The following is a 57671-nucleotide window of genomic DNA, read 5'->3' on the forward strand; positions in this document are numbered from 1 at the left end:
CTGGCTGCTCCGGTCAGCGTCGACGCACAGGGATACACCCAGTTCACCGTCGGTGGTGTGAGCGCCGATGCCCCTCGAGAGTTTGTCGCCGACAAGTCGGCCACCTACCTCTTCTACCCCGGCGTCTACACGTTCACGCCCGTCGCCCCGAGCGAATACGTGAACGTTAACACCAAGACCGTTACCGTCCTCGATGGCGTCCACGGTAGGTTCGCCAACCATGCCGATGCCGCTGATGTTTCCCTAGAAGCGACCTACAGCGATAAGCTGAAGGAGGCGGCGCTTGAATCCGCAAAGGAATTCCTGAACTCCTGTGCGTCCATCCCAGGCAACCAAAATTCTAACTGCCCATCCGCCCTCCAAAGCGACGCGGTCACCGCGATCTCCGTCAAGATAATGCCCACAACGATGGAGCCGATGGACATCGACCCGGGGGTCTTCCAAGGACCAGTCACTTTCGCGGTGACGTACTCCGACAAGTCCACCACACCGGGCACGCGCGACGTCGACACAACGGTGGTCGTCAACGTCCAATTCAGCAACGATGGGCTACTCAAGCTCACGTCGGATGGTAAGCCTGACTTCTGGGTTGGTGTATCCCGGTGAAGCCATCGTCACCCTCCGACCCGTGACGGCGTCCGCGCTGGGTGTTCTCCTCGAACAGATCCATGGCGTGAGAGCCGGTGTCACACGCAGGTTGAATCGAATTTTTGCATGTGAGAAAATTAGCGGGTTTTGTAACCGACAGGCACACCACAGTGCCCGTTCGCGGGCGCGTGACGGAGACTATCACAGTGAGGAGCATCGATGACACAGAACAGCGATGACACTATCCACGGTCTGACGCCTCCTCCCGCCCCCGACGGGGGTTCCGGCGCACCTGCAGAGGCCTTCGAACAGACAATGCTCACGCTGCCCATCGACGCCCCTCCCGCCCCTGAACCGACCGCCGCGGGTCTCCCGCCTGTACCCGAGGTCGGCATTGACACTCCGCCTGCCCCGCACGCGAGTCCATCCCCCGTGTCCCAGCCCGGATCGGCGCTCGCCTTCACTCCCATGTCGCAGGCGAGTCGCCGTCGGATGAAGCAAAGCGTGATCGTGATCGCGATCCTGGCGGTGATCGGCGGCGTGAGTGCTCTCAGCATCATGTTCGCGAACTGGACGCGTACCCCAGAGGCCACGGTCCGCCAGTACCTGGACTATCTGGCCGCCGGCAATGCCGATGCGGCGACAGCGATGGCAGATCCGGGTTTAGCCAATGAGCAGCGCGGGTTCCTGACGAACGCGGTCATGGCCTCGGCCAACTCCCGGATCGTCGTTGAAGACGTTGTCGCCGCGCCGTACGGGGGCAACAAGGTCACCACCGTCACCGCCACGATGCAGCTTGACGGAGAACGCTTCACCTATTCCTTCGGTGTGACCGCCGCGAAGCCTACGTTGGGCCTGCTGAAAAACTGGAAGATGCAAAACGCCCTGGTTGCGCGCGTGAATATTACCGGCAAGAAGGTTTCCTACTTCACGGTCGGCGGGGCGAAAGGGTCGATCAATATCGGGGCTCTCTCGGGCGGCTCGGACTACGTGTTCTACCCGGGGGTCTATACTTTCACTCCAGCTGACATTGGCGACTACATTGACGCTGCACCCGTAACGGCGCGTGTGAAGGCAGATATGGCCGCAACCAGCAGGGGGGTCGCCAGCACCAGCGTGACGTTGACGGGTGCGTACAACGATGCGTTGGCCTCGGCGGCACTGGATGCTGCCATTGCTCTGACAAACTCCTGCGCGACCGCCCCCGGCAACACCAACAAGGCATGTCCTCTGAAGGTGCAATCCACTGATCTGTCGGTGCTGGAGGTCGCGAGCTTGCCCACGTCGTTGCAGCCCGATCCGTTCTGGGATCGCACGTACACGGGTCGGGCAACATTTCGGATCAAGGGTTCGGGGCGCAATAGTAAGGTCGAGGACATTGAACGGACGTTCACGGTGAACGTCAAGGCGGAGGATAGCGGTACGCTTATTCTCGATTCGTCGGGCAAGCCGCAGTTCAAAGTGACCTTCGACTGGTAACAGGTGGGTGGTGTGGGGCTAATGCCTCACACCACCCCTGTTTCTTCATGGTTGTTCTCCAACGTGGTGGCAAGCAGTCGGAGGCGCGCTATGATGGGTTGTTGGTAACTCTGTCACACTGAAAATGGAGCAGCCCACATGAGCAATGATGCACAGGTCACAAGTGCGCGTAGACCCGGTCGACCCAAAGCTGGAAGTGAGGATAAGAAGGCACGAATCCTTGCAGAAGCGTTGACCCTCTTTTCGACCCGGGGCTTTGCCGCTACCTCCCTGGCAGACATTGCTCGAGCATCGGATATTTCCAAAGCTGGGCTGCTGCACCACTACTCCTCCAAGGACCAGCTGTTGGCAGCCGTCCTGGAAGAGCGTGATCGTCGCACGATGAGCCGTTTGCCCGGAGAGGGCGCCGGAGCAGAGGCTGCGCTCGATGCATGGGTGGAGATGGTGGCCCATAATCAACGGCATCCCGATGGTGTCGCTCTGTATACAGCGATGTCAGCGTCCGTTATCGATGTGGAACATCAGGCCCATCCATGGTTCCGCCACCACTTGATGGCCGCGATTCAGTACCTGGGGGATTCTCTCGAACGGGGAAAAGTGACCGGCGAAGTGCGTGTGGATGCCCCGAGTGAGCAGATTGCACGCAAGCTCGTCGCGCTCTCGGATGGTCTGCAGGTGCAGTGGCTCTGCTCGCGTGCCGATGGTCGGTGTGACGTGGACATGCATTCGGTGACTGCGGGGGTTGTCGCTGACATTAAAGACCGGTGGTTGATTCGTTCGTAAACGAGGTGTGACACTTCCTTGTAGAGACTAGCAAGAATGTATAATGTATCACACTGCGGTGATCTTTCTTGCTGCTTCGGCAGTGTTTAGGGCTTAGGTCCTTCGTTCGGTCGTGTTGCGGCCATGCGCCTGAGCTACAGGCAAGCCTCGCGCGCGTTAGTATAGACAAACCAGCATGCTTCACAATGTCGGGGGTTTGCCGAGCGTGCCCAGCGGCGGCGCTGCACGTGACGCGGAGGAGCCGACACTTTCTCACGCCTGGAGGTCTACGTATGATGAACACCGCTGTTTCCACCCCGCCACTTCACGATGCCAACGCTCGACGATGCCCCGATGACCTATGGGCGCTGGGGGAGCTGGCTGTGGCCCGTGCCCGCCGCTGGGCAGACGAGTCAGCCCACGAGCCGACACCCCAATCGGCCAAGCTCCTTTCCCGCATCCTCTCCGATCCGGACGGTCTGACCTTCACCACCCGATTCGTCGATGACGTAGTGCGACCCGCGGATCTGGATGTGGCCAGCGCAGCCATGAAGCGGCTGTCTGCCGGACGCAAGAACTTCCTTCCTCCGGTTCTTGCAGCTGCGATGGGGCTCGGGGCGACCGCATCGCACCTGGCTCCCCACACTGTGACGACGGCGGCCCGCCGCGTGTTCCGCGAGATCGTTGGCGATCTCGTTGTCGACGCGACGGATAAGGGCCTCGGCCCGGCGCTCGCGCGCCTGCGCAAAGGTGGACACCGCCTGAACGTCAACCTCCTCGGCGAGGCCGTCCTCGGCGAGAAAGAAGCCGCTCATCGCCTGGCTGAGGTGTCTCGCCTCGTGACGCGAGACGATGTTGACTACGTTTCCATCAAGGTCTCCGCTGTAACAGGCCCGCACAACCCCTGGGGTTTCGAGGAGGTCGTCGCCCATGGTGTCCGTGCCCTATTGCCTCTCTACCGCCTCGCCCGCGATCACGGGACCTTCCTGAACCTCGACATGGAGGATTACAAGGACCTCGACCTGACGATCGCGGTGTTCACAGCCATCCTCGATCAGCCGGATATGCGCGGCTACGAGGCCGGTATCGTCCTGCAGGCCTACCTGCCCGACTCGCTCGGTGCGCTCCAGCGCCTCCATGAGTGGGCACGTCAGCGCGTCGATGCTGGTGGCTCGCGTATCAAAGTCCGTGTCGTCAAGGGCGCGAACCTGTCCATGGAGAGGGTGGACGCGCAGATTCACGGCTGGGAGCTCACCACCTGGCCGTCGAAACAGGCGACCGACACGAACTACAAGCGCATGCTCAGTTGGGCGATGACACCTGAGCGTACCCGCGCGATCCGACTGGGTGTGGCCGGACAGAATATTTTCGACATTGCCTTCGCATACGAGCTGCGCGCTGCGCGCGGCGTCGAGGACAGCGTTGAGTTCGAGATGCTCTCCGGTATGGCGACCGGCATCCAAGAGGTCGTACGCCGCGATGTCGGCTCTCTTCTTCTGTATGTCCCAGTCGTCAACCCCCGTGAGTTCGATGTTGCGATCTCCTACCTGGTGCGCCGCCTCGAAGAGAACGCCGCGCCTGAAAACTTCATGTCCGGCGTCTTTGACATCGCTTCCAATGAGGATGTGTTCGCTCGTGAGCGCGATCGTTTCCTTGCCGCGCTTTCCGACGTTGATCCGGACGCTTGCGTACCCGTTCCCAATCGCCGCCAGGACCGTCTTGCTGAACGCGAGGGGGGTGTTCCCGCCGAGCGGGGGAGTCTCGCCGAGCGCGCACATCGTCCCTTCGCTTCCGAGCCTGATTCTGATCCGGCCTTGGCTGCCAACCGGCAGTGGGCGCGCGACATTGCTGCGGCAATTCCGGCCTCGACGCGGGGTGTCGAGGCGGTGCGTGTCGGCGAGCAAGCCTTGGCTACGAACGAAGCGATTGATGCTCTCGTCGAGGCGAGCGCGCGCGCCGCGCACTCCTGGCAGGCTCTGACTCCTGAGGAGCGCGCCGCCGCCCTGCACCGTGTCGGCGATGTCCTGGCGGCGCGCCGAGGTGAGCTTATTGAGGTTGCGGGGTCTGAGGCTGGCAAGACCATCGATCAGGCCGACCCCGAGGTGAGTGAGGCCATCGACTTCTGCCACCACTATGCGGGTGCCTCCTTGAAACTATCCGATGAAGCATACATGGTGGGGGCACGATTCGTGCCGGTCGACGTCACCGTCGTTGCATCCCCGTGGAACTTCCCCGTTGCCATTCCCGTGGGCGGTGTCGCTGCGGCGCTGGCGGCCGGTAGCGCGGTCATCCTCAAGCCCGCACCGCCGGCCAAACGCTGCGCCGCGGAACTCGTCGCTGCATTCCACGAGGCCGGGGTTCCCAAGGAGCTGGTAGCGCTGGCCCCGCTCGACGACGGTGACGTGTCGCGTTATCTCGTGACGCACGAGGGCGTTGGCCGCGTCGTCCTAACCGGCTCCTACGACACGGCGCGTCTCTTCCGTTCCTGGAAGCCTGACATGCACCTGTTGGGTGAGACCAGTGGCAAGAATGCCATCATCGTCACTCCCTCTGCTGACCCTGATCTGGCGGTGCGTGACATTGTCCATTCGGCCTTCGCGCATGCGGGGCAGAAGTGCTCGGCTTCCTCCCTGCTGATCCTCGTGGGTTCGGCTGGACGCTCCGCTCGCATTGCGCGCCAGCTCGTGGATGCGACTGCCTCACTGCGCGTTGGGCTACCGGCATCCCTGGATTCCCAGGTCGGCCCAGTCGTTGTACCCGATGACGAGAAGGCCGTGCGCGGTCTGACGACCCTGGGTGAGGGCGAACACTGGGTGCTCAAGCCTCGCTACCTGGGCGATGGCTTGTGGACCCCGGGCATCCGCGCGGGCGTGGTACCCGGCAGCGAGTTCCATCTGACCGAATACTTCGCGCCAGTCCTCGGCGTCATGCGCGTTGATACTCTCGAGGAAGCTATCGAAGCTGTCAACCAGGTCGACTACGGTCTGACCTCCGGACTCCAGACCCTTGACACGGACGAGCTCGCGGCGTGGTTGGAGGGAATCGAAGCCGGCAACCTCTACGTCAATCGCGGCATCACGGGAGCGATCGTGCGTCGTCAGCCCTTCGGCGGATGGAAGCGTTCTGCGATCGGCTCGACCACGAAGGCTGGTGGTCCCTCGTACCTGTTGGGCTTGGGTGTCATCGAGGCGGTCCGCGACACTTCTGTTGGAATGCGCGCCAGTCAGCGTGCGCCGCTTGCGTCAGGTGTGCTCGCCTTGTGTGAGTCGGTGCGCGGGCAGCTTTCCGAGGCGGACATGACGGATCTGCGTCGCGCGCTTGCCGCCGATGCCGACGCGTGGGCCTCCGATTACGGTGTCAACCGCGATGTCACCTCCTTGGCATGCGAGCGCAATATCTTGCGCTACCGTCCCACTCCTGTTCTCGTGCGTGCCGGGGGTGGAACCTCGCTGGTAGATACTGTGCGTGTCTTGGCGGCGGGTATCCTCGCGGGTGGGCCCATCGGCCTGTCCGTTGCCGATGACCTTCCGCTGCCGCTGCGTCAGTTCCTGGAGTCCGCGGGTGTTGACGTGAGTGTCGAGGACGACCACACGTGGAATGCACGCCTGGCAGGCGTAGCGACTTCGGGTGACCTGGGAGTGCGCGTTCGTATCCTCGGCCCGCGCGAAGAGACCTCGGAGCAGCGGTGGGTTCACGCGAGCCGCGCGAGCTGGGGCAGCCCCGATGTTGCCCTGTACACGGGCGCCGTCACGCCGTGCCCGCACTCGGAGCTGGCGCCGTTCCTCCGTGAGCAGGCGGTTTCGATTACGAACCATCGTTTCGGGACACCGCTCGACTTGGCAGCTCAGCTCCTGTAGCGATCGTGTCCCTCGCTGCCCGGTGGAATCTGTGCCCATGAGATTTTACCGGGCGGCGAGGGGTCATTCGTGCGGTTGTGGGGCTGGAGGAGCGGCGATTCAGGTGCCGCAACCCAGCTGTTTTGACTTTTCGTTATCACGGCGCTTAACGTTAATCCTGTCTGGGTAACTATGTGGCGAGAATGTACTCGTTGGTTACGACACGGTGCACCGCCGCTCAAGACGTCAGGAGTGACACGTGGGTACGAGTCAATACACCACCAACGGAGATTCGTTTGCGCGATTTGGAGGAGACATGTCGAGCCGTGGTACGTCATCGTACGACGGCAGTGTCAGTACGCAGGGTGCGCGTGTCCGCTTGTTAGAAGACGGAACCCTCGCGCAAGCTTCCCCTGGAGGTTTCGGCGGGAAGGATTTTGGTGCTTATCCGACATCTGCGCGCCACAAGCGCCGCTCGGTTGGCATGGTCATCGCCTTCATCGTCGTGATCGTGCTCATCGGCGTGGGCGTGGTTGGGGTTGTTGTTGCCAGATCAATGCGCACTCCCGAGGCTCAGGTTCAGCGCTATCTCGATCTGTTGTCCAGCGGGCAGGCCAGTGCCGCCTCGAAGATGGTCGATCCTGGCATTCCCAGCGAGCAGCGCGCATTTTTGACGGACGAAGTCCTTGGAGCCACGCCCAACCGTTTGATCGTCGAGAAGATCGTCGACATGAATGAGGGCTCGTCGTCCTCTCTGCATCAGGTCAAGGCCACGATGAGCGTCAGAGGAGAGCGTTTTTCGCAGACCTTCCGGGTCGTGAAGAGGGCTCCAACGCTAGGTTTTTTCGATAACTGGGAGATTCGCGATCCCCTCATCACGAGGATCTACGTGACGGGACGCAACGTGGAGGGCATGACCGTCGGCAATGTGCAAGCTACTGCTCCCCTGACGATCGATGGCAGTGTGCGGTGGGCTCTCCTGGCGTTCTATCCCGGCACCTACAACCTGGAACCGGAATTGTCCAGCGAGTACGTCAAGGCTGATTCGGTTGAGGTCGTTGCGAAGGGAAACGACGGGCGTCCAGAGGGTTCTGAAGTGATGGATGTTGTGGTGACGACCGAATACACCCAGGATATTCGTGAAGCGGCGCTCGCAGCAATTACGGAGAAAACTCACTCGTGCGTGACTCCTCCTGGGAACCTTGATCGTGACTGTCCGGTTCCACTGCAGAGCCGCAATCTGGCGGTCCTGGAAGTTCAATTCGAGCCTGTCAGTGTCGAGACCGTGGACTATGAACCGAACAAGTTCCAGTCGGATCTCTCGTTTTTGATTCGTCCGAATACGTCGGGTGGTTCGCTCCGGTCAGTGCCGGCAGTCGCGATCGCGTCGCTGAGACTCGACGAATCGGCATCACTCATCCTTGACGCCGACGGTAAACCGACATTCGATGTGAGCATCGAAAAAACGGTTTCCACCGGGTGTTGATCGGAGTGATCGTCTCCATGAATGATCGGCAGCACCGACGCCGATTCGCGTACCTGTGACTGCGGGAATCCGCGCAATGGGCGGCGGACGGTGTTGGTACCCGCACCGGGTGTGTGGGGTGTACGTGCCCCTACGATGAAACAACCAGTTTCAATACCGGCTGTCCCTCACGATTAGCCTGAAAAGTCGCCCCGCAACGTGTTGCTCGAGGCCCGGTCCCAGCATCGTCGGGGGAGGTATCGGTGGCGCTGGCGCGATCGCGCCGCCGATGGGGGTTGGCGGTGACGTGCGCTTGCGTCGTCCGTCATTGTGCTGGCGTGCTCGCGTCGTAGCGCCTCAGACGGAATGCGCCCCATCGGGAGGATTCCACCTGATCGGGGGCGTTCAACCCGTGCGGGAGCATGACGCCAGGGGTAGTGGTGGGGGTTTTGCAGCATTAGAAGCCTCCCTTCGGCGTGTCGCCGGCGTGTCGCGCTTCTAATGGTGCAATTCCCCCCGTTTGGTGGCGGTGAGGCCGCGGTTCGGGGTGGTGAGGTCGCTGTTCGCGGGTATGTGGCGCCCACAGTGCAGACCACCTCGACGAACAATGGCTGGCATGGGCGTGATGGCCCAGATGTTCTGTGATGCGGGCGACTCCGGGACGCAGTTCACCTCTGCGACTCCTCCGCACTCAGGGCTGGTTGGGGGGTTTTGCAGCATTAGGAGCCTCCCTTCGGCGTGTCGTCGGCGTGTCGTGCCTCTAATGGTGCAATTCCCCCGTTTACTGTCGGTGAGGTCGCGCCTCGGGGCGGTGTGGCGCCCCGGCGGGTAGTCCTGCACCGGTGAGGGAGCATGACGCCGGGGGTAGTGGTGGGGGTTTTGCAGCATTAGGAGTCTCCCTTCGGCGTGTCGTCGGCGTGTCGTGCCTCTAATGGTGCAATTCCCCCGTTTACTGTCGGTGAGGTCGCGCCTCGGGGCAGCGTGGCGCCCAAGTCGCAGACCACCTCGGTAACAAACGCCGACAATGGGGTGTCGTGGGCAAGGTGGTCTGCGTTGTGGGCGCAACGGCGCCTGACCTGGCGTGCCGCTCGCGAACCGCTGACAATGCGCGTTAACCCCGTGACACGCACGCCAACCCCTAGAGATGCGCGTGGGCGTCGCCCACGCGCATACCATCGAACCCACGCGCATACCGTCGGACCCACGTGCGAAATGTCGGACCCACGCAAGGCTTAGAGGGGCCACGCGCGAGGTGTCGGGTCCACGTGTGTGGGGAGGAGCGCAGGCAGCTAGCGCGCGCTCGGGGTGGTTTCGCATGCAATTCGATTGAGTGAATTTTCAACAGTGTCCGCAAACGTTGCAATTCCAACAATATGGTTGCGCGGTGCGGCACAGTATCGGGGGAATTGCATGCGACATTCGCGGGATAGCTCGCCGGGCGGGAGTCATGCGCTGCCACCCATAGCACCGCCGGTAGCGCAGCCAGTGGCGTGCCAGCGGCCTGGCACGGTGGATACCGTCGCCGCAAACGACCTGCGCAAGCCCCATCGCGACAGATCAAGGGACCACGCACAGGCTCGCACTGAAACAACCACCTCCAATACCGACTTTCCCGCACCAGCAAGCCGACAAGTCACCATAAACCAACACGCTTTGTCCATCCTCCACGTTGGTCCCAACCACCTCCAACACCGATTTTCCCGCATCAACAAGCCGAAAAGTCACCACAAACCAACACGTTTTGTCCTTTAACCCCAAGTCGCCACATAACCAACACGTTTTGTCCTTTAACCCAGTTAATCCTCGAGATGAGGACGGCGGGAGGGGCGGCGTGCCTCTTGTTGGCACGAGAGGTTTCCTTGGAGCGACAGGGAAATAATAAACGCCCGCGACGACAGTCGCGGGCGTTGTTCCTCCGCCCGATGGGCGTCGGTTGTGTCCTTCAGATCGCGCGGGCGACCTTGTCAGACTTTAGGCACTTGGTGCACACGTTCAGACGCTTGGGCGTCCCATTGACAAGGGCGCGAACGCGCTGGATGTTCGGATTCCACCGGCGGTTGGTGCGAACGTGCGAGTGCGACACGCTCTTGCCGAAGCCGGGTCCCTTACCGCACACGTCACAAACGGCAGCCACGATGTTCTCCTCGGTATGTCTTCCAGTTCAGTCTTTGGCTCCCCGCGGTCGCGGGAAACGCATCCTTCGGTGCTTGAACCGAAGGCAACCATGACAGAATAGCGGATGATGCGCGCTTTCAACAAGTCGCACGCTGTGCCGTTCATGTCAGGTCGCACACAGCGAGGGTCGTGAGGACAATTGTTAGGGGTTTGAAAGGGAAGCTATGGAACTGAATGCATCGGTGATCATCGCGGCGTGCCGCGCGGGGGCCGAGGAGGCCACCAGGCTCGCGCCTTTCCTTGACGACCTGGACGGCTGGGATGGGGCGGACTGCGACACCGGCACGAATGCGGCAGCGACGATGGCCGCCCTGGCGGCCGCGATGGATTCCCTGGAGCCGCGCGCGCATCTGCGAGTCGCGCTCGAGGTGGCCGTGGAGACCCTGATCCGCATGGGCGTGGGGCACAGCAGCGTTGCCCTGGCCGCCCTGTTCGAGGCGTGGGCGGGGGTCCTGGGGGACGCGGCGCAGGTGACGCCCCTGGTCCTGCGTCGGATGCTCGCCTCCTCCCTTGCGCCGTCCTCCGCCTTTATTGACTGGTCGGATGCGCTGGCGGAGATGCTCGGCGGTGCGGTTCGTGAGCTTGCGGAGCTGGGGCCCACGCTGCCCGAGGCGGAGGACGTCTTCTCCCGCTTCTCCTCCCAGGCGCAGATCGGCCTCGTGGACGCGACGAACGAGGCGACGGGCAGGATCGACCNGCGACCCCGAGGGCATTGCTGAGGCCCTGGCCGACGCCGCGCGCGGCGGCGCACACTCGTGGCGTCTGTTGATTTCGCGCGATGACGATGGACCCTACACGGTGGCGACGGTGCGTCAACTATTGTCCACACGCGACGCCTCCTCCGCGATCGACCTGGAAACGTGGGACGGCGGGCAAGCGGGTCCGAGCCTGGTTGCGGGGTGTTCGTTGTGAGCGCCCTCGACATTCCCCTTTCATTGCGCCTACCGAAAAGAACCGCGAAGAGCCTCAGCAGTGCAGGCGTTCTCACGGTCGGGGACTTGCTGATGGTTGCCCCGCGCCGCTACTACCACTGGGGCAGGCTCACCCCGCTGTCGTCGCTGCGCGAAGGGGAGGACGTGACGATCCTCGCCGAAGTGGTGGGCACACACCTGGTCGCAAATCGCTCCGGATCGGGCGTGCGCCTCGAAGTCAGTCTCACGGACGGCGTGCAGTTTCTTTCAGCAACTTTCTTCGCGAAGAGCAGGTTTAGGCTCGCCCCCATCGAAACGATCTTGTCTCCGGGACAGTCATTTTTGTTCGCAGGCAAAGTGGGAGCGTTCCGCGGTAAGCTACAGCTTACCCACCCCTCATTTGAGGGCGTCGACGGGGAAGACATCGAACGCATCGCCACCCGCCCCATCCCGATCTACCCTTCGACTGGCACGCTGACATCGTGGGCGATCGCTCGTGCCATCGCCATGGTGCTCGACCACTTGGATGAGGCAGACGTGCCCGACGTTGTTCCCGCCTGCGTCCGCGAGCGCTTCCAGATGGACACTTATGCGCGCTCGCTACGCTTGCTGCACCAGCCGGAGACGGACGAGGACTACCAGCAGGCCCGCCGAGCCCTCGCATTTACGGAGGCTTTCGTATTGCAGGCGGGTCTCGCGTCACAACGCCTAGGTGCGCGCTCGATCTCCGCCGTGGCGTCCCCCGAGGGGGCACCCCTGCTCGAGCGCCTGGTGCACTCCTTGCCCTTCGAACTCACTCAATCCCAGAATGACGCCGCCCGCCAGATCAGTGCGGATCTGGCAGGTGAAGTACCGATGAGGCGCCTGCTGCAGGGGGACGTAGGTTCGGGAAAAACAGTTGTCGCACTCATCGCATTCCTGCAGGTGAGTGCTGCAGGTCACCAGTGTGCGTTCGTTGCACCCACGGAGGTTCTAGCTGAACAGCACACCGCGTCCCTGCGCGCTTTGCTCGCGCCGCTGGGGCCAGACGCACCCGATGTGCGCCTGTTGACCGGGTCAACGACGCCCGCCGAGCGTCGCGAGATAGCCGCGGCCATGGCCTCCAGCGCACCCCTCATCGTCGTGGGAACACACGCGCTCTTCCAGGACGGCGTGCGCTTCGCTGACCTTGCTCTGGTCGTTGTCGATGAGCAGCATCGCTTCGGAGTCGAGCAGAGAGCTGCCCTACGTGGCGGACGCCAGGACGGCAGAGGTGTCCATGAGATGGTCATGACTGCAACGCCGATCCCGCGCACCATCGCGATGACTGTGTTCGGGGATCTGGATGAGACGCGCATGGGTGGTATGCCTGCGGGGCGCGCGCCGATAGCGACCTACCTTGCCGACGCGGCCAACACCGCTTGGGTCGAACGCACGTGGGAGCGCGCAGCTGAGGAAATCGCCCAAGGAAGGCGTGTCTACGTCGTGTGCCCGCGCATCGACGCTTCCGACGAGATCGCAGACGTCGAGGAGGAGGGCGCGCGCCCCCTCGCCTCCGTCGAAGAAGTCGCCGCCTACCTGCGTTCCCACCCGGCGCTCGCGGGCGTCGCCGTCCACGAGCTGACCGGTCGCACGCCGACTGCGCTCAAGGGGCAGATCATGGAGGACTTTTCCGCGGGACGCGCCCCGCTGCTCGTCGCCACGACTGTCATCGAGGTCGGCGTGGACGTGCCTGAAGCGACCCTCATGGTGATTCTTGATGCGCAGCAATTCGGTCTTGCCCAGCTCCATCAGCTACGCGGGCGCGTCGGACGCAGTTCGCTACCGTCCCTGTGTATCGCGTTGCACCGTCACGAGCTCACCGATTCGGGATTGGCCAGGCTACAGGCCTTCGCTCGAACGACTGATGGCTTTGAGCTCGCCGAGGCAGACCTGCGCCTGCGCAAGGAAGGTGACGTCTTGGGGGCGGGGCAGTCCGGGTCGGCCACGCACCTGCGATTCTTGTCGGTTCGTCGCGACGAGGCCATTATCCGCGCGTCGAAGAGTGAAGCGGAGACCCTGCTCGCCCAGGACCCGACCCTGTCGGCCCACCCCGACCTCGCCCGCGCCCTGCGGGAAGCCTCAGACGGGCAACTCGAATGGATGCAGCGCTCCTAGTGCTCCCGGTAGGGTAGGGGCATGACCAGAATCGTCGCAGGTAGCGCTAAGGGCCGTACCCTCGCTGTGCCCAAGTCCGGCACGCGCCCCACCTCTGAGCGGGTCCGCGAGGCGCTCTTCTCCCGTCTGGACCATATGAACGTCCTGCATGGGGCCACCGTCCTCGACCTTTTCACCGGTACGGGTGCCCTCGGTCTTGAGGCGCTCTCCCGGGGTGCTGCCCGCGCCACTCTCGTCGAACGTGCATCGGCTGCCGCTCGCGTCGCCACGGCCAACGTTCGCGCGACGGGGCTGCCCGCCCACGTCGTGACCGCTGACGCGCGCACTTACCTTGCCGCCCGCAGTAGCGACGCCCTCGAGGGGGAGGTGGACCTGGTGTTCATCGATCCTCCCTACGACATCGCCGAGGAGGATATGACGGAGGTTCTGTCCGGCCTTGCCCCGTGGATTGGCCCTGATTCGTTGGTCCTCGTCGAGCGTTCCACGCGTGTCCCCCCTCCTTCCTGGCCGACCTTCTTGGTCCTCGAAGACGCGCGCACGTGGGGAGAGACGGTCGTCTACTTTGCGGGTCCGCCCCTGCCAGAGGAACATGAGCGTGGGGACAGTGATGGGTGTGGGGGTGCCCCGGCCTCGTCGGGTGAGGAGCATGACCGGTGATCGCACTGTTCCCCGGGTCCTTCGACCCTTTCACGAATGGTCACCTCGACGTGGCTGAGCGCACCGCCGCGATCGCTGATCGTCTTATCATTGGGGTAGGTGTCAACCCAGCCAAGCGTGGGTTCACCGCGCCGAGGGAGCGCGTCATCCTCATCAAGAAAGCAACCGCACACCTTCCCGGGGTGGAAGTTGTCCTCCTGAACGATGCCACCATGGACGAAGCCCGTCGCTTGGGCGCGACCCTCATCATCAAAGGGGTACGCGGGGCGCAGGACACCGACTATGAGGCTTCTCAAGCGGCCTTCAATCTGGAAGTCGGGGGTGTAGATACGTGGTGGGTTCCCACGCGTCCCGAGCTGGCCCACGTGTCCTCGAGCGCCGTCCGTGAACTTCTCATTCTCAAAAAAGACGTTTCTCGGTATGTCCCACCAGCGGTGGCGCAGTATCTGACGGAGAATAGAAACTGAATTATGCCCGGTGGAACGCAGGAGGGACTCATGGCTGACACGCCCGCAGACAACAACCAGGACGAGTGGAACGAGGAAACCGTCTACGGTCCCTCCACAGTGATCGCCGCCCTCGACCAGATCGAAGACCTCGTCGAGTCCTCCCGTTCCGTGCCCCTGTCCGCCTCCATCATGGTCAATAAGGCTGAAATCCTCGACCTCCTCGACCAGGCGCGCGAAGCCCTTCCCGAGGACCTCGTCGCTGCCGATGCCGTCGTCGCAGACGCTGACGCTGTGCTGGGGCGCGCTGACTCCGCGGCAGAAACACGCATCGCTGAGGCGAACTCGCGCGCATCCTCCACCCTTGATCAAGCTAACGAGCGTGCCGCGCAGATCCGCGCGGATGCTGAGGAAGAAGCTGAACGAATGCGCTCGCGAGCGAATGACGAGGCCACGGCGCTCGTCTCCCAGGCTCGCGCTGACGCGGAGGCCACGATCGCCGACGCGAATGCCCAAGCCGCGCGCATCGTCTCCACCGAGAATATTGTGCGCATGGCTGAGGATCGTGCCCGTGAGATCGTCGCCGATGCCAAGCGCTCCGCCACCTCCCTGCGCGAGGGTGCGGATGACTACGTTGCCTCCTCCCTCGACGAACTCGCGCGTCTCATCGCCGACGTGTCACGGCGCACCGACGCCGGTCGGCGCGCAATTGCTGAGCGGCGCGGTGTCGACGTGACCGATGTGGACCTGTCTCATGAGTGATAAGGCCCTGACTCTGTCCCTGGCGCGCCTGCCCCGCGCGCTCGGGTCCACGCTCCGCGAGGACATCGTGTGGGTGGCTCCGGACGACCTGGGAACCCCCTCCATGTCGGTGACGCCAGGAACCCCCATTGAACTCTTAGTCGATTTGACCAGCGTCGAGGATGGTGTCCTTGTGCAGGTCGCCACCTCCGTTGACCTGGTCGGCGAGTGCGTGCGCTGCCTGGAGGAGGTACGCGAGCACCACGACGTGTCTAGCGCGGAGGTTTACTTTGAGTCCGGTGCCCCCGCCTTGACCGTGTCCGAGGACGATGACGTGGAGGCCGACGATCTGTTCGTCATTGGCGAGCGTGACTCGATTAATATCGAGACCCAGTTGCGCGACGCCATTGTCACCCTCGTTGACCTGCGTCCGCTGTGCAGTCCCGACTGCGCTGGCCTGTGCGACGTGTGCGGTGAGAAGTGGGCTGACCTGCCCGCCGATCACGAGCACGTTGCCATCGATCCTCGACTGGCCTCCTTGGCATCTCTGCTGGGTGACAATGCCGAGCCGGGGCGATCCTGATGGCCCGCTCGAAGCACCTTCCTGTCCCTCCTCGCACCGACACCGACGCGCTCGTGGAGGCGTGGGGCACGCGCATCGACGCACCCCTGTTGCGGCTCGCGCTCGTGCACCGCTCCTACGCGAACGAAGCCGGTGGTATTGCCAACAACGAGCGCTTGGAGTTCCTGGGCGATTCGGTGCTCTCGATTATCATCGCGCAAAAGCTTTACGAGCAGTACCCGGACGTGGCCGAATCAGATCTGTCGCGCATGCGAGCAGCCACAGTCTCACAGCAGCCCCTGGCTGCCGCCGCTCGCCGCATTGGCCTGGGTGATTTCGTTTTCCTCGGCAAGGGCGAGTCCATGCATGGGGGCAGGGAGAAGGATTCGATTCTCTCCGACACATTCGAGGCGCTCATCGGAGCCACCTACCTGACCAGCGGACTGGAAGAGGCGCGGCGCGTTGTCCTCGAGCGTCTGCGTTTCCTACTGGTGGATGCTCCGTCGCGTGGCCATCACCAGGATTGGAAGACCCTTCTCGTGGAGTACTCGCAGGCCGAGGGCCTGGGCGAGGTGTCCTACGAGGTGGAGGGAGAAGGTCCCGATCACCGGCGCGTCTTTACCGCGCACGCTTTCGTGTCTGAACGCCTGGACGCGGTGGGTTCAGGCCAGGCCTCGTCGAAGAAGCATGCGGAGAACGCGGCCGCACAGGACGCGATGAATCGGCTTTCCCCGGAAGAAGAATAAGTACACGAGGGTGCGGACCCTCCTAACAGTTAGTATGAACTCGTGAGTGAAAATACTTCCGCGCGTACGCGCGTAATGATCGTCGACGATCATGAGATTGTTCGACGTGGTATAGCTGAGATCGTTGACCGGGATGACACCCTGGAGGTCGTCGCTGAAGCCGGCTCCGTTGCGGACGCCGTACGTCGCGCTGACCTGGTGCGTCCTGACGTGATTTTGGTTGACCTGCAGTTGCCCGATGGTACCGGCATCGACATTATGACTAGCCTGCGCGCTTCTCATCCGCAGATCCTTCCCGTCGTCTTAACGTCCTTCGATGATGACGAGGCCTTGGCTGAGTCGTTGGAGGCTGGTGCGCGGGCGTATATCCTGAAGACCGTGCGCGGCGCGGAAATTACGGATGTTATCAAGGCTGTTGCTGATGGGCGCGTGTTGCTCGACGAGCGTACCTTGACGCGTCGGCGTGTTGATCACGAGGATCCGACGGCTGATCTGACGCCGTCGGAGCGTAAGGTTCTCGATTTGATTGGTGATGGCTTGTCGAACCGTGAGATCGGGGAGAAGTTAGGCGTCGCAGAGAAGACGGTGAAGAACCACATCACGTCGCTTCTATCCAAAATGGGTTTGCAGCGTCGCACACAGGTGGCGGCTTGGGTGGCAGGGCAGCGGGCTGCCGCGTGGCGTAACTGAATCCTGAGTTCTCCGACGCCCTGTGATGTTAGGTGAGGTGCGTCATTGTCTTTGGTTCATTCACTGATTGTCGGACTTCTCCTTTTGTATTGGGAGAATGCTCGCATACTCAACAGGTGAATCCAACAATCGTGAGAGGGCAAGCCCTGGCGGTGCGGGTTCGTGGTGTCCTTGTGTAACCGCGTGTGCGACGAGTTCCTCGGGGACAACGTGGTTGAGTGCCTAGACCGGCAGGGCGCAACGCGGCCCGTCGCCACGGCCTCGTCGATGGGGATTGAAAAGGGGTTACTCGAGCGGAGCGATCCAGCGAATCCTGGTGCCGATGTCGCCTTCCCCCACAGTCGCATCGAAGCTGCCGTGGTGGCGTCGCGCTCGTTCAGCCATGTTCGCCAGGCCGGAGTTGCGGGTGCGTGACGGGTCGATGCCGCGACCGTCGTCAGTGATGACAATACGCACTCGACCCGTTTTTCCTTGCCCGGATACGTCGACGGTCACGGTGGCCGCTGTCGCGTGGGCGTGGCGGGCAATGTTGGAAAGACCTTCGCGCACGATGGCGACGACATCATCAGATAGGTCGGGGTCGACGCGCCCATCGAACTCGTCGATGACGATCAGCTCATTGTCAAGATCGGAGTTAATTGCTGCCCCGTCGAGGGTGATGACGAGGGAGGGAGCGAAGCCCAGAGCAGAGCGGGTTAGGGAGGACTCGCGACGGATCCGCTCAACGAGTCCGACGGCCTTGTCTCGCTCGCGCAGATTGTGCACGATCGTTCGGATCTGGCGGACAGCCTCGTCGATGGAAGCTAACGAATCATCTATAAGTGACTCAATGGCCACGGGATCGACGTGGCCGACGCTCACCTTCTGCTTGGCGGCGTCCAAGGCCATGCCGGTCGCGAAGAGTTGTTGGATGGCGAAGTCGTGCAGGTCGCGTCCGATGCGGTCTCGTTCGTCGAGGAGCGCAGCGACGTCCTGGGCGTGGCGGGCGGAGGCCAGTTCGAGAGCGAGCGTCGCCTGCGATGCCAGCGATTCCGCGAGTGAGAGCTCGGAGGAATCGAACTCGGGGGCTCCGATCTGGCGCAGCAGGATGAGCACGCCGGAGGAGACGCCGCGCGACCGTAGGGGGGCGTAGAGAGCGGAGCCGAAAGCAGCCAGCTGGGGTACGCGCATCGTCTGGGCGCGAGACATTGAATCTACGATCATGCCGGTTCCCTCGTGCAAGACACTCATGGCGCGTCCCTCAGGTGGGAACGTGAGGCCCAAGAGACTCGACGCGTTCTTGCCGTCGGTGATTTCTGCTGCCCATGTGTCGCCCACGGACTGTAGGACGATGATGGCGGTGTCCGCGTGGGATACTTCGCGCACGGTCTTGGCGATGAGTTCGAGGGCTTCTTCCTCGTCCGTTCCTTCAAGCATCGTCGTTGTCAGTGACTGTGAGGCGCTAATCCAGCGCGCCGTACGCTTTGAATCCGCGTAGAGGTGGGCGTTTTCCACGACGATGCCAGCAGCGGGTGCCAGGGCTGTGACAACGGCGGCGTCGTCGCTTGTGTAGCCACCAGGTTTGCCCGTCAGGTAGAGACGTCCATAGACCTGTTCGCGTACGAGGACGGAGATGCCTAGGAACGGGGGAGTGGAGTCGGGCAGCTCCAGGTCCGGAGCGTCGTTGGGGGAATTGACGAGGAGCGGCGCGGTGACGGGGATCGCTGTCGTCAGTGAATGAGGCACCGTCGGACCCGGCAGTGAGTCGTGGTGCTCGAGCTGGAGCGTTGTTGCACCCCACGTGTCGAGGACCGACATCGTTGCGTGTGGGGAGGATGTGAAGGCGCACGCCTGGTTAACGAACTTCTGCAGTCCGTCTTTCAGGTCGAGTGAGCCGGTTAGGTCGATGGCTGCTTTGAGCAACGTGAAGTCTGTGTCGTTGGGACTCATTGTTCTTCCTGTCTGAGGGCCCACCGGTAGGTCGGCAGGGAACTGAGGACGTCTGTGTGGGTTCCGTGTGCGGCGACGCGTGCGGGCGCGCCGGGTTCGGGTGTCGCGAGGACGAGGACGTGGTCGGCATGCTCGAGTGCGCTGAGTCGGTGCGTGACGACCAGGGTAGCGCGCGTTGGCGAGTGGGTGAGCAGAGTATTCATGAGCCTGTCAGCGGTGGTCGCATCGAGGTGTTCGGCAGCCTCGTCGATGGCCATGATTGGTGCAGGTGCAGCGAGAGCGCGGGCCATCAGGAGGCGACGACGTTCACCGCCTGACACTGTGGTGCCGCCCGACCCGATGAGGGTGTCGATTCCATCGGGCAGGGAAGCAATCCACTGTTCGAGGCCGGCGCGAGCGAGGAGGTTCACGGCCTCGTCCCGCGAGAGGTTGGCGCGGGCGACGCGCAGGTTTTCAAAGATGGAGGTCGCGAAGACATGGGCGTCTTCGGCCGTCATCGTGATGTTGGAGGCAACCTGGTCACGACTCGCTCTCCATGCGGGGACACCGTTGATGAGGGCTTTACCAGACTTGGGGGGAATCACACCGGTGAGGGTCGCCAGCAGGGTTGTCTTTCCGATACCGGAAGCGCCCACGATCGCCAGGGAATGTCCGGGTTGCACAGAAACAGAGATGCCGGTCGCCAGCGTGGGACCCCCCGGCCAGCCGATTGACAGGTCGCAGGCTTCAACGATCGGCGGGCCTGCTGGGATGTCGTGGGTGGCAGATGGGATCTCGTCGCGCAGCAAAGCGCAAATGCGTTGGGCGGCTTGCGCGCTGCGCACCAGTTGTGAGGCGGCGGGGGCAAGCTCGGCTACCCCCTCGAAGGACGACAGCGGAATCAGGACGATGACCGCGAGAAGCACCTCGGCCAGGACCCCGGAGGTAGTCTGAGGGACGCCAATGAGGATCGCGCCAATGACGCCGGCGCCCATGGCACACACGTCGAGTCCACGCGCAAGCGCGGAGAGTTTCGCGGAGCGTGCGATCGCGCGGGCCAGATCCGTCTCGGCCTCGTCGAGTGATGCGCGCGCGTGGGGGAGCGTCCCGGCCAGGGAGAGTTCGGTGGCACCTTCTAGTACAGCTAGGGTCGTGGACGCGATGTTAATTCGCGCCTGGGAACCCAGCGTTTCCGCCAGGCGTACCGAGCGGGCGACGAGGGAGGGCGCCACGATGCCAGACACAATGAGGCCAAGCGCGAGGACCAGTCCTGCTGCGGGCGACATGACCGTGACGACACCGACCGTCCCAATGCCGACTACGAAGGCAACCAGCGAAGGCAGGAGGGTCCTGACCACTACGTTTCCAACCTCGTCCACGTCAGAGCCTGCGCGCGTCATCAGATCGCCGCGGCGAATACCAGACAGGGAGGCTTCAGACTGGTGACACAAGCGGTCGTAGAGGTTGGCGCGCAGGGAATCCATGCCGTCGAGAGCAACCCTGTGCGAGGCTAATCGCGACAGGTAGCGAGCGAGGGCGCGAGAGACACCGAAGAGCCGCACCGACGTGGCTGCGACAGTCAGATAGAGGACGGGCGGTTGCTGGGAGGCGCGCGCTATCAACCATGCGGCGGTGCCGCCCAGGGCGATGGCCGAACCGAGCGCAGTGACGCCGAGCAGTACGGACAGGGCAAATCCCGGGCGTGACACGTCAAGCATGGAGATGCAGCGGCGCAGCGCAGCGGATTCGGAGCGGGTCAGGAAGAGCCTCATGCGACTATCGCCTCGTTTGCAGATGCCACGTCAATGATCTGGTCGGCGACCTCAATGATGGCGCTACGGTGGGCGATGACGATGACCGTTGCACCCCTGGCGCGCATGGCGCGAATAGAGCGCACGACGGTTTCTTCGCTAACAGCATCAAGGTGGGCGGTGGGTTCATCCAGGACGACGATCTGGGAGCGTGCAGCGAGCACGCGCGTCAGTGCTAGGCGCTGGCGTTGGCCGACGGAGAGGCCGACGCCTCCGGAGCCGATGATGCTCTCCCACCCGTGGGGCGTGGTCGACAGGACGGCGTCGAAGCCGGTGGCGCGCGCGGCTTCCTCCAGGTTGGCCAGCGGCAGACCTCCCATGTTGTCCAGGATCGTGCCGGGGACGAGCGTGGGGGATTGCGGCACCCAGGAGATGGAGGAACGCCAGGAGACTGGGTCCACGTCGGCGAGGTCCAGCTCGTCACTTTGTTGGTTCGAGGCCTGGGGGCGTAGACGGATTTGGCCGACATCGGGGGTAACGTCTGCGAGGAGGCATGCGACGAGCGTCGATTTTCCTGCCCCCGAAGGACCGGCGAAAGCAGTGACGGTGCCCGGGCGGATCACCCCGCTCGTGGGCGCGGGACCCCACGCTCCGCGAGCGTGCACGCCGACGCCGTTGAGCACAATGTCGGTGGCACTCATGTCCGGGCAAGCGGTGGTCCCCGGGTGCGCCGTGTCATCGGCCTGTTCGATGATGTCAAAGGCTGCGCGCGAGGCTGCAACCCCGTTAGCCGATGCATGGAACTGGGCACCCACCTGGCGCAGCGGTTCGAAGACTTCGGGGGCCAACATGATGACCGCGAGGCCGTGGAACAGGGATATGTTCCCAAATACCAGGCGCATACCGACTTCGACGGCGACCAGGGCAACCGACAGGGTTGTGAGGAACTCCAAAACTGCTCCGGAGAGGAATGCGACGCGCAGGGTCGCCATCGTCGCCTTGGTGTTTGCCTTGCCGAGTGCGCGAAGGTGAGCACGCGGTGCCTTTTCGCGCCCGAGGGCCCTCAGGGTCGGGAGTCCCGACATGAGATCCAGCAGCTGGGCTGTCAGGCGTTTCATGGTCTCCAGTTTGTCCTGGGACGCCGCCTCGGTGAAACGACCGATGAGGATCATGAAGATCGGGATGAGAGGAAGGACGAGAAGAGCGATGAGAGCAGACCAGAAGTCCAGCAGGAGAATAACGCCCAGTGCCGCTGGGGTGACGGTGCAGACAAGTACCAGTTGAGGTAGGAACGACACAAAGTACGGGCGCAGGTCTTCGAGGCCGGTCGACAGGAGTGTCGCGGTCTGTGCGCTGTTGGTTGCCCTCCAGCGTGGTCCCAGGGCAATAGAGGCGTTGATGACGCGTTTGCGCAGTTCGATAATGGCGTTGGTAGCGGCGCGTGCAGCAATTGCCTCGCGTCCCGCAACGACCATGGCGCGCAGCGCGAATACTGCCGCGACACCAGCGATGGCGGGAAGAATATCAGTCAGTGTGGCGGAACCTGAGACGACCGGGGAGAGAGCAGCGGAAATAAGCAGCGCCTGGGCGAGCACCAGCAGGGCCGTAACCGTTCCCAGGAGTGCGGTGAGCGCGATAGGGGTGCGAGCCGAACGGGCATAACGCAACAAACGAGGATCAAAGGGACGCACGGATACCATTGTGCCCCAAAACCTACCGTTATGGGTCGAAGGTCCCCGGCCTCGTCTTGGCACGTACACAACTGCGCCCGGCCCCCGCAGAGGGTACCGGGCGCAGCGCAGCGAATCAATCAGTCGGCGAGGAAGTTTTCACCCAGACGGATCTTCTTCATGAGCAGGCCAGTCTTAGTCGTCACGTCCTCCGTGCCCACGCGGGAACGGAAGGTCCAGTAGGACCACAGGACATAGGCCAGGACGATGGGCAACAGGCACACGGTCACGATCGTCATGACGGTGAGCGTCGCGGTTGTCGACGAGGCCTGTTCGATCGTCAGCGAGTACGCCGGGTTGATCGAAGACTTCTGGACGGCGGGAGCCATCGATGCGAAAACCCATGCAACTGTGCCAGCGATCGCCACAGAGGAAGCCGCGAAAGATAGGCCCTCACGGCGCAACGTGGACTGCGAGAGCACTGTCGAAACGATGATCGCCAAGGCTGCGACCACGAGCGGGATCCACGCCAGGACGTTCGTCGTGTAGGCGAACTGGCCCCACACGAGCCACGCGGCGGCCAGCACGGTCGCTGCGATCGTGGCGGGAGCGGCGATAGCGTTCGCACGGTCGCGGACCTCGCCCGTCGTCTTCAGAGCCAGGAACTGTGCGCCGTGAGCCAGGCACACCGCCAGGACGGCCAAGCCACCCAGGAGCGTGTAGGGGGTCAGTAGCGAGAAGAAGCCGCCCGTGAGCTGGTGGGTCGCGCTCGCCAGCGATTGATTGACCAGGGTCGGGTCGACGACGGTGCCGGTGGCGACATCAACGACCTCGATGTGCATGCCCGCAACGAAGTTAGCGAATGCGACGCCCAACAACAGGGGGACAAGCCACGCGCAGATCGTGTGGGCCCAGTCCCAGGTGCGGCGCCACTTCTCGGTGGCCACCTTCGAGCGCCACTCGAGCGCCATGATGCGGATAATCAGGCAGACAAGAATGAGGAACAGAGCAAGATACATGCCGGAGAACATGGTTGCGTACCACTCGGGGAACGCCGCGAAGGTCGCCCCGCCGGCGGTCAGCAGCCACACCTCGTTGCCGTCCCAGTGGGGGCCGATCGTACGCACCATCTGCGTGCGTTCACGATCGCCCTTGGCTGCGAAAGGAAGGAGCATGCCGACACCGAAGTCGAAGCCTTCGAGGATGAGGTAGACCGTCCACAGAACGGCGACGAGGATGAACCACAGAATTGACAGAGTCATGATCGTTGTTCCTCTCTCAGTATCCGAAGGACAGATCGGTCGGGGCCTCGTCCTCGGCCTTGTCGGCCTTGGAAGAGTGGATGCCCTCGAGGGCGTAGCGCTTCATGAGGATGAACCACATGACGCCCAGGACGCCGTACAGGAGGGTGAAGAGAATGAGCGAGGCGAGCACCTGTCCTGCCGGGACGTTGGGGGAGATACCCACCTCGGTCATCATGGCGACGGAACCAAGGTCAGAACCCGTGGCCATCGCCTGCAGGTTCGGAACAACAACCCACGGCTGGCGACCCATCTCAGTGAAGATCCAGCCGAAGGACGCGGCCAGGAAAGGTAGCGGAATGTTGAGGACCGCGAAGCGACCCAGCCAGGTGTTCGACGAGGTCTTTCCGCCGCGGGTGGCCCACAGGCCCCACGCCGCCAGCAGGAAGGCCACCATGCCCAGACCGATCATGAATCGGAAGGACCAGAAGGTCACCATCTGTGGGGGACGGAAGTCGTACTGCGCGGCGTCGCCGTACTTGGCGGTGAAATTCGCGTCGGAGTTGAGCAACTCCACCATGTGCTCCTGGATGTCGGCGACGCCCTCGGAGGTAGCTGAGAAGGAGTTGTGGGACATGAAGGAGGCGACGCCCGGGACCTTGATGAACTGGGTCGGTTGCGTGCCGTCCTCACCCAGGGGGCAGGAACCGAACTGGGCGACCGTGAAGGCGGCTCCTTCAGTGTCGACGCAAATACCTTCGGCGGCGGCCATCTTCATCGGCTGTGCCTTGACCATTTCCTGGCCCTGAATGTGACCGGTCGCAACCGTGCCAATGCCGCCGATGAGGACGACGATCAAGCCGAAGCGGGCGATGGGACGCCACACGTCGCGCGCCTGCGCCACGGCCTCGTCACTGCCCTCACGGGAGGCACGTACCATCCACCAGATGGCCAGGCCAGCCACGAAGGAACCGGCCACCAGCCAGGCGGACGTGATGACGTGAGAGTACTCGGACAGGTAAACGCCCGAGGTAATGAGTTTAAGGAAACCGCCGGGACCGTCGAGCTCGGCGCGACCGGTGTCAGGGTTGAAGCGGGCGCCCACGGGGTGCTGCATCCATGCGTTGGCTGCGAGAATCCAGGCAGCTGACAGCATTGTGCCGATGGCGACGCACCAGATGGTCACCAGGTGAAGGCCTTTCGATAGGCGTCCCCATCCGAAGATCCACAGTCCCAGGAACGTGGACTCGAGGAAGAAGGCCAGGAGGGCCTCGACAGCTAGAGGAGCTCCGAAGATGTCACCGACGAAGCGGGAGTACTCTGACCAGTTCATACCGAACTGGAACTCCTGGACGATACCGGTGGCGACGCCGAGCGCGAAGTTGATAAGAAGGAGCTTGCCGAAGAAGCGGGTTGCTTGCAGCCAGTATTCCTTGCCGGTGCGGTGCCATGCGGTCTGCATGATCGCGACCAGCAGGGACAGGCCGATCGTTAGCGGTACGAGGACGAAGTGGTAGACGGTTGTGATACCGAACTGCCATCGTCCGACCGTGACCGCGTCGAGCGCTGTTTGCGCGATGGTCATGATGGGACCTTCCCGTGTGGGGATGAGAAATCGATATGCCCCGTGACGAAGACGTTGGGACCTACGTCACGGGCTGGCTTTAATGTAGCTCAAAAGACAGAAATGGAGCGCTTGAAATGCCGGTTATGTGATGGTTTTGTGACATATGTGTCCGAATATTTTTGATGGACTTGTCCGACTGATTATCTGGGTGTGATGTTGAACCTGTCGCCCATCGGGAGATGGTGCCTAGTCTTGTGAGACAATTAGGGTGAATGGATGTCGCGGGCGTGCCCCCGCGATGAGAGCCGAGCGATGATGTGCCGCCGGCACCTGCGCACCTGCGCTCCACTAGGTTTCCGCCCCCCGCGGGCGATGAAAATAGGGTGCGTCCCGGCATGGGGCGCGCGCCCACCATTGGAGAATCGTGACAACCGAATCAACTATGCCCGTGGCTCCTGCCGCGTCGCTTTTGTTCCAAGCACCCGTGTTCCAGGCCGCCCCCGAAGCGGCTACGCCTATCGTCGGCGAAGGATCCGAGCCTCAGCGTCGGCGTGCCTCCACCGCCCCCGAAGAGGAATCGGCTCCACGTGAAGAGACCTCCAAGCGTCGCCGCCGTTCCAAGAAAACGGAGGAGGCGCCGGTGGCCGCCGAAGAGAATGTTTCCGCCGGTGAGGGCGAGGAAACCCCTGTCGAGCCAAAGACTCGGCGCCGTCGTCGCCCCAAGACATCCGACGAGGCTTCGGCCGCTTCCGAAGAGAACGCCGAGAAAGCGAACGTAGCCTCACGCGAGACCGACTCAGTCGACGAGGAGGACTCCTCAAGTCGTCGTCGCCGCCGTCGCCGCGCACGTTCGGCTGCTTCGTCCTCGTCCGAAGAAAACTCCGATCCGGTCGATCAGGTGCAGGCTCTGAAGGGCTCAACCCGTCTGGAGGCCAAGAAGATGCGCCGTCGTGAGGGGCGTCGCGAAGGCCGTCGCCGCCACTCGATCTCCGAGTCCGAGTTTTTGGCTCGCCGCGAGTCCGTTGAACGCACGATGGTCATCCGCGACCAGGACGGCCTGGACCAGATTGCGATCCTGGAAGATGGCCTACTGGTTGAGCACTACGTTGCGCGGCGTACCCAATCCTCGATGGTTGGCAACATCTACCTGGGTCGCGTTCAGAACGTCCTGCCGTCGATGGAAGCCGCGTTCGTTGATGTTGGCCGTGGTCGTAACGCTGTGCTCTACGCCGGTGAAGTTAACTGGGATGCCGTCGGCATGGAGGGCAAGCCTCGCCGCATTGAATCCGCGCTGAAGTCCGGGGACCCCGTCCTCGTTCAGGTGACGAAGGATCCAATCGGACATAAGGGCGCCCGCCTGACCTCTCAGATCACTCTGGCGGGACGCTACCTGGTCCTCATTCCCGGCGGCTCCATGATGGGCATCTCCCGCAAGCTCCCGGATAAGGAACGTGCCCGCTTGAAGAAGATCCTCAAGGCCGTCGTGCCTTCCGGTTCCGGCGTCATCGTGCGTACCGCCGCGGAAGGTGCGACGGAGGAACAGATTCGCGACGACGTCGCGCGCCTGAACCGCCAGTGGGAGGACATTGAGAAGAAACGTACTTCCACGAAGAGCGCTCCAACACTGCTGCGCGGTGAGCCAGAGCTTGCTGTGCGCGTCGTGCGCGACATCTTCAACGAGGACTTCTCCAAGCTCGTTATCGAGGGGCGCGACACCTACGCGACCGTCAAGGAGTACGTGGATGAACTCAGCCCCGAACTCTCCGATCGCGTCGAGCAGTGGGTGGGCACTCAGGATGTGTTCCATGCGCATCGCATCGATGAGCAGCTCGCCAAGGGCATGGATCGTAAGGTCTGGCTGCCCTCGGGTGGTACCCTCATCATCGACCGCACCGAGGCGATGACCGTCATCGACGTCAACACCGGCAAGTTCATCGGGGCCGGCGGTACTCTCGAGGAGACGGTTACCCGCAACAACCTGGAGGCGGCCGAAGAGATTGTGCGCCAGCTGCGCCTACGCGACATCGGCGGCATCGTTATCATCGACTTCGTCGACATGGTGCTCGAGTCGAACCGTGACCTCGTGCTGCGCCGCCTGGTGGAGTGCCTGGGCCGCGACCGCACGCGCCACCAGGTCACCGAGATCACCTCGCTGGGGCTCGTGCAGATGACACGCAAGCGCGTGGGTGAGGGCCTGGTCGAGGCCTTCTCTACCCCATGCGAGGCATGCGAGGGTCGCGGATTTATCGTGCACCATCACCCCGTTGAAAACTCTGGATCTGATTCGTCGTCGAAGTCTTCCAATAAGGCTTCGAAGAAACAGCAGAAGAAGACGGAGAGCCACCATATCGAGGATCATGTGGATCACGAGCGCGCGAAGGAAGCCCTGAGCGCCATCGCCGCTGCCTCAACCCGTAAGGATGACGAGGCCTCGGCACGCAAGGAGGGGGCCGCCCAGAAGCGTTCCCCTCGCCGTGTGCGCGCCGAGTCCGGTGACGTGACATCTGCCCAAGAGGTGAACACACCAGTAACCGACCAGTCCGCATCGAAGGATAACGCGTCGGACGCTCCCGATGTTCAAGTACCCGCGGATCCTGATGCGCAGACCGCCATGGACAGCGGAGTGAAGCGTCCTCGTCGTCGCCGTCGCGTTGCGGAGACAACACCGATGCCCGACCTTCCGATCTACATTGACCTGCCCGATCCAGTTGAGTCTGCAGATCAGGTGCCGGTTCCGCTCAAGGATGCTTCCGACATTCAGCTGCCCGAGCAGCATGAGAAGGCACCTGCTACCCGCAGGCGCACTACCCGCAAGGTAGCCACGGCCTCGTCTGCTGAACCAGCTGAGGCTCCTGCTGAACCAGCTGAGGCTCCTGCTGTACCTGCTGAGCGTCACGTCGAGGATGATGCATCTACCGCCGAGGTCTCACCTGCCGAGGTTTCTGCCCCGCAGCTCCGCCAGGATCCCACGGCGCGCAAGGCTCGCAAACATCGCGCGGTCGCTTCCACAGGCATTGTTGAACCCGAGGCTGCCCCCGCCCCGATCGTTGTCGAGCTACCCGCCCGCGCCGAGGTTGTTGAGTCGTCCATCCCGACGCTCTCGACCGATGACATCCGGCTGCCGGAAGCGTCCGACCAGCCACGGGCCAAGCATCGCCGCCGCGTCGTGTCAACGGGCATCGTGGATGCGGGATAGTTTTTCTGGGAGAGAGGGATGACCGGATGGCCTTCCCTCTCTCGTGGGGGTGTGGAATCGCACAGCTATTCCGCCAATTCGTCAGTCGTGCCGGGTTGCACTCGGGCGCGTCAATCAGCTAGATTTGATCGTCGGCGCAACAAGCGCCAACGGGATCATGAGAACTTCGCAAGTCCTCGGCAGTTTCGAGGCGAGATCCCGGTTACGAATACGAGAAGAGATGAGCTCCAACGTGGTCTACGCGATCGTCAAGGCTGGCGGCCGGCAGGAAAAGGTGTCCGTCGGTGACGTCGTCGTCGTCGACAAGCTGGCAGAGGAAATCGGTTCGAGCATTGAGCTCCAACCGCTGATGCTGGTGGATGGCGACGCCATCACTGTTGACGCAGCCAAGCTGGACAAGGTTTCCGTTAAGGCTGAGGTTGTCGACTCGGCCAAGGGTCCCAAGATTTCCATCATCAAGTACAAGAACAAGTCGGGCTACCGCAAGCGCCAGGGGCACCGCCAGAAGATGTCGGTCGTCAAGATCACCGAGATCGCCTGAACCCGACGTTCCTACGAGCAGAAAGTAGCACCTGATGGCACATAAGAAGGGCCTTGGTTCCTCCCGTAACGGTCGCGACTCGAACGCACAGCGCCTCGGCGTGAAGCGTTACGGCGGCCAGCTAGTTAACGCTGGTGAGATCATCGTTCGTCAGCGCGGCACTCACTTCCACCCGGGCGACGGCGTTGGCCGTGGCAAGGACGATACCCTATTCGCCCTGCGCGCGGGTGCGGTCGAGTTCGGTCGCAAGCGCGATCGCAAGGTTGTGAGCGTTTCGCCGGTCTCAGCCTGAGACCGAGCGCACGAAGGGCGTCCGGCGTTGCCGGGCGCCCTTTTCACTATCTTTCTTCGGCAGGAGGAGTTCCAGTGGCAGACTTCGTGGACCGCGTGACTCTGCACGCGGCGGGTGGTCACGGCGGTAACGGCGTCGCCTCGATTAAACGTGAAAAGTTCAAACCGCTGGCAGGCCCCGACGGCGGGGATGGCGGTAATGGTGGTTCAGTCATTCTGGAGGTCAGTGAGCAAGAAACAACGCTGCTGAACTATCACCGTAAGCCTCACCGTCGCGCTGACAACGGTACGCCAGGCATGGGTGATTTCCGTCAGGGTAAGACAGGCGCGGACATCGTCCTACCGGTTCCCGAAGGAACGGTTGTGAAGTCGATGTCGGGTGAGCTACTCGCTGACTTGACGGGTGTGGGTGCGCGCTTCGTGGTCGCCGAGGGCGGTCGTGGAGGTTTGGGTAATGCTGCGCTGGCGTCCAAGGCCCGTAAGGCTCCCGGTTTTGCTCTGATGGGTGAGCCTGGTGAGGAACGCGATGTGATCCTCGAGCTCAAGTCCGTCGCGGATGTCGCCCTCGTCGGTTTTCCTTCGGCGGGCAAGTCTTCGCTGATCGCCGCCCTCAGTTTGGCGCGCCCGAAGATCGCTGATTATCCTTTTACGACCCTCGTGCCGAATCTTGGCGTCGTGTCGGCGGGGGATACGCGCTACACGGTCGCCGACGTCCCCGGCCTGATCCCCGGCGCGTCCCAGGGACGAGGCCTGGGCCTGGATTTCCTGCGTCACATTGAGCGCTGCGCGGTCATCGTGCACGTCCTGGACACGGCCGCTTTCGAGACCGACCGCGAGCCCGTGGAGGATCTGCGCATCATCGAGGCCGAGCTGGCCTCCTATCAGGGCGACCTGACTCAGGTCGAGGGCTACGTGCCGATCATGGAGCGCCCCCGCGTCATCGTCCTGAACAAGATCGACATTCCTGACGGGCGAGACCTGGCCGAGATCACGCGTCCCGACCTCGAGTCGTTCGGCTGGCCGGTCTTCGAGGTGTCCGCCGTGTCCCATGAGGGACTCAAGCAGCTGTCGTTCGCGTTGGCAGCCATCGTTGAAGAGGAGCGCGCGAAGCGCCCCGCCCTCGAGGCCGCTCGCCCCGTCATTCGCCCCAAGGCGGTCGGGCGCAGCGTGGAGATCACGGTGCGCAAGACCCGCAAGGATGGGGAAGAGGTCTACCAGGTGCGCGGCGACAAGCCGGAGCGCTGGGTGCGTCAGACGGACTTTTCTAATGACGAGGCCGTGGGATACCTCGCGGATCGCCTGAACGCCGCGGGCGTAGAGGACGAGCTGATGAAGGCTGGTGCTTTCGCCGGTGACACGATCGTGATCGGTGATTTGGATGGTGGTGTCGTCTTTGATTGGGAGCCGACACTGACAACTGGGCCTGAGCTGCTTGGCTCGCGTGGCACCGACCTGCGTTTGGAGCGCAATACTCGACCGAGTCGTAAGGAGCGTCGCGAGGTGTACCACCAGGTCATGGATGCTAAGAGTGCGGCTCGCGACGAGTTGTGGACCGAGCGCGAGGCCGGCCATTGGACGGATGCATCGGATCAGTCATGAGCGGAGTGTCCGGCGCGCACCGTATCGTCGTCAAGATTGGGTCGTCGTCCCTGACACGCGAGGACGGTGGTCTTGACCTGAATCGCATCGATGCTGTTGCACGCCTCGTGTCTCGCTGGCGTGGGCACGAACGCGAGGTCGTCATTGTTTCCTCCGGCGCTGTCGCTGCAGGTCTCGATCCGCTTGGTTTTTCGTCCAAGCCGAAGGATCTGCCGAGCGTGCAGGCTGCAGCTGCGATGGGACAGGGGCTCCTCATGGCGCGTTGGACGGCAGCGTTCCAGGCCCATCACCTGGACGCTGCTCAGGTCCTGCTGACAACAGATGATGTCATGCGTCGCGACCACTACACGAATGTGCGTGCTGCCTTGACACGCCTTCTTGGCCTCGGTGTTGTACCGATCCTGAACGAAAACGACGCTGTCACCACCCGTGAGCTGCGCTTCGGAGATAACGATCGCCTCGCTGCGCTCATCGCGCAGATGATCAAGGCTGATGCTCTCGTGCTGCTGACGGATGTGGACGGCCTCTACACCGCTCCTCCGGACCACCCGGGCTCGAAGCTCATCGAGCGTGTTGAGAGCGCGGACGACCTCATGAGCGTGCTCGTGACGGGCGCGGGCTCCCGTGTGGGCACGGGCGGCATGGCGACGAAGGTGCAGGCCGCAATGCTGGCGACCACCAGCGGTATCGGCGTGCAGCTCGCCAACGCGGATGCTCTTCAGGCGGTGCTGGCGGGTTCGTGCGTGGGCACGTGGTTTGAACCTTCCCACGAGCGTCCGGCTTCGCGCCGCCTCTGGATCGCTCACGTGGCTCCCTCACGCGGTGAGATTGTTGTCGATGAAGGCGCTGCGCAGGCAATTACGGTTGGCAAGAAATCATTGTTGGTTGCCGGCGTGCGCGCCGTACTGGGACACTTCGACGCAGGCGACGTCGTGGATGTTGCCTGTCCAACAGGCCTCGTTGCGCGCGGCGTCTCGGGGTATGACTCTGACACGCTGTCCGAGATAGCTGGTTGTGGCACTGCGGAGCTGGAGGCTGCGGGTCACGAACACCCCAGGCCGGCGATCCACCGCGACGATCTTGCGGTGTTGGGCGACGCATTTTCGACGATGAGTGCAGACTGAGACGGTCCGATCCCCCCTCGTGTGACATGATGAACGGGTGGATACTGCTGCAGATATTTCCCAGGTGACGGATGCCGCACGTGAGGCGGCACGCCTCCTCGCAAACGCAACGACTCATGCGAAGAACCGGGGGCTCGAGGCCATCGCGGCGGCTCTTGTTCAGCGCACCGACCAGATTCTGTCTGCGAACGCCGAGGACATGGCGCGTGGTCGCGCGGAACAGATGAGCGAGGGGCTACTGGATCGTCTGGCGCTGACCCCTGAACGCATTCGAGGCATCGCCGGGGCTGTTTGCGAGATCATAGCCCTGCCTGACCCGGTTGGCCAGGTTGTGCGTGGAATGCGCACGGACATCGGCCTGCGCGTCACCCAGGAGCGCGTTCCCCTGGGTGTCGTCGGCATCATCTACGAGGCCCGCCCCAATGTCACCGTCGACGCCGCCACCCTGGCGCTCAAGGCAGGCAACGCTGTGATTCTGCGCGGTGGCAGCGCAGCCCAGTCCTCGAACCACGTGCTCATCGATGTGTGCCGTGACGCTTTGACTTCCGTTGGTTTGCCCGCCGATGCGATTCAGACGGTCGACCGGTGGGGGCGCGCGGGTGCCCGGGCGATGATGCGGGCGCGCGGACAAATCGACGCACTCATTCCCCGCGGGGGAGCGGGCCTCATTAACGCCGTCGTCGAACAGTCGCGTGTCCCCGTCATCGAGACGGGCACTGGCAACTGTCACTTGTACGTCGACGCCTCTGCGGATCTCAACGCTGCCGAAGCAATCGTCATGAACGCGAAGACACAGCGTGTGGGAGTGTGTAACGCGGTGGAAACCTTGCTGGTCCACGCCGACGTGGCACCGCGTTTCCTGGCTGCGGCGATCACTCGCCTGACCGCCGCGGGGGTGACAATCCACGCCGATGCTGCCACCCGCGCCATCGTCGATGGCCAAGCTTCCATCGACTCGGAGATGATCGTGGAGGCAACGAAGGCCGATTGGGAAACCGAATACTTGTCGATGGACTTGGCTGTGCGCGTCGTCAGCGGCGTCGAGGATGCAACTGCGCACATCCGCCGCTACTCGACCGGTCATACTGAGGGCATCGTCGCGTCCGACGTCGCCGTTATCCGCGCCTTCCGGGAGGGAGTCGATGCTGCTGCTATCGCTATTAACGCCTCGACCCGCTTCACTGACGGTGGCCAGCTGGGGCTGGGCGCCGAAGTGGGTATCTCGACGCAGAAGCTACACGCGCGCGGACCTATGGGCCTCGCCGAGCTGACCACGACCACGTGGATTTACGAGGGGGAAGGAACCATTCGCCCGTGAACACGCAGGAGCAAGAATCAGCACAGGCCTCGAACGAGGAAGAGATCGAGAGGACCACAGAGGCGACCGCGGGCGCAACAGCAGCCCCAGCCTCGCCCCAGCACCCACCGCGCGCCCTTCGTCGGAGGCGGGCAATCGGCATCATGGGTGGCACCTTCGACCCTATCCACCACGGGCACCTCGTTGCCGCCTCCGAAGTCATGGACGTGTTTGGACTCGACCAGGTCGTGTTCGTTCCCGCTGCTTTGCAGCCCTTCAAAGCGGGACGACGCGTCACTTCGGCTGAGCACCGCTACCTGATGACCGTCATTGCGACTGCCTCGAACCCGCGTTTCGCGGTTTCCCGCGTGGACATCGATCGCGGAGGCACAACTTTCACGATCGACACGCTCGCGGACCTCGCCACGGAGTACCCGGATTCGGACTTCTATTTCATCACAGGCGCCGACGCCCTGGCGCAGATCGCGCAATGGAAGGACGCCGAGAGGCTCTTCGAACAGGCGCACTTCATCGGTGTCACCAGGCCGGGGCATGATCTCTCGGATTCCCCCTTGCCTGGCAGATCCGTGTCCCTGCTCGAGGTGCCCGCCATGGCGATTTCATCAACTGACTGCCGTTCGCGCGTCGAGGAGGGTAAACCCGTGTGGTATCTCGTGCCCGACGGCGTCGTTCAATACATCAACAAGTACGGCCTCTACAGGTCCTAACCGAGGAGAACAGTGAGCCTTCCCGACGCTACTTCAGATCTGGTGACGCTGGTCGCTCGTGCAGCCCACGACCGCGGTGGTATCAACCCTGTCTTGGTTGATGTCACCAGCAAACTCGCCCTGGCCGACGCCTTCGTCGTCGTATCCGCGCCGACCGACCGGCAGGTGCGGGCAATTTCGGAGGACATCATGGACCGCGTGTGGGCGGAGCGCGGGCGCCGTCCCGACCACATTGAGGGCCGCGCCGAGGGGACATGGGTACTCCTGGACTATTCGGAGTTGCTCGTCCATGTGCTATGCGAGGATGAACGCGAATACTACGCGCTCGAACGCCTGTGGGGTGATTGCCCAGCCGTTCCGATCGACGTGGATACCGACCAAGCCCGCGCGGCCGCGGCCGCGCGGGCGGCTGCCCACGGCGCGGAGTCGGCGCAATGAGTGCCTCACGCATCGTTCTGCTGCGTCATGGACAGACGGACTTTAACCTCGAGCGTCGTTTCCAGGGGCACATCGATAAGCCTCTGAACGATGTGGGCAGGTCCCAGGCGGCGGGTGCTGCAGGCGTACTCGTGAGTCGCCTGTGCGAGCCGAGCGCGGAGGTCGGTATCGTGACTGCTGAGACAATGCCCGTAGACGATAATGGGGGAGTACGCATCATCTGCTCGCCTCTGGGGCGAGCCTGCGAGACTGCACGCATTCTCCTTCGAGTGTTTGACATTGCGGGATACCCCGCTGAAGGTCCGTTCGCCGACGAGAGGCTTACGGAACGTTTCTACGGCACCTTCGAGGGGAAAACCTACGAGGAGATCGCCTCCGAGCAACCTGAGGCATATTCGCAGTATCGTGCGACTGGTGAGTGTGAGCGCGCCGACGTTGAGCGTTCTGAGGTCGTGGGGGAACGTATACGCGACGCGGTCGTGGAGGCTGCGGCCGCGTGCCGTTCCGATCAATCGCTCATTGCTGTCTCCCACGGTTCCGCAATTGCGAGGGGTATCGTCTCTCTGCTCGGACTTGACCCGGCTGTTTTTAATGGGTTGCGTGGCGTCGATAACTGCCACTGGTCGGAACTTGTGCCCGTCGGTATCTCGACCGCGAAGAGTGCGGCGCGGACGGGTTGGCGCCTGGCATCGCACAACATCGGTGCGCGTGAGGACGTCCTGGGTGCCTAGACGCTGTCTTGGGCCTATCCATCTGCCTCTGCGACTGATGACAGTCAGTGTGATCAGGGACATGTAATCTGATTTGCGTATTCTTCATGGAGTCCGCTAGTATTTATCAGGTCGCCGGGGCGACGAACTGAATAAAGGGGCTATGGCGCAGTTGGTAGCGCGCTTCCATGGCATGGAAGAGGTCGGGGGTTCGAATCCCCCTAGCTCCACCGAAATTCCGACACTCGCGTAGTGGGTGTCGGTTTTTTGTCTATTCGGTCATCTGCTGCGGGATGGGCCTGTGGGGGAGTGTGGCTTCATGTGATGGCGCCTGGCCTGCGTGGCTCTGGGGGTTGTGGGACAAACCGATACATTTGTCCGTCCTCCAAGTTGGTGACCATCGACTTCAGGGCCGACTTTGTGGTACTGGCAAGCCGACAAGTTGTCACAAAACCAACGCGTTTTGTTATATGAGCACACTATTGCGTGTCTCAACCGGCTTTTCGCATTGTGGGGTGAGTAGTGTCCCGCATAGTGGCGTAAGTGCGTGGTGATCGGCCTGTTGTTCTGTAGGTCAAGCAGGAGAGTCTAATGTGTCTCCGAATACCTAAAATGTTAGGCTGCGGTCACAGTTGGACTTTTGGTCCGGTAAGTAACTGGGGGCTATAGGCGCAAACGTGGTGCTTTAGACGGCGTGTCGTGGGTCTAGTGGGCGCGTCCNGCTGAGCCTTCCTGTTCGTCTTGGGTGTGCCGAGACGTCGCCCACGCGATGAAGTCTGCCAGCTCATCGGCTTGTTCGTGTCGGCGCGCACGCCCTGATGGACATGTGGTTGACAGGGCGCACGAGGTGCATTTCCACCGTTGAGCGCCCGCCGCGGTGTGTCCATTCTTCTTCATCGGCACAGCGCACACCGGGCAACGCCGAGCACGATTCGATCGTGTTCTCACCCACTACACGATCACCCCAGAAAGTCAAGGAAGCTGCGCGATTAACCGCCCGAACCTAAATAACAGCGACTTTCGCCCGCAATCCCAACCTAAACCCGGAACTTAAGCACCACGTTCGTGACCGATAGTCCGTAACTGGGTGGTAAATATAACGATTTGGTATCGCTATGTGGAATGTTCAAGACCTGTCAAATCTCAAAAGGCCTGGAATTGCGTATATTCATTGGTAATTGCTTACTGAAAAAAGTTGATTGTGAGCGTACCGCGTGGAAAGATTTACCTGTCTTTGTTTCATAGTGTTAGGTCGATAGTCGATGTCGTTCCAGCTCACCCGAACCCACACCTCGGTCGTTCTCGCCGCCACAACGATCGCAGCCTCACTCGTCGTAATTCCCTCTCTCGCTGAGGGGAATCAAGCCAGCCAGGACGGATTCTGTGCGGCACTCACGGGCGCGGAGCCGCGCATTACATCTGAATACAACCCGCTTCTCGCCAGCTACGCTGCGGGCGCTGCGGGTGCCTCGACCCCCTCTGCGACCGGTTCTGATCGGGAAACTGAGCTGCGCGACGCTCTCGACGCCGCGAAGGCCTCACTCGCTGCCGCCCAACAGAGCGCCGTGAACGCTACGGCCTCAACGGTCGCCGACAACACGACGGACGTTGACACGGTAAGCCGCGCACTGGGCTGGGTTGACTGGTCGCAAGTCGACGATGCCACCCAGGCAAAGATTATCGAGGTGCTGGTCGTTCAGAAGATGAACGCCTATCGAGTTAACGCTGGTCTTCCGGAATTGGTTGTTTCGGATACGCTGACTAGCGACTCTCGTTCATGGAGCCAGCATATGTCCGATACAGACGACTTCAGTCACGATCCAACGTGGAAGTATTGGAACGGCGTGACCCTTGACGGCGGTGAAACCAGCTACGCTGGAGAGAATATCGCTTACAACTACCGCGAAAACTTCGGTGACAAATGGGGAGCTTACGGGACGACCAAGGACCCGATGCAGGCCGCGAATGCGCTCTTCGATCAGTGGAAGAATTCCCCTGGCCATGACAAGAACATGCTCGCTCGCAACAACGTTGTCGGCGTTGGTGTGCACATCGCCAAGCACGGCCAGTTCACTCGTATCTACGGGACTCAGAAATTCTATGCCATCTCTGGCAGCGGAGTTGATACCGCGCGCTTCCATACGACTGGCGATGCAGCCTCGGCCTACGGTTTCGACGGCGCGGCATTCGTGGCAGACAATACGAATTACGTGTCAGGCTTGGCTGGATCTGGTGACGAACAGCGTGCGAACTCCTGGCAGAATCTGGTCGGCGCCCTTCCTGGCGTAGTTCTTCCCGTCGATGTGAACCAACTTCCTACAAAGGCCGGGGCTGACGCTCCTGCGGCCTCTGCAGCCGCCTCCGCAGGCGCGCATGATGCGACAGTTGATAATCAGGCTGTCGCCGCTGCGCAAGCGAACGTTGATGCCGCACAGGCAGCATTGGATGACTATCTAGCAAACCCGTCCAGTGAGCAGTCGCCGCAGAGTCTATCCGACATTGACGCCCAACTCGACACGACTGCCGATGCTATTGCTGCTGATACCTCCGTTCGCCCTGAAAAGGACGGCGGTGTGACGATGCAAGGGACAGATCAGTCTGGCCGTTATCTCACGGCGGAGGAGTACCGCAACGCGGTAACGCGTTGCATGACGAGCGCCGGTTCCTACGATCCTGCTAAGCCCGCCGATCAGAAGAAGGACGTCNTGCGGCCACGAGCATGCGCTGCGCATCCGACCCGGAGGCAGCGGTGCGGGCCAGGAGGAGCAGGCGACGCCCTGTATCCTCGGCAGCTTCTGCGCGAGCCTGCGGTGCGACGAAGGTGCGCACGGCCTCGTCGATGTGGCGCAGCGTCAGCATGAGCAGGCTCATGTTGTCCTCGACCGGGATCGAGGTCAGCGCCAGGTTCAGGTAATCGCGGGCGGGCATCTCGCCGTCGCGGGTCATATCCCACGCGGAGGCCATGACGACGCCGCGCGTGAGGGAGTCCGTGAACTTCGTGATGTTGGAGATCGCGAAGGCCAGCGACTGCTCGNACCCGGCCCCTCGACCCCGGCACCCAGCCAGTCCACCCCATCCACCCCCACGCCGTCGGCTCCGGCACCCGGCCCCTCGACCCCGGCACCCGCCCCCTCGGCTCCAGCACCGGCATCGGATGAAGGCACGAATCCCTCCAACGTACGTGTGCAGACCCTCGCAGCGACGGGTTCATCCGCCGTGTGGGTTGCGGTTGGTGCAGTGGCTGTCCTAGTCGCCGGCATTGGTGCGCTCGTCGCGTCGCGGCGTGCTAAGAACTGAAATAGTTCGCGGTAAGAGAGGCCCGTCTTCGTAATGAACGAAGACGGACCTCTCTTTGTGTGTGTGATTCGGTGACGTCGCTGAGAGATACAGCTATTCACCGATGGGCGATCAGATCAGCGAACCGTCGCTGGCGAACTGGTACCAGGTGCCGTTGATGTAGGCGGGACCCGTCACCATCTTGCCGGAAGACTGCAGGTAGAACCAGGTTGAGCCGAGCTTAACCCAGCCGGTGACCATGGCGCCGGACTCGTTCAGGAGGTACCAGTCATCACCGATCTTGGTCCAGCCGGTGACCATCTCTCCCTTGTCCTTGAAGTAGTACCAGGTGCCGCCGACCTGGCTCCAGCCGGTCGCCATCTTGCCGCTGTTCTCCAGGTAGTACCAGTCGTTGCCCTGCTTGGTCCAGCCGGTGACCATGGCGCCGGACTCGTTCAGGAGGTACCAGTCATCACCCTGCTTGGTCCAGCCGGTGACCATCTCTCCCTTGTCCTTGAAGTAGTACCAGGTGCCGCCGACCTGGCTCCAACCGGTCGCCATCTTGCCGGTTTCCTCCAGGTAGTACCAGTCGTTGCCCTGCTTGGTCCAGCCGGTGACCAGAGAGCCGGACTCGTTCAGGAGGTACCAGTCATCACCCTGCTTGGTCCAACCGGTAGCCATGGTGCCGTCTTCACCGAGGAAGTAGAGCTTGCCGCCGACAGCCTGCCAGCCGATCCCTTGAGCGCCGGACGGCTGGTAGTACTCCCACTTGCCGTCATTGTTGTACCAACCGGTGACCATGTAGCCATTCTCGTCGAAACGGTAGGTCTTGCCGTCGATCTTCTGGACGACACTCTTCGGGTAGCTCTTGCCGNCCGGGCGTGCTGGGCTCGCTGCCGGGCGTGCTGGGCTCGCTGCCGGGCGTGCTGGGCTCGCTGCCGGGCGTGCTGGGCTCGCTGCCGGGCGTGCTGGGCTCGCTGCCGGGCGTGCTGGGCTCGCTGCCGGGCGTGCTGGGCTCGCTGCCGGGCGTGCTGGGCTCGCTGCCGGGCGTGCTGGGCTCGCTGCCGGGCGTGGTCGGCTCGGACGCGACTGGGCTGGTTGCTCCGGGAGCAGGAGTGTCATCAGCGTACGTCGGCAGGATGATGCCAGCCGAGACAACGGCAGCGCTCAGCGTCGCAATGGCGGCGCGGCGAAGATTGGAGGCACGCATATTGTTTCCTCTCGGGAAGAATGGCGAAGACGAATGTGTCACGTGCCGTGACATATCCACACATCATTAGTGTCGTCGGGGTGAACCTACGACGGTCACTTGTCGAGTATGTACGACAGTTTGTTACAAATCAAGCGATAAGAGTTGTCGCGAGTCTAGCTTTCCATTCAGTTAATGCGGATATTCGTTAATCAGCTAACCGGTCGATAGCTTGGCAGTTATTGATTAAATGTTAGCGACGTATCTTAAGTTGCCTAAGAGTGACCACTGGGTAACCCATGTAGTGTGATGTACGTAACTAAATACTGTAGGACTCACTGCACCACTAACCAGCAGGTTGGTATTGTTCAACAGTCGGTGGCGCTAAGACGGGAGCCTCGCCAGCTCTCGATGATGCCGACGCCATCGTCACGCAGAGTTGCCTCCCCCCTTGCTCGACAAGAGGGCACCGCACTCATTCGACTGATCAACACGTATCGTTTCGCGATCGTTACCTGAGTCTGCGTCGCCAGTCGTACTTTGCGCGCCATGGCGCGGACTCGCCCCATCTCCACTGGCGGGTTGGACCACTTTGCTGTGCGTGACCGTCCCTTTCTGCAGATGCCCAGGCGAGAGACTACCGAAGCCGATTCTCATTCCCGCGCTATGGCTGATAACGCGATAACGTCCTATCAACGAGGCGGGTGTTCCCTTATGCATTCACACGCTGAGAAGAGAACAGACAGCGCCCGGGGTAGCTGTGACCACCCCGGGCGCTTGTATGCGATGTTCTCAGTCTGCGTCCACCGCCTGGTTGGCGATCTGACGTTCACATACGTCGATGAGTTCGCGGATGATGCGCAGCGTTCCGGCGGATGCGTCGGCGTGAGCCTCGATCCACGCCTTGCCTGCTGCAACCACGTCGACCTCGGGCGCGTAGCCGGCGAGCGCGGTCGGGAAGAGCAGCGTCGTGAGGTCCTCGGCGGTGTGGAAGGTGAAACGCTCCCAGATGTCCGTCAGGGCATCGAAGTACTCGCCGACGTAGGAGGCATAGGCGGAGGGCGTGCTGCGAGCCTGCGCCCAGAAACCGGAGATCATCGCCCAGCGGGTGTCGTTGGGGATCGAGGTATCGGTCAGGACCTTGTCCCACACGTCGGCCTTGATCCACTCGCCGGAGCGCGCTGCGCGGCAGGCTGCTGCGTTCTGGTGACCGGTCATCGTGTCGTCAATGGCTTCAAGGGCATCAATGTCGGCCTCGGTGGCGGCGCCGCCGCGCACGAGGGAGAGGAGCAGGCCCCACTTGAGATCGACATCCAGGTCCAGGCCGTCCAGCGTCTGCGTGCCGTCGAAGAGGCCGCGGATGGCGTCGAACTGCTCGGTGCTGGTCGCGTTGCGTGCGGCTGCGGCCACGAGCATGCGCTGCGCATCCGACCCGGAGGCAGCGGTGCGGGCCAGGAGGAGCAGGCGACGCCCTGTATCCTCGGCAGCTTCTGCGCGAGCCTGCGGTGCGACGAAGGTGCGCACGGCCTCGTCGATGTGGCGCAGCGTCAGCATGAGCAGGCTCATGTTGTCCTCGACCGGGATCGAGGTCAGCGCCAGGTTCAGGTAATCGCGGGCGGGCATCTCGCCGTCGCGGGTCATATCCCACGCGGAGGCCATGACGACGCCGCGCGTGAGGGAGTCCGTGAACTTCGTGATGTTGGAGATCGCGAAGGCCAGCGACTGCTCGTCCAGGCGAACCTTCGCGTATCCGAGGTCGCCGTCGTTGACCAGGATGAAGTCGGGACGGGCGATGCCGGCGGCCGCCTCGACGATCGTGGACGCGCCATCCACGTCGAACTCGTCGCGGAAGACCTGGGCCAGCGCGGCCTCCTCGGTCAGCGAGTAGCCGGCGACGCCCAGGCGATGCGGACGCAGGGAGGCGCCCTCGGAGAAGGCCTCCTGGACGACCTCGAGGCGCTCGATGACACCGTCCTCGCCCGTTGTGATAACCGGGCGCAGGAGGGTCACGCCGGCCTCCTCCAGCCACACCTTCGACCAGGCCGCCAGGTCACGGCCCGACGCGGCCGCCAGCTCGGAGAGCAGGTCATCCAGCGTGGCGTTGGCGTAGGAGTGCTTCGTCAGGTACTCGTGCAGGCCCGCGAAGAACGCGTCGCGCCCCACGTAGGAGACGAGCTGGCGCAGCACGGAGGCGCCCTTGGCGTAGGTGATGCCGTCGAAGTTGACCTCGACGTCGGCCAGGTCACGGATCTCGGCCGTGATCGGGTGGGTGGTGGGCAGCTGATCCTGCTTGAGGCCCCAGTCCTTGCGGACCATGAAGCCGGTCCAGCCCTCGGTGTACTTCGTGGCCTCGGCCAGGGCGAGGTGGCTCATGAACTCGGCGAAGGACTCGTTGAGCCACAGGTCATTCCACCACTTCATGGTGACCAGGTCGCCGAACCACATGTGCGCCAGCTCGTGCAGGATCGTGTTGGCGCGAGCCTCCATCTGGGCCTCGGTCGGGCGCGTACGGAACACGTAGGCATCGCGGAAAGTTACGCAGCCCGCGTTTTCCATGGCACCCGCGTTGTACTCGGGCACGAAGATCTGATCGTACTTCGTGAAGGGGTAGGCGATGCCGTAGGCGCTCTCGAAGAACTCGAAGCCGCGACGGGTGATGTCGATGATCTCCTCGGCGTCCAGGTGCTCGACGATCGACGCGCGCGCGTAGACGCCCAGGTCGATCGTGCGCCCGTCGGAGGAGGTGAGCGAGGCAGTGGTGCCCTGGTAGGGGCCGGCGACGATCGCGGTGATGTACGTGGACATCGTCTCCGTGGTCGCAAAGCGGTAGGTCCACGCGTCGCCGTCTTCCTCGGGGGAGGGGGTGGGCGCGTTGGAGAAGACCTTCCAGCCCTTGGGGACCTTCACGGTCAGTGTGAAGGTCGACTTCAGGTCGGGCTGCTCGAAGGTCGTGTACACGCGGCGCGCGTCCGGAACCTCGAACTGGGAGTAGGTGTAGGCCTGGCCGTCCGCGGGATCGACGAAGCGGTGCAGGCCCTCGCCCGTGTGCATGTACTGGCAGGACGCGTCCACCTCGAGCACGTTGTGTTCTGCCAGGTTCTCCAGGGCGATGCGGTTGTCCTGGTGGACGGTGAAGGGGTCGAGGGCGTTGCCGTTGAGGCGAATCGAGTGAACGTTGGTGGAGACGAGGTCCGCGAACGTGGAGGCGCCTTCGCGCGCGTCGAACTCGATGCGGGTAAAAGAACCGAAGTCGGTGTCGCCGCGCGTGAGGTCCAGGGAAATTTCGTAGCGCGTCACTGAGGGGATGATTGAGGCGCGTTCGGTTGCTTCCTCTCGGGTGAGGTTCAGGCCTGGCATGGGGTGCCTTTCCGTCGATGGAATGGGGGGCGCTATCGCGCCTAACATTCCTATGGTGTCATGTGTTGTAGGTGGATGCGCGTGGCGGGCCGAATTTTGTCGGCTGGGACACGCTTTTACCAGATGGTGACGCGCTGGGCGGGGTCGAGCCACATGCCATCCCCGTGCTTGACGCCAAATGCGTTGGCGAAGGCGTCGAGGTTGCGCAGTACCTGGTTGCAGCGGAATTCGGCGGGGGAGTGAGGATCGATGGCCAGCATCTGGCGGGCGAATTGTGGACGGGTTGCCGTGCGCCACGCGCGTGCCCAGGAGAAGAAGAAGCGCTGGGGACCGTTGATGCCGTCGATGACGGGGGCGGTCTGCGGGGTGAGGCCCTGCTCGGCCAGGGCTGCCACCCACGCCTTCCAGGCGATCGTCATGCCGCCCAGGTCGCCGATGTTCTCACCGATGGTTAGGGCGCCGTTAACGTGGGGGAGCGAGCGTTCGACGCTTTCCTCGCTGTCGCCGCTCTCTTCCTTATTGTCCTCGGAGGGCAAGAGGACAGAGGGCGTGAGGACGTCGTACTGTCCGATGAGCGCGTGGGTGCGTTCCTCGAAGGCGGCGCGGTCCTCGTCGGTCCACCAGTTCGACAGGTTACCGCGACCGTCGTAGCGGGAGCCCTGGTCGTCGAAGCCATGGCCGATCTCGTGGCCGATGACCGCGCCGATTGCGCCGAAGTTCACTGCGTCATCGGCCTGGGCGTCAAAGAACGGGGGCTGGAGGATTGCGGCGGGGAACACGATTTCGTTCTGCGTGGGGTTGTAGTAGGCGTTGACGGTCTGGGGCGTCATGTACCATTCGTCGCGGTCGACGGGGCACCCGAGCTTGTCCCATTCGCGGTCGGTGGCGTGGGCGCTGGCGGCGCGGATGTTGTCCACGAGCGTAGCGGCCGGGTCCAGGTGCAGCGTCGAGTAGTCGCGCCACTTGACGGGGTAGCCGATCTTCGGGTTGAAGGTCGCCAGCTTGGCCAGCGCCTTCTCCTTCGTCTCTTCACTCATCCAGTCGAGGCTGCGAATCGATTCTCCGTATGCGTGAAGGAGGCGGCCCACCAGCGCGTCCATCGCGTCCTTCGCGTCGGGTGGGAAATGGCGGGCCACCCAGGCGCGCCCCATGGCCTCGCCCAGGTAGGACTCGATGAGCGACAGCGCGCGCTTCCAACGCGGGCGCAGCTCTTGCGTGCCCGCCAGGGTGCGGCCGTGGAAGTCGAAGTTCTCCTGGACGAAGTCGGCCGAGAGCAGGGAGGCGCGCGCGTCGATGGCTGACGCGCTCAGCCACTCCTTGAGGGTGGCCAGGTCGGTGTGTTCCCACAGGGAGGCGGCACCGCGCAGGTAGTCGGGCTGGTCGACGTTGACGACGAGGCCGGAGACGGGCATGTGGGCTCCGCGCGCCCACGCGTCCCAGTCGAAGCCAGGCGCGAGCCTCGTGAGCTCGCTCCACAGGGTTGGATTGTCAGACAGGAGTGGATCACGGTTGGAGACCGAGTCGCGGTGGTGCGAGGCGATGGCCGTTTCCAGAGCCATGATGCGCCGTGCCGCGCCCTCGGGGTCGGGCATACCCGCCAGGGAGAGGAGTCGAGCGGTGTGGGCGATGTATGCGTCGCGGATTGGGGCATAATCCTCCTCGCGGTAGTAGGCCTCGTCGGGCAGACCGATACCGGACTGGACCAGGGAGACCATATAGGCGGAGGAATCGTGCGGATCGGTGCCCACGTAGGCGCCGACGAGGCCACCAATGCCAGTGCGCATGAGGAAACCCATGGCCTCGGCCAGTTCGTCGCGGCTCGTGCATGCCTCAATGAATTCTAGGTCGGCGTGCAGGGGAGCGCTGCCGGCGGCCTCGATAGCGTCTTCGTCGAGGAACTGCGTCCACAGGACCGCGATGCGCTGCGCGTCCGGGTCGTCGAGTCTTCCGGCTGCTGCGTCCTGAGCAATTGTGCGGGCATATTTTTCGGAGGCATCGCGCAGTGCATGGAATGCGCCGTCCATGGGACGGTCGGCGGGAATTTCGTGGGTCGCCAGCCACGTGCCGTTCACGTGGCGATAAAAATCGTCTTGGGGGCGCACGGTGCGGTCCATGTTCGCGGTTTCGAGGACGCGTGCGAGCAGTGTGTTCGTCATGCCATAACTGTAGGTTGTTTTGGGGGCTTTGTGCGTGGCCTAGGCATTTCTCCGACGCGACAGGCGATTTACGTGAGGCTTATAGGGCTCTTCGCATTTTGGGGTGTGGGGGGTGGTGTTGGCATGGGGTCGGGGCCTGCCCGATGATTGAGGTTGCAACACTTCAAACGCTGGGAGGCCCCGACATGTCTAATGCTACCTTTTCTGCTCCGGATATGACGATTTATTGCGGGTTGGAGGAGCTGGGCTTGGTGGCTGTGGGGATGTGCTGCCAAGGGGGTGGGTTCGTCCTGAAGTGCCGTGTGGCTAATCCTGTTCGGCTGTGTCCAGGGTGTGGGCGCCCGGGGTATTCGCTGGGGTCGCGTACCCGGCGCTTAGCGCACGAACCGCGGGGGCATCAGCCCACGACGCTGGTGGTGTATGTGGGACGTTACCACTGTCGCGTGTGTTCTCATTTCTGGTGTGATGACATCAGCCAGGCGGCTCCCCCGCGCGCCAAGCTCTCCTTTGGGGCCTTGCGCTGGGGGCTTGTGTGCTTGATCGCTGACAATATGTCCATGAACCGGATCGCCGCTCACCTGGCGGTAGCCTGGCATACTGCCAACGAGGCGATACTGGCCTATGGCGACGAACTCCTGCTCGCGGATTCGACTCGCTTTGAAGGCGTGCGCGTCATTGGGGTTGATGAGCACGTGTGGCGTCATCGGGGTGGGGACAAGTACGCCACGGTGATCGTGGACTTGACCCCTGTGCGCGACCATACTGGCCCGGCCCGCCTCCTGGACGTGGTGCAAGGCCGCTCCAAACGCGTCTTGTCTTCCTGGCTGGCCGCGCGCCCCCAAGAATGGAAGGACAACATCGAGATCGTGGCGATGGATGGGTTCAGTGGCTATAAAAGCGCAGCAGTCAGCCAGCTTCCAGGGGCGGTGGCGGTGATGGATCCCTTCCATGTTGTTCATATCGCTATCGACGCCCTAGAGCAGTGCCGCCAGCGCGTCCAGCAAGAAACCCTGGGGCATCGCGGCCGCAAGGGTGACCCCTTGTACGCGGCCCGTAAAACGCTCCTGACCGGCACTGACATCCTCACCGACACATCCCAGGCGCGCTTGGATGCTTTATTCGCCTGCCCCAACCACGCTGACGTGCACACCACCTGGAGAATCTACCAGGACCTCCTAGCAGCCTACCGTGATCGTGACCCCAGGCGCGGCAAAAACACCCTCCGCCAGCTCATCACGACGATCACCCGCCCGGGCTTGCCACACACATGCATCGAGCTAGCCCGCATGGGCAGAACCCTCAAACGCAGAGCCAGGGACATCCTGGCCTACTTCGACCACCCCCACACCAGCAACGGCCCCACCGAAGCCATCAACGGACGCCTCGAACACCTCCGCGGCATCGCCCAAGGATTCATCAACCACCGAAACTACCGCCTACGCTGCCTCCTCCACTCCGGCGGATTCCAACACCTCCTACACCCTTAAATGCGAAGAGCCGCTTATAGGCCGTTATTCGTGGTTTCTTGGGGAATTTTGGGGCGAAAGTGCGAATGGTACTTTCGCGCACACTGAGCGTGCACATTTGTGCATTGGCCAGTGTGAATTCGTTCAGATGGGGATGGAGGGGGCAGAATAGTAAGCGCAATGAGGCACATCCTCATGAAGACGTGAAGGGAAATAACACGGTGAAGACACTTCGCACTGACGTGTGCGTCATCGGTGGCGGCTCCACCGGTGCCGGCGTCGTCCGCGACGTCGTGATGCGCGGCTTCTCAGCTGTCCTCGTCGACCGGGCCGATATTGCTCAGGGGACCTCCGGCCGCTTCCACGGCCTGCTCCACTCCGGTGCACGCTACATCGCCTCCGACCCCGAGTCGGCCACAGAATGCGCAGAAGAAAACGAGATCGTCAAGCGCATCAACGCTAACGCCATCGAGGCCACCGGCGGCCTCTTCGTGGTGACCGCTCACGACGATGAAGACTACGCGGACCAGTTCCTGGCCCGCGCCGCTGCCGCAAAGGTGCCAGCGGAGGAAATCTCCATCGCCGAGGCACTGCGACGCGAACCCCGACTGGACCCGCGCATCAAGCGCGCGTTCGCTGTTCAGGACGGAACGGTCGACGGCTGGCAGATGACGTGGGGAGCCATCCGCTCCGCCCAGGCCTATGGAGCGCAGATCTTGACCTACCACCGCGTGACCGCCATCGAGCGTGAAGAAGACCGTATTTCAGCCGTCATCGTTCACGATGAGCGAGGTGGCGAGGACGTTCGCATCGAATGCGGCTTCGTCTTGAACTGCGGCGGCCCCTGGGCCGGCACAATCGCGGGCATGGCCGACTGCCACGGCGTCGACGTCGTCGCTGGCGCCGGCATCATGATCGCCATGAACCACCGCCTCACGCACTCGGTCATCAACCGCTGCGTGTGGCCCGCCGACGGCGACATCCTCGTGCCCGACCACACGGTGTGCATCATCGGCACCACCGACCTCAAGTCTGACNACGCGCAACGTGCGCATCCCCGCCGGTGTCGGTGCCCTGCGCCCCACCTGCCTGATTCCCCCCTCGATGCAGGCCGGAATCCCCCGGGCGGGCGAACGCTACGCGATCGTGGGCCTGGCGCGCTTCAAGGACTTCTACCCCAGCCTCGTCGCCGAGAACCTCTCGCGCCAAAGCGGCCCCGACGGTGCCCCGATCAAGGCCCGCGCCCTGAGTGTCGACTACGTCGTGCGCGATGGGGAGGTTGACTCCGTGGGAACCGTGCACGCGCGCAGCCTCGACCACGAGGAGAATCGGGCGCGCCTGGCTGCCCAGATTCGTCCCCTGCTGGAAGAGGGCGAGATCGTGGGCCTGCCCGCGGTCCTCGGCCTCGACGATCCGGGAGCGTGGCGGGACCTGGCGGATAAGCTCGGACACCCGGTCTTCGAGATCCCGGTCCAGCCCCCGTCGGTGCCCGGTATGCGCCTGAACGCACTGCTGACTCGCATGGCGAGCGCCAAGGCGCGCGTCATCCTCGGCTCGCCCCTCAAGGCCCTGCACGGCGCGCACGGGCGCGTTCAGGCCGTCGAGTACGCCAGCGCAGGACGGGCCACCCGCGTCGAGACGCGCGCCGTCATCCTGGCTGCCGGCGGCTTCGAGTCCGGCGCCCTGGAGCTGGACTCCTATGGCGTCGTGCGCGACACTGTGTGCGCTCTGCCCGTCATGGGCCCCACCGGTCAGCTGCTGCACGCCGACTTCTGGGGCGACGAACAGCCCCTGTTCCTGGCCGGCCTGGCCGTCGACGACTCGATGCGCGTCGTCGACGAAAACGGCAAGGCCGTGTACACCAACCTGTTTGCCGCGGGCGGCAACCTGGCCGGCGCCACCCGCTGGCGCGAAAAGAGCGGTGAAGGCATCGCTCTGGCCAGCGCTCTGGCCGCCGTCGACGCGATCGTGGAGGAGCTGAAATGACCCTGGAAATGTCAACGCTGATGGGACCGGGCGTGGAAGAAGCCGACATGTTCTCCCTGGAGGGTGACGCCGCGCTGCGCGCCAGCCTGGATGCCTGCGTCAAGTGCACGATCTGCGAGACCCAGTGCCCCGTCATGCGCGTCACCGACCTGTTCGGCGGCCCGAAGTACTCCGGCCCGCAGGCCGAGCGCTTCCGCAAGGACGGGCAGATGGTCGATAAGTCCATCGACTACTGCTCCTCGTGCGGCACCTGCTCGCTCGTGTGCCCCCAGGGCGTGAAGGTCACCGAGATCATCCACCACAGGCGCACCGCCATGAAGGAAGCCCACGGCATCCCCATGCGCGACCGCCTCATCGGGCGAACCTCGCTGATTGGCACCATGATGACCCCGGTCGCCCCCATCGCGAACTGGGCGCTCGACGTCAAGCCGATCCGCGTGGCGATGGAGGCCATCATCGGCGTGCACCGCTCCGCGCCGATGCCGCGCGCCTACGGGCGCACGTTCGAGGGCTGGTTCAAGAAGCACAAGCCGCTGCCGAACTCTGGCACGCGCGGCCAGGTGATCTTCTTCCACGGCTGCGCCGGTCAGTACTTCGAGGTGGAGACCTCCATCCATTCCGTGTTGGTCCTCGAGCACCTCGGCTACGAGGTCCTGGTCCCCAAGCACGGGTGCTGCGGCCTGGCCCTGCAGTCCAACGGCCTGTACAAGGACGCGCGCAAGTACGTCTCGAAGCTGACGAACGACCTGCGCAGCGTCAACCGTGATGCCCCGATCATCTCCGCGTCCGGCTCGTGCGCGGGCATGCTGCGCCACGAGGCGCACGAGATCCTGGAGATGGACACGCCCGAGCTCACGGATGTGGGTTCGCGCATGTGGGACATCAGCGAATTCCTGCTGCACCTGTACGACAAGGGCGAGCTGGACACCAACTTCCAGCGCATCGACGTCACCATCCCGTACCACGCCCCCTGCCAGGTCAAGTCCCAGGGGCTGGGCAAGCCAGCCATCGAGCTGATGAGCCTGATTCCCGGCGTGACCGTCAAGGACTCCGAGCAGCCCTGCTGTGGCATTGCGGGTACTTACGGCATGAAGAAGGAGAAGTACGCGGTCGCCCAGGCCGTGGGCGCCCCCGTCTTTGACTTCATCAAGCAGGTCAACGCCGAGCTGGCGGCCTGCGACACGGAGACGTGTCGTTGGCAGCTGCGCACGGCCACGGGCGCGAACGTCGTCCACCCGATCTGGCTGATCCACAAGGCATACGGCCTGCCCAACGGCTGACGCCTCACGCGGTATCCCCGGGCGCGCGAGACAATGCGCGCCCGGGGATATTAGTGTGTGCCTATGAGCATCTCTCGTCGCGTTGTTGTCACTGGTGCCTCCACCGGAATCGGGTGGGCTACCGCCCGCCTGTTGGCCCAGCGGGGGTGGAGTGTCGTCGCGGTGGCGAGGCGTCGCGAGCGCTTGGAGGCTCTCGCGAAGCAGATCGGCTGCGAGTACTGGGCGGCGGACCTGACCGATGAAGCCCAGGTGAAGCAGATGGCTGCCCACATCCTGGAGGGTGGCCCCGTGGACGCGCTGGTGAACAACACCGGCGGTGCCATCGGCGTCGACCGCGTGGCGGAGGGTGATCCCGCGAGGTGGAGCGCGATGTTCGAGCGCAATGTGATGACGGCCCTGCACTGTACGCGCGCCTTCCTGCCGGGGATGCGCGAGCGCGGGGGAGACCTCGTCTTCCTGACCTCGACCGCGGCCCACGACACCTACCCGGGAGGCGGGGGGTATGTCGCCGCCAAGCACGCCGAGCGCATCATCGCCAACACGCTGCGCCAAGAACTGGTGGGCGAGCCCGTGCGCGTCATCGAGATCGCGCCCGGCATGGTGCGCACCGAAGAGTTCTCGCTCAACCGGCTCGGCTCCCAGGAGGCGGCCGACCGCGTCTACGAGGGGGTCGCCGCCCCGCTCGTCGCCNCGACGCAGCGCGTCAGGCCCCTGCGCGACGAGGCAGACCCATCGCCATGCGCACCCTCGCCCGCGCCCAGGCGCGACGACAACGCCAACGAACACGCCAGCAAGGCGACGCCCGACGCGATAATGCCCAGGCGTGCCGACGGCGGCACGAACGAGCCGTAGCGACCCGACAGCGCCATCCACAACAGCGCGGCCCCCAAGCCAGCCAGTGAGAGGGCCTCCAACGCGGGTGCGATGCGATCCACGAGCTTCACGACAGGACCCCCATCCACCAAGCGCCGCCCACGACAAGAACAGCAACCACTGTCACCGTCACGAACAAGCGCACCACGAAGGCACTACGGAACTGGGAGGCCAGAAGCGCCACATTCTTCACGTCCATCATCGGCCCGTACACCATGAAACCCAAAAGGGCCCCTATCGGCGCCAACGACGCCAACGACCGCGCGATCACCGCGTCAGAGGACGAACACAGGGACAGGGCGAAACCGGCCCCCATCATGAGGGCCAACGCGCCGCNAGCGCTTGGAGGCTCTCGCGAAGCAGATCGGCTGCGAGTACTGGGCGGCGGACCTGACCGATGAAGCCCAGGTGAAGCAGATGGCTGCCCACATCCTGGAGGGTGGCCCCGTGGACGCGCTGGTGAACAACACCGGCGGTGCCATCGGCGTCGACCGCGTGGCGGAGGGTGATCCCGCGAGGTGGAGCGCGATGTTCGAGCGCAATGTGATGACGGCCCTGCACTGTACGCGCGCCTTCCTGCCGGGGATGCGCGAGCGCGGGGGAGACCTCGTCTTCCTGACCTCGACCGCGGCCCACGACACCTACCCGGGAGGCGGGGGGTATGTCGCCGCCAAGCACGCCGAGCGCATCATCGCCAACACGCTGCGCCAAGAACTGGTGGGCGAGCCCGTGCGCGTCATCGAGATCGCGCCCGGCATGGTGCGCACCGAAGAGTTCTCGCTCAACCGGCTCGGCTCCCAGGAGGCGGCCGACCGCGTCTACGAGGGGGTCGCCGCCCCGCTCGTCGCCGAGGACATTGCGGAGGCGATCGTGTGGACCCTGGAGCGCCCCTCCCACGTCAACATTGACTCGATGATCGTGCGCCCGGTGGCCCAGGCGACAAACACGCTCGTGGCCAGGAAAGCCGCGCAGTAGAGTCCGCGCGCTCACAGCGTAGGAACGAGGCCGGGGCGGGCTGGTGCGCGGCGAGCGGTGAGCGTCCCCGGCCTCGTTCCTTCTACTTGGTCCAGCCCAGGATGCGCACGACGCCCGGGACATCCTCGGTGGTCGTCGTGACCTGGGTGGCGTCGCCGCCTGCGACGGGGGCGACGAAGATGGGTAGCGAGAGGTCGGAGTAGGTGTCCTTGGGTGACGCGTACAGTGCCATCTGCGTGCCGTCGGGGCTCACGGCTAGCCATCCTTCGATGGTGTGAGTGCTCTCCAGGCCGGGCAGGCTGACTTTCGTCCAGTTGGAAACGAGCAGCGTCTGGTCCTCCGGGGTGGTCTGGGCGAGAGGCATGCCCGGCGTGGAGTAGATGGTGCCCTGGTCGATCGTGAGGCACGTGCCGTCGGGGGTGACGGCGTCCGCGCCGAAACAGCCGACGCCGGCCTCGTTGGCGACCCACATCGAGGTCTTGGTGCGCTGGATGGACAGGTCGGGCATGACTTGGAATCGCGCGTAGTTTTCGACCGTGAAGTCGGTGGGAACGGCCTCGGGCGCTTCAGTTTCTGAGGGGAAACGATAGATTGTGCCGACGCGATCCGATGCGGCGTCCTTGTCGATGTGGGCCACGTAGATGGCTCCGTCGGGACCGAATTGTGCGAAGTGATTGGACACGGGGGTGTGTCCGCTCGGCGTGGGGATCGCGTCGTTGAGGACGGTGAGCGTGCCGTCCGTGGAGACCACGGCTACCTTTTCGTTCTCGCCGTCGTTGTTCGCGACGATCATGCGTGAGAAGTCGGGGGAATAGCACTGCATATACTCGCACATGTACCCCGGTGCGGACAGGTACTCGCTCGGGAAGGTGAAGGTACGCGTCGCCGTGATCGTGCCCGATTGCGGGTCGATGGCCCGCACGGTGGTGACCGTCGTGTCGNGCAGGGCGGCCCCATCGCGCGCCGCGCCCCCGAGATTCGCGCCGTGCTGGTGCGCGAGAAGTCCTACGTGCACTCCTACCCGCACTGCTGGCGCTGCCGCAAGCCTCTCATGTACAAGGCCGTGTCCTCGTGGTTCGTTCGCGTGACACAGATCCGTGATCGCATGGTGGAGCTCAACCAAGAGATCACCTGGACCCCCGCGCACATCAAGGATGGCATCTTCGGCAAGTGGCTGGAGGGCGCGCGCGACTGGTCGATCTCGCGTAACCGCTTCTGGGGCGCGCCGATCCCCGTGTGGGTGTCGGACGATCCGGCGTACCCGCGCACGGACGTCTATGGCTCCATCGCCCAGCTGGAGGCCGACTTCGGCGTGAAAGTGACGGACTTCCACCGTCCTTTCATCGACTCTCTGACGCGCCCGAACCCGGACGACCCGACGGGCAAGTCGACGATGCGTCGCATCTCCGACGTGTTCGACTGCTGGTTCGAGTCCGGTTCGATGCCCTTCGCACAGGTGCACTACCCGTTCGAGAACCAGGAGTGGTTCGAGAACCACTACCCGGGCGACTTCATCGTCGAGTACATCGGTCAGACGCGCGGCTGGTTCTACACGCTACACGTCCTGGCAACCGCGCTCTTCGATCGTCCCGCGTTCCGCTCCTGCGTCTCCCACGGCATCGTGCTGGGTGACGACGGCCTGAAGATGAGTAAGTCGCTGCGTAACTACCCGGACGTGGCCGAGGTGTTCAACAAGTACGGCTCCGACGCGATGCGTTGGTTCCTCATGTCGAGCCCGGTCGTGCGCGGCGGCAACCTGATCGTCAAGGAGGAGTCGATCCGCGACACCGTCCGTCAGGTGCTGCTGCCGATCTGGAACACGTACTACTTCTTCACGCTGTACGCGGGCGCCTGCAACAAGGGTGAGGGCTACGAGGCCAAGCGCCTCGATCTGTCGTCGCCCGAGGCCGTGGCCGCGCTGGCGCAGATGGATCGCTACCTGCTGGCCCACACCCGCACCCTCGCGCAGGACGTGCGTGGCGCGCTGGACGGCTATGACGTTGCTGGTGCTTGCGATGCGATTCGCGACTACCTGGACGTCCTGACGAACTGGTACGTGCGTACCCAGCGTCAGCGCTTCTGGGACGAGGACGGTGCCGCGTTCGACACGCTGTACACGGCTCTCGTGACGCTCATGGAGCTGGCGGCGCCCCTGCTGCCGCTGCTGAGTGAGGAGATTTGGCGCGGTCTGACGGGCGGGGAATCCGTGCACCTGACGGACTTCCCGGTTATCGACGAGGCTGTGGATGCCCCCGAGCTGGTCGCCGCCATGGACGAGGTTCGTTCGATCGTGTCGTCGGCTCACGCGCTGCGCAAGACGCATCAGCTGCGCGTGCGCCAGCCTTTGGCATCTTTGCAGGTTGTGTCCGAGCATTTTGCGGCGCTGGAACCCTTCGCGGATCTGATTGCTTCAGAGGTCAACGTGAAGTCTGTGGTGTTCGCTTCTCCCGAGACGTCGGGCCTGAGCGTCCGCACCGAGCTCGCTCTGAACCCGCGCGCCTTCGAGCCGGCGGTTCGTAAGCTGACGAGTCAGCTGTTCAAGGCGCAGAAGGCGGGCGAGTGGGAGCTCACGGACGATGGCGCGTGCCGTTTCGCTTCCGTCGAGCTGGATGGGGCGCCGCTGGTGCTCACGGGCGACATGTTCTCGGTGTCCACCTCGGTGGACGCCGCCGAGGGCCAGGTCGCGGACGTTCTGGCGTCGGGCACCTTCGTGGTGCTCGATACGGAGCTGACCCCTGAGCTCGAGGCCGAGGGCTACGCTCGCGACGTCGTGCGCGCCGTTCAGGACGAGCGTAAGAACGCGGGCCTGCACATCGCGGACCGCATCGACCTGTCGCTGACGGTTCCCGCCGATCACGTGGCCGACGTGGAGGCCTGGCGCGACATGATCGCCGCGGAGACCCTTGCGCTGTCTCTGACGGTTGAGGCCGGCGACAAGCTCGCCGTGAGCGTCGCCAAGCACTGAGTGCTGTTGTTGAGGCGGGTGGGCTGCGCATTGGTGCAGCCCACCCGCCCGTATACGCGGGGGCCGGGAGGACAACCTCCCGGCCCCAACATTGTGTGTCGATCAGATGGGTTTTTCGTTATGGAACATCGATGTCGGCCCGCTCCATGGTGACCTTCTTGGTGACTCCCAGTGCGGTCACGCTGTAGGAGATCGTGTCATCGGAGTAGGTGAAGGTCTTGGTCTCGTCAGAGGATGCAAGAATTGCCGATCCGGTTTTTTCTGTATCGTTGACGGAATCCCACGTGTATGGGGTCTTAGAATCTGTTGGGGCAACGTAGCTGCCCGCCCAGTACAGAGCGTCACTGTCGGGAGTGTGCCAGTAGATCTCGATGGTGTCGGCGGTGACTCTAGCGATCTGGTAGCTGTCTTCGTTCGGGTTCTTTTCTTGCCAGGTGCCCGTCAGGTTTGCTGGCGTGGCCGGAGATTCGGTAGTAGGTGCGGCAGTGCTGGCCTGCTGGTGTGGTGTGTTCGAAGCCGAGCTCTCGGTAGTGCTTGAGCATGCTCCGAGGGTAGTGAGTGCAATGATGCACGCTGCAGAAATGATCGCTTGTTTCATGGGTTCCTCCGGTGCAATTGATGTGTGATGGGTCGGCTCGCCTGTGCGGATGATGACACCCTAACCCGAATAGTTAATGCGTAATTGTTGTGTTGGTGGCGTGTTGGGCTTACCGGTGAAGCAGTCTGAGAATGTGGAGGTCGCCTCGTGAATATTTTGTCGTTAGGAGTCCTCCAGTGTCCCCCGGGAGGCTCGGTGACGATTATGTGGGTAGGTTACGAGAATGCGGATAGGTTAATAACCTATCCGCATCCCGATAAACTATCCGCGAGAGCACAACCTATCCGCATGCGTGAGCGCCAACCGGGAAACGGCCATCTCTTGGCCGAGGATTACCTGGCGGCGTCGATTGCCGCCTTCGCCGTCTTAAGGTCGACGCCGGTGCGGTCCTTGTAGTTCTTGACGGCGTAGATCATCCTGCCCTCAGCGATCATCTGGATCTCCACTGCGTTCAGTNGGGCTTCGCGGTCCCCGCGCACACGCGCCGGTGCGACGAGGCCGTGGCCGGGCATGTGGGGGAGGTGGGCTGCGCTGTGGGCAGACAGACGCCCGCCCAGTAGGCGCGTGAGCAGTCGCTTCGCTACACTGGGTTCTCGCTACGATCCGGCCCGCAACAGCGGGGTATCACCGGGGAGCATCCGGAAGAAAGAGGAGCGCGAAAGCCGGCCACGGCCTCGTCCCCTCCAGTAGAACCGGACGGGAGGGCCCGACACAGCCCCAACGAAGCGGCCGCACCCGACCTACGGGAGCGGCAAGCGGGGTGGTACCGCGGGTGCCGGCGACGCCGGTCCTCGTCCCTGTATAGGCGCGAGACGAGGACACTCATGACGAAGCACGGCTTCTACCCCCGCCACCGGCAAGACGAGGTGGACCCCAGCCCTTCCTTCCCCGCGATGGAAGAGGGCACCCTGGCGTTCTGGGCCAGCGATGACACCTTCCGCAAGTCTGTGCAGATGCGCGACGCGGGCGAGAACGGCTCCAACGAATTCGTGTTCTACGACGGCCCGCCTTTCGCCAACGGCCTGCCCCACTACGGTCACCTGCTGACCGGCTACATCAAGGACGTTGTCGGTCGTTACCAGACCATGCTTGGACACCACGTCGAGCGTCGCTTCGGCTGGGACACGCACGGCCTGCCCGCCGAGCTTGAGGCGCAGCGCCAGCTGGGAATCGAGGACGTCACCGAGATCACCCGTGAGGGCGGCGTCGGTATCGAGGCGTTCAATGCTGCGTGCCGCTCCTCCGTCCTGCGCTACACGAAGGAGTGGGAGGAGTACGTCACCCGCCAGGCCCGCTGGGTGGACTTCGAGAACGACTACAAGACGCTCGACATGTCCTACACCGAGTCCGTGCTGTGGGCATTCAAGCAGCTCTACGACAAGGGCCTTGCCTACCAGGGGCACCGCGTCCTGCCCTACTGCTGGAACGACCGCACGCCGCTGAGCAACCACGAGCTCAAGATGGACGACGAGATCTATCGGGACCGCACGGACAACACGGTGACGGTGGGCCTGCGCCTGGAGACCAAGCTGCGCGAGGATTCGGCCCGCCCCGAGCTGGCCCTCATCTGGACGACCACGCCCTGGACCCTGCCCTCGAACTCGGCCGTCGCCGTGGGCCCGCAGATCGAGTACTCCCTCGTCGAGGTTGCCTCCGACCATGAGGGAAACCTCGCGGGCGAGCGTGTCATGATCGCCACCGAGCTGATCCCGGCGTATGCGAAGGAACTCGGTGAGGACCCGACCGTCGTCGCCACCTACAAGGGCCACGAGCTGGTGGGTACCCATTACCACCCGATCTACGACTACTTCGACACCCCCGAGCGCCGCGCCGAGGGCGGAGCCCCCGGCCCCAACGGCTGGTCCATCATCGCCGCCGACTACGTGACGACGACGGACGGCACCGGCCTGGTCCACCAGGCTCCCGCATTCGGTGAAGACGATATGTGGACCTGTNGGACAACCTCCCGGCCCCAACATTGTGTGTCGATCAGATGGGTTTTTCGTTATGGAACATCGATGTCGGCCCGCTCCATGGTGACCTTCTTGGTGACTCCCAGTGCGGTCACGCTGTAGGAGATCGTGTCATCGGAGTAGGTGAAGGTCTTGGTCTCGTCAGAGGATGCAAGAATTGCCGATCCGGTTTTTTCTGTATCGTTGACGGAATCCCACGTGTATGGGGTCTTAGAATCTGTTGGGGCAACGTAGCTGCCCGCCCAGTACAGAGCGTCACTGTCGGGAGTGTGCCAGTAGATCTCGATGGTGTCGGCGGTGACTCTAGCGATCTGGTAGCTGT

The 57671-nt window shown here is 63.3% G+C and carries 38 protein-coding genes, 1 tRNA gene and 9 pseudogenes (2 of these 48 only partly in view); 32 read left to right on the forward strand and 16 right to left on the reverse strand.

Annotation, left to right across the window (positions count from 1 at the left end):
- From BQ7477_RS08050 to BQ7477_RS08070, 5 genes are all read left to right on the forward strand, one after another.
- A protein-coding gene (locus tag BQ7477_RS08050) for a zinc ribbon domain-containing protein (RefSeq protein WP_073983583.1) crosses the window boundary here: on the forward strand, positions 1-606 show its 3' portion. 528 nt of this gene lie to the left of the window's left edge; 606 of the gene's 1134 nt are visible here — the last part of the coding sequence; its start codon lies beyond the left edge, outside the window; its stop codon occupies positions 604-606.
- Between the two features lie 201 nt (positions 607-807).
- Entirely contained in the window at positions 808-2067 is a 1260-nt protein-coding gene (locus tag BQ7477_RS08055) for a hypothetical protein (RefSeq protein WP_234968729.1), read from the forward strand.
- Positions 2068-2205: 138 nt separating this feature from the next.
- Complete coding sequence (locus BQ7477_RS08060; protein ID WP_073983482.1) at positions 2206-2850, forward strand: TetR/AcrR family transcriptional regulator; 645 nt, start codon at positions 2206-2208, stop codon at positions 2848-2850.
- Positions 2851-3122: 272 nt separating this feature from the next.
- Positions 3123-6686, forward strand: a complete 3564-nt coding sequence (locus BQ7477_RS08065) for a bifunctional proline dehydrogenase/L-glutamate gamma-semialdehyde dehydrogenase (RefSeq protein ID WP_084795726.1) — start codon at positions 3123-3125, stop codon at positions 6684-6686.
- A gap of 463 nt (positions 6687-7149) precedes the next feature.
- A complete protein-coding gene (locus BQ7477_RS08070; RefSeq protein WP_129582524.1) occupies positions 7150-8151 on the forward strand; it encodes a zinc ribbon domain-containing protein in 1002 nt (333 codons plus the stop codon).
- Between the two features lie 1921 nt (positions 8152-10072).
- Here the strand turns inward: BQ7477_RS08070 and rpmB are convergent.
- The gene (rpmB, locus tag BQ7477_RS08075; RefSeq protein WP_003792657.1) at positions 10073-10264 is read right to left on the reverse strand and encodes a 50S ribosomal protein L28; all 192 of its coding nucleotides are present in this window, start codon (positions 10262-10264) and stop codon (positions 10073-10075) included.
- A gap of 940 nt (positions 10265-11204) precedes the next feature.
- Between rpmB and BQ7477_RS08090 the strand changes: the two genes are divergently transcribed.
- The 7 genes from BQ7477_RS08090 (at position 11205) to BQ7477_RS08120 (ending at position 17194) form a co-directional block, all read left to right on the forward strand.
- A complete protein-coding gene (locus BQ7477_RS08090; protein ID WP_084795728.1) occupies positions 11205-13352 on the forward strand; it encodes an ATP-dependent DNA helicase RecG in 2148 nt (715 codons plus the stop codon).
- A 21-nt stretch (positions 13353-13373) separates the two neighbouring features.
- Positions 13374-14009 carry a 16S rRNA (guanine(966)-N(2))-methyltransferase RsmD gene (rsmD, locus tag BQ7477_RS08095; protein WP_073983484.1) on the forward strand — a complete coding sequence of 212 codons (636 nt, stop codon included), beginning with the start codon at positions 13374-13376 and terminating at the stop codon, positions 14007-14009.
- Positions 14006-14476, forward strand: coding sequence for a pantetheine-phosphate adenylyltransferase (gene coaD, locus BQ7477_RS08100; RefSeq protein WP_073983485.1), 471 nt, complete (start codon positions 14006-14008; stop codon positions 14474-14476). Before rsmD ends, coaD begins: the two co-directional genes overlap by 4 nt.
- Before the next feature lie 30 nt (positions 14477-14506).
- On the forward strand, positions 14507-15217 hold the full coding sequence (locus BQ7477_RS08105; protein ID WP_073983486.1) for a hypothetical protein: 711 nt from the start codon (positions 14507-14509) through the stop codon (positions 15215-15217).
- The gene (locus BQ7477_RS08110) at positions 15210-15779 is read left to right on the forward strand and encodes a YceD family protein (protein WP_073983487.1); all 570 of its coding nucleotides are present in this window, start codon (positions 15210-15212) and stop codon (positions 15777-15779) included. The genes BQ7477_RS08105 and BQ7477_RS08110 overlap by 8 nt, the downstream gene beginning before the upstream one ends.
- Entirely contained in the window at positions 15779-16504 is a 726-nt protein-coding gene (gene rnc, locus BQ7477_RS08115; protein WP_073983488.1) for a ribonuclease III, read from the forward strand. Before BQ7477_RS08110 ends, rnc begins: the two co-directional genes overlap by 1 nt.
- A 75-nt stretch (positions 16505-16579) precedes the next feature.
- Entirely contained in the window at positions 16580-17194 is a 615-nt protein-coding gene (locus BQ7477_RS08120; RefSeq protein WP_073983489.1) for a response regulator, read from the forward strand.
- 285 nt (positions 17195-17479) lie between these two features.
- Here the strand turns inward: BQ7477_RS08120 and BQ7477_RS08125 are convergent, their stop codons facing one another.
- From BQ7477_RS08125 to BQ7477_RS08145, 5 genes are all read right to left on the reverse strand, one after another.
- The gene (locus BQ7477_RS08125) at positions 17480-19123 is read right to left on the reverse strand and encodes a sensor histidine kinase (RefSeq protein WP_073983490.1); all 1644 of its coding nucleotides are present in this window, start codon (positions 19121-19123) and stop codon (positions 17480-17482) included.
- Positions 19120-20874, reverse strand: a complete 1755-nt coding sequence (gene cydC / locus BQ7477_RS08130) for a thiol reductant ABC exporter subunit CydC (protein ID WP_073983491.1) — start codon at positions 20872-20874, stop codon at positions 19120-19122. Before cydC ends, BQ7477_RS08125 begins: the two co-directional genes overlap by 4 nt.
- Positions 20871-22553 carry a thiol reductant ABC exporter subunit CydD gene (gene cydD, locus BQ7477_RS08135; RefSeq protein ID WP_234968731.1) on the reverse strand — a complete coding sequence of 561 codons (1683 nt, stop codon included), beginning with the start codon at positions 22551-22553 and terminating at the stop codon, positions 20871-20873. The genes cydC and cydD overlap by 4 nt, the downstream gene beginning before the upstream one ends.
- 110 nt (positions 22554-22663) lie before the next feature.
- Positions 22664-23785, reverse strand: coding sequence for a cytochrome d ubiquinol oxidase subunit II (cydB, locus tag BQ7477_RS08140; RefSeq protein ID WP_073983492.1), 1122 nt, complete (start codon positions 23783-23785; stop codon positions 22664-22666).
- A gap of 16 nt (positions 23786-23801) precedes the next feature.
- Positions 23802-25349 (reverse strand): cytochrome ubiquinol oxidase subunit I, encoded by a 1548-nt coding sequence (locus tag BQ7477_RS08145; RefSeq protein WP_073983493.1) that lies wholly within the window; start codon positions 25347-25349, stop codon positions 23802-23804.
- Positions 25350-25773: 424 nt separating this feature from the next.
- On the opposite strand from BQ7477_RS08145, the gene BQ7477_RS08150 reads away from it, so the two are divergent.
- The 10 genes from BQ7477_RS08150 (at position 25774) to BQ7477_RS08195 (ending at position 35485) form a co-directional block, all read left to right on the forward strand.
- Positions 25774-28527, forward strand: a complete 2754-nt coding sequence (locus BQ7477_RS08150) for an Rne/Rng family ribonuclease (protein WP_420884438.1) — start codon at positions 25774-25776, stop codon at positions 28525-28527.
- Between the two features lie 220 nt (positions 28528-28747).
- Positions 28748-29068 carry a 50S ribosomal protein L21 gene (gene rplU, locus BQ7477_RS08155; RefSeq protein ID WP_021610652.1) on the forward strand — a complete coding sequence of 107 codons (321 nt, stop codon included), beginning with the start codon at positions 28748-28750 and terminating at the stop codon, positions 29066-29068.
- A 34-nt stretch (positions 29069-29102) separates the two neighbouring features.
- Positions 29103-29360, forward strand: coding sequence for a 50S ribosomal protein L27 (rpmA, locus tag BQ7477_RS08160; RefSeq protein WP_016461852.1), 258 nt, complete (start codon positions 29103-29105; stop codon positions 29358-29360).
- Positions 29361-29434: 74 nt separating this feature from the next.
- Positions 29435-30958 carry a GTPase ObgE gene (obgE, locus tag BQ7477_RS08165; protein WP_073983495.1) on the forward strand — a complete coding sequence of 508 codons (1524 nt, stop codon included), beginning with the start codon at positions 29435-29437 and terminating at the stop codon, positions 30956-30958.
- The gene (gene proB / locus BQ7477_RS08170) at positions 30955-32082 is read left to right on the forward strand and encodes a glutamate 5-kinase (RefSeq protein WP_073983496.1); all 1128 of its coding nucleotides are present in this window, start codon (positions 30955-30957) and stop codon (positions 32080-32082) included. The genes obgE and proB overlap by 4 nt, the downstream gene beginning before the upstream one ends.
- Before the next feature lie 37 nt (positions 32083-32119).
- Positions 32120-33400, forward strand: a complete 1281-nt coding sequence (locus tag BQ7477_RS08175) for a glutamate-5-semialdehyde dehydrogenase (protein WP_073983497.1) — start codon at positions 32120-32122, stop codon at positions 33398-33400.
- Positions 33397-34107, forward strand: coding sequence for a nicotinate-nucleotide adenylyltransferase (gene nadD / locus BQ7477_RS08180; RefSeq protein ID WP_073983498.1), 711 nt, complete (start codon positions 33397-33399; stop codon positions 34105-34107). The genes BQ7477_RS08175 and nadD overlap by 4 nt, the downstream gene beginning before the upstream one ends.
- A 12-nt stretch (positions 34108-34119) precedes the next feature.
- On the forward strand, positions 34120-34545 hold the full coding sequence (gene rsfS / locus BQ7477_RS08185) for a ribosome silencing factor (RefSeq protein ID WP_073983499.1): 426 nt from the start codon (positions 34120-34122) through the stop codon (positions 34543-34545).
- Complete coding sequence (locus tag BQ7477_RS08190) at positions 34542-35276, forward strand: histidine phosphatase family protein (RefSeq protein ID WP_073983500.1); 735 nt, start codon at positions 34542-34544, stop codon at positions 35274-35276. Before rsfS ends, BQ7477_RS08190 begins: the two co-directional genes overlap by 4 nt.
- 136 nt (positions 35277-35412) lie before the next feature.
- Positions 35413-35485, forward strand: a tRNA-Ala gene (locus tag BQ7477_RS08195).
- 475 nt (positions 35486-35960) lie between these two features.
- Here BQ7477_RS08195 and BQ7477_RS13055 read toward each other — a convergent pair.
- Positions 35961-36203, reverse strand: coding sequence for a transposase-like zinc-binding domain-containing protein (locus tag BQ7477_RS13055; protein WP_420884434.1), 243 nt, complete (start codon positions 36201-36203; stop codon positions 35961-35963).
- A gap of 755 nt (positions 36204-36958) precedes the next feature.
- Here BQ7477_RS13055 and BQ7477_RS12805 point away from each other — a divergent pair.
- A pseudogene (locus BQ7477_RS12805) lies at positions 36959-37291 on the forward strand (CAP domain-containing protein); the annotation flags it as partial.
- Between the two features lie 670 nt (positions 37292-37961).
- On the opposite strand, the pseudogene BQ7477_RS12810 reads toward BQ7477_RS12805, so the two are convergent.
- The 3 genes and pseudogenes from BQ7477_RS12810 to BQ7477_RS12820 all read right to left on the reverse strand — a co-directional run.
- A pseudogene (locus BQ7477_RS12810) lies at positions 37962-38288 on the reverse strand (ERAP1-like C-terminal domain-containing protein); the annotation flags it as partial.
- A gap of 375 nt (positions 38289-38663) precedes the next feature.
- Positions 38664-39032, reverse strand: coding sequence for a hypothetical protein (locus tag BQ7477_RS12815; protein ID WP_338072954.1), 369 nt, complete (start codon positions 39030-39032; stop codon positions 38664-38666).
- Positions 39030-39377: pseudogene (locus BQ7477_RS12820) on the reverse strand (N-acetylmuramoyl-L-alanine amidase family protein); the annotation flags it as partial. The pseudogene BQ7477_RS12820 and the gene BQ7477_RS12815, both read right to left, overlap by 3 nt.
- A 35-nt stretch (positions 39378-39412) precedes the next feature.
- Between BQ7477_RS12820 and BQ7477_RS12680 the strand changes: the two are divergent.
- Positions 39413-39811 carry a hypothetical protein gene (locus tag BQ7477_RS12680; RefSeq protein WP_159430588.1) on the forward strand — a complete coding sequence of 133 codons (399 nt, stop codon included), beginning with the start codon at positions 39413-39415 and terminating at the stop codon, positions 39809-39811.
- 701 nt (positions 39812-40512) lie between these two features.
- Here BQ7477_RS12680 and pepN read toward each other — a convergent pair.
- Together pepN and BQ7477_RS08230 are read right to left on the reverse strand one after the other, a co-directional pair.
- On the reverse strand, positions 40513-43077 hold the full coding sequence (gene pepN, locus BQ7477_RS08225) for an aminopeptidase N (protein ID WP_073983504.1): 2565 nt from the start codon (positions 43075-43077) through the stop codon (positions 40513-40515).
- A 116-nt stretch (positions 43078-43193) separates the two neighbouring features.
- Positions 43194-45233 carry a M13 family metallopeptidase gene (locus tag BQ7477_RS08230; protein ID WP_073983505.1) on the reverse strand — a complete coding sequence of 680 codons (2040 nt, stop codon included), beginning with the start codon at positions 45231-45233 and terminating at the stop codon, positions 43194-43196.
- A 185-nt stretch (positions 45234-45418) separates the two neighbouring features.
- Between BQ7477_RS08230 and BQ7477_RS08235 the strand changes: the two genes are divergently transcribed.
- The 5 genes and pseudogenes from BQ7477_RS08235 to BQ7477_RS08255 form a co-directional block, all read left to right on the forward strand.
- Positions 45419-46720: an ISL3 family transposase gene (locus BQ7477_RS08235; RefSeq protein ID WP_073982757.1), complete on the forward strand. Its 1302-nt coding sequence runs from the start codon at positions 45419-45421 to the stop codon at positions 46718-46720.
- Between the two features lie 200 nt (positions 46721-46920).
- A pseudogene (locus BQ7477_RS08240) lies at positions 46921-47841 on the forward strand (FAD-dependent oxidoreductase); the annotation flags it as partial.
- Positions 47738-48685: pseudogene (glpB, locus tag BQ7477_RS08245) on the forward strand (glycerol-3-phosphate dehydrogenase subunit GlpB); the annotation flags it as partial. The pseudogenes BQ7477_RS08240 and glpB, both read left to right, overlap by 104 nt.
- Positions 48682-49965 carry an anaerobic glycerol-3-phosphate dehydrogenase subunit C gene (locus tag BQ7477_RS08250; protein ID WP_073983506.1) on the forward strand — a complete coding sequence of 428 codons (1284 nt, stop codon included), beginning with the start codon at positions 48682-48684 and terminating at the stop codon, positions 49963-49965. The pseudogene glpB and the gene BQ7477_RS08250, both read left to right, overlap by 4 nt.
- A gap of 63 nt (positions 49966-50028) precedes the next feature.
- Positions 50029-50655: pseudogene (locus BQ7477_RS08255) on the forward strand (SDR family oxidoreductase); the annotation flags it as partial.
- Positions 50656-50905: 250 nt separating this feature from the next.
- Here BQ7477_RS08255 and BQ7477_RS08265 read toward each other — a convergent pair.
- Positions 50906-51178: pseudogene (locus tag BQ7477_RS08265) on the reverse strand (permease); the annotation flags it as partial.
- A 2-nt stretch (positions 51179-51180) separates the two neighbouring features.
- On the opposite strand from BQ7477_RS08265, the gene BQ7477_RS08270 reads away from it, so the two are divergent.
- Positions 51181-51813, forward strand: coding sequence for an SDR family NAD(P)-dependent oxidoreductase (locus tag BQ7477_RS08270; protein ID WP_073983507.1), 633 nt, complete (start codon positions 51181-51183; stop codon positions 51811-51813).
- A gap of 82 nt (positions 51814-51895) precedes the next feature.
- Here BQ7477_RS08270 and BQ7477_RS08275 read toward each other — a convergent pair whose 3' ends face one another.
- Positions 51896-52735, reverse strand: coding sequence for a hypothetical protein (locus BQ7477_RS08275; protein ID WP_200783495.1), 840 nt, complete (start codon positions 52733-52735; stop codon positions 51896-51898).
- A gap of 21 nt (positions 52736-52756) precedes the next feature.
- Here BQ7477_RS08275 and BQ7477_RS08280 point away from each other — a divergent pair.
- A pseudogene (locus BQ7477_RS08280) lies at positions 52757-54778 on the forward strand (class I tRNA ligase family protein); the annotation flags it as partial.
- A gap of 118 nt (positions 54779-54896) precedes the next feature.
- Here the strand turns inward: BQ7477_RS08280 and BQ7477_RS08285 are convergent.
- The gene (locus tag BQ7477_RS08285) at positions 54897-55376 is read right to left on the reverse strand and encodes a hypothetical protein (RefSeq protein ID WP_073983508.1); all 480 of its coding nucleotides are present in this window, start codon (positions 55374-55376) and stop codon (positions 54897-54899) included.
- Between the two features lie 824 nt (positions 55377-56200).
- Between BQ7477_RS08285 and BQ7477_RS08300 the strand changes: the two are divergent.
- Positions 56201-57331: pseudogene (locus BQ7477_RS08300) on the forward strand (class I tRNA ligase family protein); the annotation flags it as partial.
- 50 nt (positions 57332-57381) lie between these two features.
- Here BQ7477_RS08300 and BQ7477_RS08305 read toward each other — a convergent pair.
- Positions 57382-57671, reverse strand: the 3' portion of a protein-coding gene (locus BQ7477_RS08305) for a hypothetical protein (RefSeq protein ID WP_073983508.1). Its footprint extends 190 nt past the window's final position; 290 of the gene's 480 nt are visible here — the last part of the coding sequence; the start codon falls outside the window, past its right edge; the stop codon is at positions 57382-57384.

This window comes from Actinomyces bouchesdurhonensis (assembly GCF_900128465.1).
GTDB lineage: Bacteria > Actinomycetota > Actinomycetes > Actinomycetales > Actinomycetaceae > Pauljensenia > Pauljensenia bouchesdurhonensis.

Excerpts from the sequence above, each read along its gene's own strand:
- BQ7477_RS08055 (WP_234968729.1), top strand. The coding sequence starts at position 808 with ATGACACAGAACAGCGATGACACTATCCACGGTCTGACGCCTCCTCCC.
- BQ7477_RS08060 (WP_073983482.1), top strand. The coding sequence starts at position 2,206 with ATGAGCAATGATGCACAGGTCACAAGTGCGCGTAGACCCGGTCGACCC.
- BQ7477_RS08065 (WP_084795726.1), top strand. The coding sequence starts at position 3,123 with ATGATGAACACCGCTGTTTCCACCCCGCCACTTCACGATGCCAACGCT.
- BQ7477_RS08070 (WP_129582524.1), top strand. The coding sequence starts at position 7,150 with ATGGTCATCGCCTTCATCGTCGTGATCGTGCTCATCGGCGTGGGCGTG.
- rsmD (WP_073983484.1), top strand. The coding sequence starts at position 13,374 with ATGACCAGAATCGTCGCAGGTAGCGCTAAGGGCCGTACCCTCGCTGTG.
- BQ7477_RS08105 (WP_073983486.1), top strand. The coding sequence starts at position 14,507 with ATGGCTGACACGCCCGCAGACAACAACCAGGACGAGTGGAACGAGGAA.
- BQ7477_RS08110 (WP_073983487.1), top strand. The coding sequence starts at position 15,210 with ATGAGTGATAAGGCCCTGACTCTGTCCCTGGCGCGCCTGCCCCGCGCG.
- rnc (WP_073983488.1), top strand. The coding sequence starts at position 15,779 with ATGGCCCGCTCGAAGCACCTTCCTGTCCCTCCTCGCACCGACACCGAC.
- BQ7477_RS08120 (WP_073983489.1), top strand. The coding sequence starts at position 16,580 with ATGATCGTCGACGATCATGAGATTGTTCGACGTGGTATAGCTGAGATC.
- BQ7477_RS08125 (WP_073983490.1), bottom strand. The coding sequence starts at position 19,123 with ATGAGTCCCAACGACACAGACTTCACGTTGCTCAAAGCAGCCATCGAC.
- cydC (WP_073983491.1), bottom strand. The coding sequence starts at position 20,874 with ATGAGGCTCTTCCTGACCCGCTCCGAATCCGCTGCGCTGCGCCGCTGC.
- cydD (WP_234968731.1), bottom strand. The coding sequence starts at position 22,553 with ATGGTATCCGTGCGTCCCTTTGATCCTCGTTTGTTGCGTTATGCCCGT.
- cydB (WP_073983492.1), bottom strand. The coding sequence starts at position 23,785 with ATGACTCTGTCAATTCTGTGGTTCATCCTCGTCGCCGTTCTGTGGACG.
- BQ7477_RS08145 (WP_073983493.1), bottom strand. The coding sequence starts at position 25,349 with ATGACCATCGCGCAAACAGCGCTCGACGCGGTCACGGTCGGACGATGG.
- BQ7477_RS08150 (WP_420884438.1), top strand. The coding sequence starts at position 25,774 with ATGCCCGTGGCTCCTGCCGCGTCGCTTTTGTTCCAAGCACCCGTGTTC.
- rplU (WP_021610652.1), top strand. The coding sequence starts at position 28,748 with ATGAGCTCCAACGTGGTCTACGCGATCGTCAAGGCTGGCGGCCGGCAG.
- rpmA (WP_016461852.1), top strand. The coding sequence starts at position 29,103 with ATGGCACATAAGAAGGGCCTTGGTTCCTCCCGTAACGGTCGCGACTCG.
- proB (WP_073983496.1), top strand. The coding sequence starts at position 30,955 with ATGAGCGGAGTGTCCGGCGCGCACCGTATCGTCGTCAAGATTGGGTCG.
- BQ7477_RS08190 (WP_073983500.1), top strand. The coding sequence starts at position 34,542 with ATGAGTGCCTCACGCATCGTTCTGCTGCGTCATGGACAGACGGACTTT.
- BQ7477_RS12815 (WP_338072954.1), bottom strand. The coding sequence starts at position 39,032 with ATGGTCACCGGCTGGACCAAGCAGGGTGATGACTGGTACCTCCTGAAC.
- pepN (WP_073983504.1), bottom strand. The coding sequence starts at position 43,077 with ATGCCAGGCCTGAACCTCACCCGAGAGGAAGCAACCGAACGCGCCTCA.
- BQ7477_RS08230 (WP_073983505.1), bottom strand. The coding sequence starts at position 45,233 with ATGACGAACACACTGCTCGCACGCGTCCTCGAAACCGCGAACATGGAC.
- BQ7477_RS08235 (WP_073982757.1), top strand. The coding sequence starts at position 45,419 with ATGTCTAATGCTACCTTTTCTGCTCCGGATATGACGATTTATTGCGGG.
- BQ7477_RS08250 (WP_073983506.1), top strand. The coding sequence starts at position 48,682 with ATGACCCTGGAAATGTCAACGCTGATGGGACCGGGCGTGGAAGAAGCC.
- BQ7477_RS08285 (WP_073983508.1), bottom strand. The coding sequence starts at position 55,376 with ATGAAACAAGCGATCATTTCTGCAGCGTGCATCATTGCACTCACTACC.